The 56267-nt window shown below is 64.5% G+C and carries 53 protein-coding genes and 1 tRNA gene (2 of these 54 running past the window's edge); 30 read left to right on the top strand and 24 right to left on the bottom strand.

Going from position 1 to position 56267, the window contains the following annotated elements; all coding sequences use genetic code 11:
- A protein-coding gene (locus ABOA88_RS07975; protein ID WP_367851894.1) for a 2-aminoadipate transaminase crosses the window boundary here: on the bottom strand, positions 1–845 show its 5' portion. 406 nt of this gene lie to the left of the window's left edge; 845 of the gene's 1251 nt are visible here — the first part of the coding sequence; its start codon is at positions 843–845; the stop codon falls past the left edge of the window.
- A gap of 161 nt (positions 846–1006) precedes the next feature.
- The gene (gene gcvA / locus ABOA88_RS07970) at positions 1007–1903 is read right to left on the bottom strand and encodes a transcriptional regulator GcvA (protein ID WP_196170434.1); all 897 of its coding nucleotides are present in this window, start codon (positions 1901–1903) and stop codon (positions 1007–1009) included.
- Positions 1904–2253: 350 nt separating this feature from the next.
- Between gcvA and ABOA88_RS07965 the strand changes: the two genes are divergently transcribed.
- The 5 genes from ABOA88_RS07965 (at position 2254) to ABOA88_RS07945 (ending at position 6599) form a co-directional block, all read left to right on the top strand.
- Entirely contained in the window at positions 2254–3645 is a 1392-nt protein-coding gene (locus tag ABOA88_RS07965; protein ID WP_367851893.1) for an amino acid permease, read from the top strand.
- A gap of 102 nt (positions 3646–3747) precedes the next feature.
- Positions 3748–4245: a PaaI family thioesterase gene (locus ABOA88_RS07960; protein ID WP_196170432.1), complete on the top strand. Its 498-nt coding sequence runs from the start codon at positions 3748–3750 to the stop codon at positions 4243–4245.
- A 310-nt stretch (positions 4246–4555) separates the two neighbouring features.
- Positions 4556–4951 carry a DUF4398 domain-containing protein gene (locus ABOA88_RS07955; RefSeq protein WP_196170431.1) on the top strand — a complete coding sequence of 132 codons (396 nt, stop codon included), beginning with the start codon at positions 4556–4558 and terminating at the stop codon, positions 4949–4951.
- A gap of 10 nt (positions 4952–4961) precedes the next feature.
- A complete protein-coding gene (locus tag ABOA88_RS07950) occupies positions 4962–5735 on the top strand; it encodes an OmpA family protein (protein ID WP_196170430.1) in 774 nt (257 codons plus the stop codon).
- Positions 5736–5903: 168 nt separating this feature from the next.
- Complete coding sequence (locus ABOA88_RS07945) at positions 5904–6599, top strand: glutathione S-transferase N-terminal domain-containing protein (RefSeq protein WP_367851892.1); 696 nt, start codon at positions 5904–5906, stop codon at positions 6597–6599.
- 39 nt (positions 6600–6638) lie between these two features.
- Here ABOA88_RS07945 and ABOA88_RS07940 read toward each other — a convergent pair whose 3' ends face one another.
- Positions 6639–8255: an inorganic phosphate transporter gene (locus ABOA88_RS07940; RefSeq protein ID WP_367851891.1), complete on the bottom strand. Its 1617-nt coding sequence runs from the start codon at positions 8253–8255 to the stop codon at positions 6639–6641.
- Between the two features lie 130 nt (positions 8256–8385).
- On the opposite strand from ABOA88_RS07940, the gene ABOA88_RS07935 reads away from it, so the two are divergent.
- From ABOA88_RS07935 to ABOA88_RS07905, 7 genes are all read left to right on the top strand, one after another.
- Positions 8386–8772 carry a DUF488 domain-containing protein gene (locus tag ABOA88_RS07935; RefSeq protein ID WP_196170427.1) on the top strand — a complete coding sequence of 129 codons (387 nt, stop codon included), beginning with the start codon at positions 8386–8388 and terminating at the stop codon, positions 8770–8772.
- 23 nt (positions 8773–8795) lie between these two features.
- Positions 8796–9236, top strand: a complete 441-nt coding sequence (locus ABOA88_RS07930) for a GNAT family N-acetyltransferase (RefSeq protein ID WP_196170426.1) — start codon at positions 8796–8798, stop codon at positions 9234–9236.
- Positions 9237–9381: 145 nt separating this feature from the next.
- On the top strand, positions 9382–9771 hold the full coding sequence (locus ABOA88_RS07925) for a helix-turn-helix domain-containing protein (protein ID WP_196170425.1): 390 nt from the start codon (positions 9382–9384) through the stop codon (positions 9769–9771).
- A 108-nt stretch (positions 9772–9879) separates the two neighbouring features.
- Positions 9880–10518, top strand: coding sequence for a response regulator transcription factor GacA (gene gacA, locus ABOA88_RS07920; protein WP_043209199.1), 639 nt, complete (start codon positions 9880–9882; stop codon positions 10516–10518).
- A gap of 6 nt (positions 10519–10524) precedes the next feature.
- On the top strand, positions 10525–12348 hold the full coding sequence (gene uvrC / locus ABOA88_RS07915; protein ID WP_196170424.1) for an excinuclease ABC subunit UvrC: 1824 nt from the start codon (positions 10525–10527) through the stop codon (positions 12346–12348).
- A gap of 33 nt (positions 12349–12381) precedes the next feature.
- Complete coding sequence (gene pgsA, locus ABOA88_RS07910) at positions 12382–12942, top strand: CDP-diacylglycerol--glycerol-3-phosphate 3-phosphatidyltransferase (RefSeq protein ID WP_196170423.1); 561 nt, start codon at positions 12382–12384, stop codon at positions 12940–12942.
- Between the two features lie 64 nt (positions 12943–13006).
- Positions 13007–13082, top strand: a tRNA-Gly gene (locus tag ABOA88_RS07905).
- Between the two features lie 191 nt (positions 13083–13273).
- Here the strand turns inward: ABOA88_RS07905 and ABOA88_RS07900 are convergent.
- A complete protein-coding gene (locus ABOA88_RS07900; protein WP_196170422.1) occupies positions 13274–14098 on the bottom strand; it encodes an SDR family NAD(P)-dependent oxidoreductase in 825 nt (274 codons plus the stop codon).
- Positions 14099–14481: 383 nt separating this feature from the next.
- On the opposite strand from ABOA88_RS07900, the gene ABOA88_RS07895 reads away from it, so the two are divergent.
- Positions 14482–15270 carry an SDR family NAD(P)-dependent oxidoreductase gene (locus tag ABOA88_RS07895; protein WP_367851890.1) on the top strand — a complete coding sequence of 263 codons (789 nt, stop codon included), beginning with the start codon at positions 14482–14484 and terminating at the stop codon, positions 15268–15270.
- 7 nt (positions 15271–15277) lie between these two features.
- Here ABOA88_RS07895 and ABOA88_RS07890 read toward each other — a convergent pair whose 3' ends face one another.
- The 8 genes from ABOA88_RS07890 to ABOA88_RS07855 all read right to left on the bottom strand — a co-directional run bounded on the left by ABOA88_RS07890 (position 15278) and on the right by ABOA88_RS07855 (position 23092).
- Complete coding sequence (locus ABOA88_RS07890) at positions 15278–16105, bottom strand: 5'-nucleotidase, lipoprotein e(P4) family (RefSeq protein WP_196170420.1); 828 nt, start codon at positions 16103–16105, stop codon at positions 15278–15280.
- A 118-nt stretch (positions 16106–16223) separates the two neighbouring features.
- Positions 16224–17018: an ABC transporter ATP-binding protein gene (locus ABOA88_RS07885; RefSeq protein WP_367851889.1), complete on the bottom strand. Its 795-nt coding sequence runs from the start codon at positions 17016–17018 to the stop codon at positions 16224–16226.
- Between the two features lie 9 nt (positions 17019–17027).
- Complete coding sequence (locus ABOA88_RS07880) at positions 17028–17801, bottom strand: ABC transporter permease (RefSeq protein WP_367851888.1); 774 nt, start codon at positions 17799–17801, stop codon at positions 17028–17030.
- Positions 17798–18556, bottom strand: a complete 759-nt coding sequence (locus tag ABOA88_RS07875) for an ABC transporter permease (RefSeq protein ID WP_367851887.1) — start codon at positions 18554–18556, stop codon at positions 17798–17800. Before ABOA88_RS07875 ends, ABOA88_RS07880 begins: the two co-directional genes overlap by 4 nt.
- Positions 18557–18560: 4 nt before the next feature.
- Positions 18561–19751: an MFS transporter gene (locus ABOA88_RS07870; protein WP_196170416.1), complete on the bottom strand. Its 1191-nt coding sequence runs from the start codon at positions 19749–19751 to the stop codon at positions 18561–18563.
- Positions 19738–20790, bottom strand: a complete 1053-nt coding sequence (locus ABOA88_RS07865) for an ABC transporter substrate-binding protein (protein WP_367851886.1) — start codon at positions 20788–20790, stop codon at positions 19738–19740. The genes ABOA88_RS07870 and ABOA88_RS07865 overlap by 14 nt, the downstream gene beginning before the upstream one ends.
- 58 nt (positions 20791–20848) lie before the next feature.
- Positions 20849–21904: an ABC transporter substrate-binding protein gene (locus ABOA88_RS07860; protein WP_367851885.1), complete on the bottom strand. Its 1056-nt coding sequence runs from the start codon at positions 21902–21904 to the stop codon at positions 20849–20851.
- 21 nt (positions 21905–21925) lie between these two features.
- The gene (locus ABOA88_RS07855; protein ID WP_196170413.1) at positions 21926–23092 is read right to left on the bottom strand and encodes an LLM class flavin-dependent oxidoreductase; all 1167 of its coding nucleotides are present in this window, start codon (positions 23090–23092) and stop codon (positions 21926–21928) included.
- 331 nt (positions 23093–23423) lie between these two features.
- On the opposite strand from ABOA88_RS07855, the gene ABOA88_RS07850 reads away from it, so the two are divergent.
- Positions 23424–24158, top strand: coding sequence for a class II aldolase/adducin family protein (locus tag ABOA88_RS07850; RefSeq protein ID WP_196170412.1), 735 nt, complete (start codon positions 23424–23426; stop codon positions 24156–24158).
- A 247-nt stretch (positions 24159–24405) separates the two neighbouring features.
- Here the strand turns inward: ABOA88_RS07850 and ABOA88_RS07845 are convergent, their stop codons facing one another.
- On the bottom strand, positions 24406–25479 hold the full coding sequence (locus tag ABOA88_RS07845; RefSeq protein ID WP_367851884.1) for an ABC transporter substrate-binding protein: 1074 nt from the start codon (positions 25477–25479) through the stop codon (positions 24406–24408).
- A 47-nt stretch (positions 25480–25526) separates the two neighbouring features.
- Positions 25527–27752, bottom strand: coding sequence for a TonB-dependent receptor (locus ABOA88_RS07840; protein ID WP_367851883.1), 2226 nt, complete (start codon positions 27750–27752; stop codon positions 25527–25529).
- Between the two features lie 376 nt (positions 27753–28128).
- Between ABOA88_RS07840 and ABOA88_RS07835 the strand changes: the two genes are divergently transcribed.
- The 3 genes from ABOA88_RS07835 to ABOA88_RS07825 all read left to right on the top strand — a co-directional run bounded on the left by ABOA88_RS07835 (position 28129) and on the right by ABOA88_RS07825 (position 30589).
- Complete coding sequence (locus tag ABOA88_RS07835) at positions 28129–29217, top strand: sigma-54 interaction domain-containing protein (RefSeq protein WP_196170409.1); 1089 nt, start codon at positions 28129–28131, stop codon at positions 29215–29217.
- A 96-nt stretch (positions 29218–29313) separates the two neighbouring features.
- Complete coding sequence (locus ABOA88_RS07830; protein ID WP_367851882.1) at positions 29314–30090, top strand: SDR family NAD(P)-dependent oxidoreductase; 777 nt, start codon at positions 29314–29316, stop codon at positions 30088–30090.
- 25 nt (positions 30091–30115) lie between these two features.
- Positions 30116–30589, top strand: coding sequence for a nuclear transport factor 2 family protein (locus tag ABOA88_RS07825; RefSeq protein ID WP_230387935.1), 474 nt, complete (start codon positions 30116–30118; stop codon positions 30587–30589).
- Between the two features lie 55 nt (positions 30590–30644).
- On the opposite strand, the gene nhaA is transcribed toward ABOA88_RS07825, so the two are convergent.
- Positions 30645–31838, bottom strand: a complete 1194-nt coding sequence (nhaA, locus tag ABOA88_RS07820; protein WP_196170464.1) for a Na+/H+ antiporter NhaA — start codon at positions 31836–31838, stop codon at positions 30645–30647.
- Between the two features lie 463 nt (positions 31839–32301).
- Here nhaA and ABOA88_RS07815 point away from each other — a divergent pair, with 463 nt between their 5' ends.
- Positions 32302–33273, top strand: coding sequence for a helix-turn-helix transcriptional regulator (locus tag ABOA88_RS07815; RefSeq protein ID WP_367851881.1), 972 nt, complete (start codon positions 32302–32304; stop codon positions 33271–33273).
- A 26-nt stretch (positions 33274–33299) separates the two neighbouring features.
- Here the strand turns inward: ABOA88_RS07815 and ABOA88_RS07810 are convergent, their stop codons facing one another.
- The 7 genes from ABOA88_RS07810 to ABOA88_RS07780 form a co-directional block, all read right to left on the bottom strand.
- Complete coding sequence (locus ABOA88_RS07810) at positions 33300–35216, bottom strand: tyrosine-protein phosphatase (protein ID WP_367851880.1); 1917 nt, start codon at positions 35214–35216, stop codon at positions 33300–33302.
- Between the two features lie 297 nt (positions 35217–35513).
- Positions 35514–35885, bottom strand: a complete 372-nt coding sequence (locus ABOA88_RS07805) for a RidA family protein (RefSeq protein WP_367851879.1) — start codon at positions 35883–35885, stop codon at positions 35514–35516.
- A gap of 29 nt (positions 35886–35914) precedes the next feature.
- Entirely contained in the window at positions 35915–36610 is a 696-nt protein-coding gene (locus tag ABOA88_RS07800; RefSeq protein WP_196170404.1) for a DUF3726 domain-containing protein, read from the bottom strand.
- Positions 36611–36612: 2 nt separating this feature from the next.
- Positions 36613–38307, bottom strand: a complete 1695-nt coding sequence (locus ABOA88_RS07795; RefSeq protein ID WP_367851878.1) for a hypothetical protein — start codon at positions 38305–38307, stop codon at positions 36613–36615.
- Between the two features lie 26 nt (positions 38308–38333).
- Positions 38334–39884, bottom strand: coding sequence for a BCCT family transporter (locus ABOA88_RS07790; protein WP_196170402.1), 1551 nt, complete (start codon positions 39882–39884; stop codon positions 38334–38336).
- 54 nt (positions 39885–39938) lie between these two features.
- A complete protein-coding gene (locus ABOA88_RS07785) occupies positions 39939–40925 on the bottom strand; it encodes a dipeptidase (RefSeq protein WP_090345593.1) in 987 nt (328 codons plus the stop codon).
- A 13-nt stretch (positions 40926–40938) separates the two neighbouring features.
- On the bottom strand, positions 40939–42372 hold the full coding sequence (locus ABOA88_RS07780; RefSeq protein WP_367851877.1) for an aldehyde dehydrogenase family protein: 1434 nt from the start codon (positions 42370–42372) through the stop codon (positions 40939–40941).
- 95 nt (positions 42373–42467) lie between these two features.
- On the opposite strand from ABOA88_RS07780, the gene ABOA88_RS07775 reads away from it, so the two are divergent.
- Positions 42468–43355, top strand: a complete 888-nt coding sequence (locus ABOA88_RS07775; RefSeq protein WP_367851876.1) for a LysR family transcriptional regulator — start codon at positions 42468–42470, stop codon at positions 43353–43355.
- Between the two features lie 109 nt (positions 43356–43464).
- On the opposite strand, the gene ABOA88_RS07770 is transcribed toward ABOA88_RS07775, so the two are convergent.
- The gene (locus ABOA88_RS07770) at positions 43465–44031 is read right to left on the bottom strand and encodes a hypothetical protein (RefSeq protein ID WP_230392825.1); all 567 of its coding nucleotides are present in this window, start codon (positions 44029–44031) and stop codon (positions 43465–43467) included.
- A gap of 239 nt (positions 44032–44270) precedes the next feature.
- On the opposite strand from ABOA88_RS07770, the gene ABOA88_RS07765 reads away from it, so the two are divergent.
- From ABOA88_RS07765 to ABOA88_RS07740, 6 genes are all read left to right on the top strand, one after another.
- Complete coding sequence (locus ABOA88_RS07765; RefSeq protein WP_102081980.1) at positions 44271–45251, top strand: quinone oxidoreductase family protein; 981 nt, start codon at positions 44271–44273, stop codon at positions 45249–45251.
- 13 nt (positions 45252–45264) lie between these two features.
- Entirely contained in the window at positions 45265–46113 is an 849-nt protein-coding gene (locus ABOA88_RS07760) for a TauD/TfdA dioxygenase family protein (protein WP_367851875.1), read from the top strand.
- 55 nt (positions 46114–46168) lie between these two features.
- Positions 46169–47221 carry a 3-keto-5-aminohexanoate cleavage protein gene (locus ABOA88_RS07755; RefSeq protein WP_043215843.1) on the top strand — a complete coding sequence of 351 codons (1053 nt, stop codon included), beginning with the start codon at positions 46169–46171 and terminating at the stop codon, positions 47219–47221.
- Positions 47222–47399: 178 nt separating this feature from the next.
- On the top strand, positions 47400–48713 hold the full coding sequence (locus ABOA88_RS07750) for an MFS transporter (RefSeq protein ID WP_367851874.1): 1314 nt from the start codon (positions 47400–47402) through the stop codon (positions 48711–48713).
- Positions 48710–49351, top strand: a complete 642-nt coding sequence (locus tag ABOA88_RS07745) for a DsbA family oxidoreductase (protein ID WP_196163375.1) — start codon at positions 48710–48712, stop codon at positions 49349–49351. Before ABOA88_RS07750 ends, ABOA88_RS07745 begins: the two co-directional genes overlap by 4 nt.
- Positions 49348–49671 (top strand): Rieske (2Fe-2S) protein, encoded by a 324-nt coding sequence (locus ABOA88_RS07740; protein ID WP_070571870.1) that lies wholly within the window; start codon positions 49348–49350, stop codon positions 49669–49671. Before ABOA88_RS07745 ends, ABOA88_RS07740 begins: the two co-directional genes overlap by 4 nt.
- A 31-nt stretch (positions 49672–49702) precedes the next feature.
- On the opposite strand, the gene ABOA88_RS07735 is transcribed toward ABOA88_RS07740, so the two are convergent.
- Positions 49703–50716 carry an AraC family transcriptional regulator gene (locus ABOA88_RS07735; protein WP_182941164.1) on the bottom strand — a complete coding sequence of 338 codons (1014 nt, stop codon included), beginning with the start codon at positions 50714–50716 and terminating at the stop codon, positions 49703–49705.
- A gap of 276 nt (positions 50717–50992) precedes the next feature.
- Here ABOA88_RS07735 and ABOA88_RS07730 point away from each other — a divergent pair, with 276 nt between their 5' ends.
- From ABOA88_RS07730 to ABOA88_RS07710, 5 genes are all read left to right on the top strand, one after another.
- Positions 50993–51559 carry an RBBP9/YdeN family alpha/beta hydrolase gene (locus tag ABOA88_RS07730; protein WP_196163376.1) on the top strand — a complete coding sequence of 189 codons (567 nt, stop codon included), beginning with the start codon at positions 50993–50995 and terminating at the stop codon, positions 51557–51559.
- An 84-nt stretch (positions 51560–51643) separates the two neighbouring features.
- The gene (locus ABOA88_RS07725; RefSeq protein ID WP_196163377.1) at positions 51644–53578 is read left to right on the top strand and encodes a DUF1302 domain-containing protein; all 1935 of its coding nucleotides are present in this window, start codon (positions 51644–51646) and stop codon (positions 53576–53578) included.
- A gap of 17 nt (positions 53579–53595) precedes the next feature.
- Positions 53596–54957, top strand: a complete 1362-nt coding sequence (locus ABOA88_RS07720; protein WP_367851873.1) for a DUF1329 domain-containing protein — start codon at positions 53596–53598, stop codon at positions 54955–54957.
- A gap of 61 nt (positions 54958–55018) precedes the next feature.
- Positions 55019–56086: a WD40/YVTN/BNR-like repeat-containing protein gene (locus ABOA88_RS07715; RefSeq protein WP_367851872.1), complete on the top strand. Its 1068-nt coding sequence runs from the start codon at positions 55019–55021 to the stop codon at positions 56084–56086.
- A gap of 28 nt (positions 56087–56114) precedes the next feature.
- On the top strand, positions 56115–56267 hold the beginning of the coding sequence (locus ABOA88_RS07710; RefSeq protein WP_367851871.1) for an efflux RND transporter permease subunit. The gene runs 2322 nt beyond the window's last position; the window shows 153 of its 2475 coding nt (coding positions 1–153); its start codon is at positions 56115–56117; the stop codon falls past the right edge of the window.

Genomic DNA, 56267 nt, shown 5'->3' with positions numbered 1-56267 from the left:
TTGGGCAGCGAGTCCATGACCGCCTTGCGGCCGACCACCGCGCCCAGTGGCATGCCGCCGGCGATGCTCTTGGCCAACAGCAACAGGTCAGGCTCGATGCCCAGGCGAGGGAAGGCGAAGCGCTGACCGGTGCGGCCGAAGCCAGACTGGATCTCGTCGATGATGATCAGGATGCCGTGCTCGTCGCAGAAGCGGCGCAATGCTTGGGCAAAGGTCGGGTCCAGCGCCAGGAAGCCGCCTTCGCCTTGCACGGGCTCGAAGATGAACGCTGCGACGTCTTCCACCGCCAGCTCCACACTGAACAGCCTGTCCATCGCCTTGAGCGCCTGCTCGCAGGTGACGCCGGTGTCGGCGCTGGGGTAGGGCAGGTGGTAGACCGGCCCGGGCAATTCACCCACGCGTTGCTTGTATGGCGCGACCTTGCCGTTGAGGTTGAGGGTGGCCAGGGTGCGACCATGGAAACCACCGTCGAAGGCCACGATGGCGCGCTTGCCGGTGGCGCCTCGGGCGACTTTCAGCGCGTTTTCCGCGGCCTCGGCGCCGCTGTTGGTGAGCATCCCCGCCAGGGGGTAGCTCACCGGTACGAAGTGCTGTAAACGCTCCATCAGCGCCAGGTAGGGGCCATGGGGGGCAGCATTGAATGCATAGTGGGTCAGGCGTGTGGCCTGGGTCTGGATGGCCTGGACCACGGCCGGGTTGCAATGGCCCAGGTTCAGAACGCCGATACCGCCGACAAAGTCGATGTAACGTGTGCCGTCGGTGTCCCAGACTTCGGCATTGCGGCCATGGGAAAGTGTAATCGGATGAACAATTGCAATGGACTGGCTGATACTTTCCTGATTCATGTGCACGCAAACCTTGGTTTGATTTTCTTATTATCCAAGCGCGGCGAAGTGTCATTTCGCAAACGAATTATTCGATTGCGGTCATTCCAAAAATTCTTGTTTTCACGGGCGATCTTGCTGTGCAGCCCATCGCGGCCTGTCGCCAGCGCCCACACTAAACTTCAGTCGCCCTGTGCCACTCGCTCCAGGATCCACTGCACGAACGCTCGCACCTTCGGTACCTCCGCCGCATGCTCGGCGTGAGCGATGAAGTGCTTGCCATTGCTGGGTACCGGGTGGTCCCAGGCCACCACCAGCTTGCCTTCGGTCAGCTCTTCAGCGACCAGGTATCGCGGGATCAGGGCGATGCCGCAACCTGCGATGGCGGCGCGGATGCACAGGTAGAACGTGTCGAAACGTGGGCCGTGATAGCTGTTTTCGCTGTGCAGCCCAAGGCCCAGGAACCACTCGTGCCAGGCCTCAGGCCGCGAAGCGCATTGCAGCAGGCGGTGCTGGGTCAATGCTTCGGCGCTGTCGAAGCGGTGTTGGGCCCGTAGCGATGGCGCACACACCGGCACCACCTCCTCGCTGAACAGTTCGATGCACGTCGCGCCAGGCCAGGTGCCCTGGCCGAAGAAAAAGGCGATGTCCGCCCTGGATTGCACCAGGTCGAAAGGTTCCAGCTCGTTGCGGATATCCAGGTGGATGCGCGGGTGGCGATCGCCGAAACCCTTGAGCCTGGGCACCAGCCAGCGGGCTCCGAACGTCGGCTGGGTGGCGATGCGCAGCACCTCGGTTTCATCGCCGTAGCTCAGGATGTAGCGGCTGGAGATGTCGATCTGGGTGAGGATCTTGTTCACTTCGGTCAGGTACAGCGCGCCGGCCGGTGTCAGTTGCAGGCGCCTGCGGATTCGCTGGAACAGCGGATGCGCCAGCATGTCCTCCAGTTGGGCCACTTGCTTGCTCACGGCGCTCTGGGTCAGGTGCAGTTCCTGCGCCGCCCGCGTGAAGCTCAGATGGCGAGCGGCCGCTTCGAAGCATTGCAGGGCGGTGGAAGAAGGCATCAGGCGTTTTGACATGAGCGGTGAGTACCCCGTGAATTTGGAAGGATTTCATTCCGCAATGGAATCATGTGCTTCGAAAAGGTCGTTTGTTGACTTCGTCTTATTAGATTAATACTGACCTGCATCAACGATGACAACCCGCTGTTGAAACAGGAGAAGAACAATGACTGTCGACGCGTTCGAACGTCTCGGCGCGCCTGAATGTTTATTTGCCATCGGCAAATACCAGCGTCCGACTGCACGGCATCGATAAGGGCCTGCGCCTGATCTGATCGAAAACAACAAGAACACGAAAGCAACGATTTTTGCCTTCTGCTCCCTTTTCAGCCGCCGCTGGCGGCGGCCGACCCATTCGAGGGTTCCCCATGGCATCGCCACACCAAAAGAAACAGCGCTCGCTGCAACACGGCCTGACCTCGCGTCAGGTCTCCATGATTTCCATTGCCGGCATCATCGGGGCCGGTCTGTTCATCGGTTCTTCCAACGCCATCGCCACCGCGGGGCCCGCGATCCTGATTTCCTACGCCATGACTGGCCTGCTGGTCTTGCTGGTGATGCGCATGTTGGGCGAAATGGCGATTGCCAACCCCAACAGTGGTTCATTCTCCACCTATGCCGCTGAGGCCATTGGGCCTTGGGCGGGCTTCACCATCGGTTGGCTGTACTGGTGGTTCTGGGTGTTGATCATCCCGGTCGAAGCCATTGCCGGGGCGGACATCCTCCATGCGTACTTCCCCGGCGTGCCGTCCTGGCTGTTCGCGTTCCTGATCATGGTCGTGCTGTCGGCCACCAACCTGATCAGCGTGAAGAACTTCGGTGAATTCGAGTACTGGTTCGCGCTGGTCAAGGTGATCGCCATTCTCGCCTTCATCGGCATCTGCAGCATGGCCGTGTTTGGCGTCTGGCCGCTGGCGGAGGTCTCGGGTATCAGCCACCTGTGGGCCAGCGGTGGCTTCATGCCCAACGGCTTTGGCACAGTGCTTGGCGGCGTGTTGATTACGATTTTCTCGTTCTTCGGCGCTGAGATCGTCACCATTGCGGCCGACGAGACCGCCAACCCGAAAGACAAGATTCGCCGCGCCACCAACCTGGTGGTGTATCGCATTGCCATCTTCTACCTCGCCTCGATCTTCCTGGTGGTGTCGCTGGTGGCCTGGAACGACCCGGGCCTGAAGGCGGTGGGGTCCTTCCAGCGCGTGCTCGAGGCACTGAATGTGCCGGGCGCCAAGCTGATGGTTGACCTGGTCGTACTGGTGGCAGTCACCAGTTGCATGAATTCCGGTCTCTACACCGCCTCGCGCATGCTCTATTCGTTGGGCGCGCGGGGCGAGGCGCCGCGGATGATCAAGCGTATCTCCGGCAATGGCGTGCCGACCGTGGCGGTCGTGTTGTCGACCCTGGCAGGTTTCGTCGGTTGCTTCGTCAACTATGTGTTGCCTGGCAAGGTGTTCGGCTTCCTGTTGTCCACCACGGGCGCCATCGCCTTGCTGGTGTACCTGGTGATCGCTGTGTCGCAATTGCGCATGCGGGCGCGTGCCGAGCGCGAAGGGACGGAACTGGCGCTGAAGATGTGGTTGTTCCCTTGGCTGACATGGCTGGTGATCGGGCTGATCGTCATGGTGCTGGGCTACATGCTGTTCAGCGATGCCTACCGCTACGAGACGCTGATGACAGCGGGGGTGACCTGCTTCATCCTGCTGATTGCCCTGGCCCGCCGGCGTGGCATGTCGGTGCTGGCCCCGGCAACGGATCGGTAGCGCAAAACGAGGCTGCCAGCGCAGCCTCGTCGTTGGCGGGGGAAGGGTGGGGCGCTACCATCGGTGGCGTCTTCTCCGCATACCAACAAGCACAGGACGCGTATGAACGAACACGTACTTTCCCAGCAGGAGCTGGCGGCCCCCGAGGGTACCTGCTACGGCTGTGGCTGCTCGCACCCCAGCGGACTGCACATCAAGAGCCATTGGGATGACGATGGAATTCACCTGGTCTGTCGCCACTCGCCCGACAGCAGCTTCATCGGCTGGCCGGGGCTGGTCTATGGTGGCTTCCTGGCCATGCTAGTGGATTGCCACTCCAACTGGACGGCCATGGCCTATCACTACCGGGTCGAAGGGCGCGAAGCGGGGAGCCTGCCGCGGATCGATTGTGTCACTGGCACCCTCAGCCTGACCTACCTCAAGCCCACGCCGATGGGCGTGGAGCTGGTGCTCAAGGCGCGTGTTGAAGGTGAGGTCGGGCGCAAGACCCGTGTCATCTGCGAAGTCTGGGCGGGCGATGTACTAACCGTGACGGCTGACTCGGTGTTCGTGCGTGTGGATACCGAAAAGCTCAAGCTCAAGGCCCATGGTTTGTCTTGAGCGCTGCTGACGGCAGGCGGTCCTGAGCCGTCTGTCGAGTGTTCAATGCCTTAATTCGTTGAAAAGCCTTACAGGCTTGTCAGTTGAGTCCTATGCGGCTCGTCTAGGTTTATGAATAGGCTGGCCTGGTCTTCACAACCGACGGTCTTGGATGTTCGCTTAATCCCACACAAAGCTCCCAATCTCGCCTTTCCGACACAGGCGAGATTCTCCTGAGCATTCGAGACTTTTCCGATCCCCTGATGCAAACGCGTGCGTGATCGCGGCGGGAGCTCCGTGCCCATGCGCCTTGCACCGAGGAGTTGTTTTCATGCGTGCCAGATCCATCCGCAATCTCATGCCTCTGGGCGGCCTGTTACTGATCCTGGGCGGCTGTGCCAGTGTTGTCGCCCCGACCGAACAAATCGAGCTGACCCGTAACGCGGTCAATCGTGCCGTGGCCGCCGATGCGACCCAGTATGCGCCGGTCGAAATGCGTGCGGCCCAGGACAAACTCAACGCCATGGAGCGGGCCTTGGGCCAGCAGGATATGGCTCAGGTCCGCACCCTCGCCGAACAAGCCGAGGCCGATGCCAGCTTCGCCGAGCGCAAGGCTCAGGCGAGCAAGGCACAGGCGCAACTCAATGCCGCCCGCGAAGGCATCGAAGTGCTCAAACGGGAAATGCTCGAAGCACCCGACACCCTGCCTGCCGTGACTGCCGAATAAGGAGCTGACCATGTCGAAATCGTATCTGTTGCCTTGTGTCTCGGTGCTCGCACTGGCGTTGGCCGGTTGTAGCGCGACGCCAGAAAACCCAAGCCTTCTGGAGGCCCGCGAGGCGTATTCGGTTTTGCAAGGCAAGCCTGACGCCAGCCGCCTTGCCGCCCTGGAGACCCAGGAAGCCTATCGTGCCCTGGGCAAGGCGGAGCTGGTCTCGCTCAAGGACCGCAAGGACGTGCAGGTCGAGCAGCTCGCCTACCTGGCCAACCGCAAGATCGAGGCGGCCGAGCAGACCATCGTGCTGCGTCAGGCCGAGGCCGGTCTCCAGCGTATCGAGGCCCAGCGCACCGAGGTACGCCTTCAGGTGCGTACTGCCCAGCTCAAGGCGTTGCAATCGCTCAAGTCCAAGCAGACCGAGCGCGGCACCGTCGTGACGTTCGGCGATGTGCTGTTCGACACCGGTCGTGCGCAATTGCGTCCGAGCAGCGACCGCGATATCCAGAAGCTGGCCGCATTCCTGAACGACAACCCGGAGCGCAAGGTGCTGGTAGAAGGTTTCACCGATGCCACTGGCAGCGATGCGTTCAACCAGAAACTGTCCGAACAGCGCGCCGCTTCCGTGGCGATGGCGCTGCGCCGTCAGGGCGTGGAGCCTGGCCGCATCACCACTGGCGGTTATGGTAAGGAATACCCGGTTGCCTCCAATGCCGATGCGCATTCCCGGCAGCTCAATCGCCGTGTGGAAGTGATCATCTCCAAGGGGGCAGAGCGCGTTCCGACGCGGTTCTGATGTGACGGCTGGCGTACCTGCGGGCGCGCCATCCGAAACACGGCACAGTCCTTGTGGGAGCGGGTTCGCCCGCTCCCACAGATGGCGGCGAAAGCCCCAGTGACAACCGATGGTCAAACCGCCGTGTTACCCCTACAGTGGTCATTTCCTCGTCTTCAGGAAGTGCCCATGACCGATCTCAGCGCTTTTCCCATCACCCGCAAATGGCCGGCGCGTCATCCCGAGCGCCTGCAGTTGTATTCCTTGCCCACGCCCAACGGCGTCAAGGTCTCGATCATGCTGGAGGAGATCGGCCTGCCCTATGAAGTGCACAAGGTCAGTTTCGACAACGATGACCAACTGAGCCCTGAGTTCATCTCCCTAAGCGCCAACAACAAGATTCCCGCCATCCTCGACCCTAACGGGCCGAACGGTCAGCCATTGCCGTTGTTCGAGTCTGGCGCGATCCTGCAGTACCTGGCTGAGAAGACCGGCCAATTGCTTAGCCAGGACCCGGCCACCCGCTACCAGACCCTCCAATGGTTGATGTTCCAGATGGGGGGCATCGGGCCGATGTTCGGCCAGGTCGGGTTCTTCCATTTCTTCGCGGGCAAGGACTACGAGGACAAGCGCCCGCGGGACCGTTACGTCAATGAGTCCAGGCGCCTGCTGGGCGTGCTCGACCGGCACCTGGCCGGGCGCGAATGGATGGTGGATGCGTACAGCATCGCCGACATCGCTATCTTCCCGTGGGTGCGCAACCTGGTGGAACGCTACAACGCACGGGAACTGGTGCGGTTCGATGAGTTCAAGCACGTGCAGCGAGTGCTTGAGGCGTTCCTGGCCCTGCCTGCCGTGCAGCGGGGCCTGAAGATTCCGGGGTGAGTCTGCAGGGGTTCAGGGTCACGACGCGGCCCTGAACCTTCAAAACACTTGGCACAGTAGCCAGTACAGGCATCCGGCCAGCAGCATGGCCGCCGGCAAGGTCAACACCCAGGCCATCAACAGATTGAACAGCGTCCGCCGCTGGACACCTGAGCCGTTCGCCACCATGGTGCCCGCGACACCGGATGACAGCACATGGGTGGTCGACACCGGCAGGCCGAACAGATCCGCCGCGCCAATGGTGCACATGGCCACCACTTCTGCCGAGGCGCCCTGGGCATAGCTCAGGTGGGTCTTGCCGATCTTTTCACCCACAGTGATCACGATGCGTCGCCAGCCCACCATGGTGCCCAGGCCCAGTGCAATGGCGACCACCACCTTGACCCACAGCGGGATGTAGCGGGTGGCATCGTCCAGTTGCTGTTTGAACACCGTTAGCTGGCGATGGGTATCGGCGTCGAAGCGTGCCCATTGTTGCTTGTCGATGAGGCGGATGGTTTCGCTCGCCAGGTACATGTCGTTGCGTACGTTGGCCATGGCTTCGGCCGGCACTCGGTTGAGCGAACCATAGCCTTTGACCTGCTCGCCGATCATCCCGCTGAGTGCGGCCAATGCCGGGACCAGTTGCGGGCTCGCTTTGGGCTCGGCAATGAAGGCGACCAGCGCTTGGCGTGGGTCAGCCGGGGCTGCTTGAGGCGCACTGCGCACTAACGCTTGACGAGTGCTTTGGGCGATGACCGAGAACTGCTGTGCCTGCTCGGTGGGCATGGTCTTGTTCAGCGCGTATGCCATTGGCAGGGTACCCACCAGAATCAGCATGATCAGCCCCATGCCTTTCTGGCCATCGTTGGACCCATGGGCAAACGACACGCCGGTGCAGGTCAGGATCAACACGCTGCGGATCCACCAAGGGGGAGGTGTCTGCCCTTGCGGTGCCTGGTACAGCTCGCGACGCTTGACCAGCAGGCGCAGTGCCAGCAACAGCAAGGCGGCGCAGGCGAAGCCGATCAGCGGCGAGAACAGCAGGGCATAGCCCACCTTGCCCGCTTGGGTCCAGTCCACCCCGCTGGTCCCCGCGCGGCCATGCATCAGGGCGTTGGCTACGCCGACGCCGATGATCGAGCCGATCAAGGTGTGTGAGGACGATGCTGGCAGGCCCAGCCACCAAGTGCCCAGGTTCCAGATGATCGCCGCCAGCAGCAAGGCGAACACCATGGCAAAGCCTGCTGTGGAGCCCACCTGCAGGATCAGCTCCACCGGCAGCAGCGCAATGATGGCGAAGGCCACGGCACCGCTGGACAGCAGCACCCCAAGGAAATTGCACAGGCCAGACCACACCACCGCTACCGGCGCCGGCAACGAATGGGTGTAGATGACTGTGGCGACTGCATTGGCCGTGTCATGAAAGCCATTGACGAACTCGAAACCCAGGGCGATCAGCAGCGCCAAGCCCAGCAGCAGGAAGGGGGTGAGGGTGGTGACGACGGTGCCGCTGGCGCTGACATCCTGTTTCAGGCTCCAGGCAGTGTAGGCCACTGCGGCCAGCAGCAGGCCGATGAACAGCGTGAGGGTGACGCGGCCGGGTCTGTGCGACAGCTGCGGGCGGGCGTCGCGGTGGGCCAGGTCGGTCTGGTTGGCCAGTGACGAGGTTGCCATGGAGGGCTCCGGGTGGCGTCGGGCAAAGATGCCAGGCGGACAAAGCATAGAAGGCCATTCAGGGTCTGCACGTGACCTTGGTCAATGAAGGCCCTAGTCTGTTAGGGAAAGCCTGCCGCAGGAGAGCGTCGTGATCCGCTGCAAACGTGTCTACGATCCGATTGAGGCCGAGGATGGCCAGCGGGTGCTGGTCGATCGCCTGTGGCCACGCAACAAACGCAAGGACGACCTCCACGGCCAATGGTTGCGAGAGGTGGCACCGTCCGATGAGTTGCGTAAGGCGTTTCATCATGGCGAGGTGGATTTCGCCGGTTTCACCCAGCGCTACCAGCAGGAGCTCGCGGCCCATCCCGAGCATTGGTACCCCCTGCTGGATCTGGCGGCCAAGGGCACCTTGACCTTGCTCTATGCCGGCAAGGACACCGAGCACAACAACGCCCTGGTGCTGGCCGGGTGGCTGGAGGATGAACTGGAGCGCCGTGGACCGGAAAGTTCACCGGTGTGCTATGCCCCGTAGATTGACTGGAAGACCTCTCCCACATGCCGTTTGAACTGACCCCTGCCACCGACGCCTACCGCACCTTCGCCCGCGATCTGACCCGGCGCGCCATGCTGCCTTATTACCGGGAGTTCGACCTGCTGTGGATCGAGGAAGCCTTCGATGAAGCCTGGGGTTGGCGTGAACAGTGGCTGGTCACGGAAGAGGGGCAAGTGCTGGGTTTTTGCAGTCTCAGCCAGGATCGTCAAGCCTTGTTCATCCGCGAGCTGCACCTGCTCCCGGAGCACAGGGGGCGTGGTGTCGGCGCCTGGGTATTGGAGACCTTGGCCCAGTGGGCAGGGCAACGGGGGCTGCCCTTGCTGCGGTTGATGGTGTTCAAGAGCAACCCTGCGCGTCAGCTCTATCGACGCCATGGTTTTGTCGAGATGGGCGAGGATGAATGTTTCGTGCGTATGCAACGCATGATCGCATCGAGAAGCTGACTGTCGAGACAGATAGTGACCGATAGGGTAATGATGGCTTGCCAGGATTGGATCCCACTTGGCATAGTGCCATCCGGGGTGATGGCCACTCGCTTGAAGGTCACCATTCCCGTGGTATTCATGGACAGCAAGGGAAGGGAGTCGAATGAGTGGATTTGGTCCGCGGCTGAGGGAAGAGCGTGAACGCCTTGGCCTCACCCAGCGGGTGTTTGGCGACATCGGTGGCGTCGAGCCCAATGCCCAGGGCAAGTATGAAAGTGGTGAGCGCACGCCACGGGTCGACTATCTGGCCGCATTGGCCAAGCGGGGTGTTGACGCGCTCTATGTGCTCAGCGGTGCGCATACCCCAGCCCCACTGGACAGCCTGACCGTCGACGAGGACCGCATGCTGGCGCTTTTTCGCCGGTTGCCCGAGGCCGACCAGATTGCCTTGAGCCACCTGTTGCAGCGCCTGGCCGGAGAGGCGAGTGAGCGCGATGCTGGCCAGGTGCGCACGTCGGGTCGGCCTGTGATTTTCGATGATGCATTGACCTAGTGACCGCTGCGCGCAAGGAGGCGAAATAGCCGCCCAGGTCACTAGGTCAGCAGTGAAAAATTTTGTTAAGGTGGCGGGATCCAATCGCCCCATTGACGAGGTGTCTGTTTGATTAGGGTCTTGGTGGTCGATGATCACGATCTGGTGCGTACCGGCATCACGCGCATGTTGGCCGATATCGATGGCCTGCAGGTGGTGGGGGAGGCGGATTCCGGCGAGTCGGCACTCAAGCTGGCCCGCGAGCTGAAGCCGGACGTCGTCCTGATGGATGTGAAAATGCCAGGCATCGGCGGCCTGGAGGCAACCCGCAAGTTGTTGCGCAGCCATCCAGACATCAAAGTGGTCGCGGTCACCGTGTGTGAGGACGACCCGTTTCCCACGCGCCTGATGCAGGCCGGGGCGGCCGGCTACCTGACCAAGGGGGCAGGGCTGGACGAAATGGTCCAGGCCATCCGCCTGGCCTTTGCCGGTCAGCGCTACATCAGCCCACAGATCGCCCAGCAGCTGGCGCTCAAGTCGTTCCAGCCCCAGGGCTCGCCGTTCGATGCCTTGTCGGAGCGGGAGATCCAGATCGCGCTGATGATCGTGGGTTGCCAGAAAGTGCAGATCATCTCTGACAAGTTGTGCCTGTCGCCCAAGACCGTCAATACTTACCGTTATCGGATCTTCGAAAAACTCTCGGTCACCAGCGACGTCGAACTGACCTTGCTGGCCGTTCGCCACGGTATGGTTGACGCAAGTCTGTAAGGCCCCATGTCTCAAATCTTCGATGCCAGTGCATTCCTGGCGACCTGCAGCGGTCGCCCAGGCGTCTACCGAATGTTCGACGCCGAGGCGCGGCTGCTCTACGTGGGCAAAGCCAAGAACCTCAAGAAACGCCTGGCCAGTTACTTTCGCAAGACGGGCCTTGCGCCCAAGACGGCAGCCCTGGTGGGGCGCATCGCCCAGGTCGAGACCACCATCACCGCCAACGAGACCGAGGCGTTGCTGCTGGAGCAGACGCTGATCAAGGAATGGCGTCCTCCCTACAACATCCTGCTGCGCGACGATAAATCCTACCCTTATGTCTTTCTGTCTGACGGTGAATTCCCGCGGCTGGGCATTCATCGTGGCGCCAAGAAGGCCAAGGGGCGTTACTTCGGTCCGTACCCCAGCGCTGGCGCCATTCGCGAGAGCCTGAGCCTGCTGCAAAAAGCCTTCTCGGTGCGCCAGTGTGAGGACAGCTACTACGCCAACCGCACCCGGCCATGCCTGCAATACCAGATCAAGCGCTGCAAAGGCCCGTGCGTCGGCCTGGTGACACCGGAGGAATATGCCGAGGATGTGCGCCATTCGATGATGTTCCTCGAAGGCCGCAGCCAGCAATTGGGCAATGAACTCAACGCCGAGATGGAAAGGGCCGCCATGGCCCTGAACTTCGAGAAGGCGGCAGAGTTGCGCGACCAGATCGCCTTGCTGCGTCGTGTGCAGGACCAACAGTACATGGAAGGCGGCTCGGGCGATGTCGATGTGGTGGCCGCCTTCGTCAACCCGGGTGGCGCCTGCGTGCACTTGATCAGCGTGCGGGGCGGACGGGTACTGGGCAGCAAGAACTTCTTTCCCCAAGTGGGCATCGAGGAGGAGGTGGCCGAGGTCATGGCCGCGTTCCTGTCCCAGTACTACCTGGGCAATGCCGAGCGCGAACTGCCAGGTGAATTGATCGTCAACGTTATCCACGAAGACTTTGCCGCCATCAGCGAGGCGGTGCAGACCCTGCGTGGCCGGGAACTGGCCATCAGCCACAGGGTGCGTGGCACGCGGGCACGCTGGCAGCAGTTAGCGGTCACCAATGCCGAGCAGGCCCTCAACGCCCGCCTGGCCAACCGCCAGCATATGGCTGCGCGCTTCGAGGCCCTGGCTCAGGTGCTGGGCCTCGATGAAGTGCCCCAGCGCCTGGAATGCTATGACATCAGCCATTCGAGCGGTGAAGCCACTGTGGCCAGTTGCGTGGTGTTCGGCCCGGAAGGGCCGCTCAAGTCCGACTACCGACGTTTCAACATCGAAGGCGTGACCGCCGGCGACGACTACGCCGCCATGCACCAGGCCCTGACGCGCCGCTTCGGTCGTATCAAGGACGGCGAGGGCAAGCTGCCCGACGTGCTGCTGGTGGACGGCGGCAAGGGCCAGTTGAACATGGCCCGCGATGTCATGCAGGAGCTGGCCCTGACCGACCTGACCCTGCTTGGCGTGGCCAAGGGCGTGACCCGCAAGGCCGGTTTCGAGACCTTGTACCTCAACGACGTGGCCCATGAGTTCACCCTTAAGGGCGACTCACCGGCCTTGCACCTGATCCAGCAGATCCGTGACGAAGCCCACCGTTTTGCCATCACCGGCCACCGTGCCCGGCGTGGCAAGGCCCGACGCACCTCTAGCCTGGAGGATGTGGCAGGGGTCGGACCCAAGCGCCGTCGTGACCTGCTGAAACATTTCGGCGGCCTGCAGGAGCTCAACCGTGCCAGCATCGATGAAATCGCCAAGGCCCCAGGCATCAGTAAAAAGCTTGCCGAGTCGATTTATGCCAGCCTGCATAGCGAGTAGAATGCCACCCTCAACCCGCAGCCAGTCGTACCGATGAATATTCCAAACCTGCTCACCGTTCTACGCGTCCTGCTCATCCCGATCTTCATCCTGCTGTTCTATGTGCCCTATCACTGGAGCTACATGGCCGCCAGCACGGTGTTCGCCATCGCCGCCGCCACTGACTGGCTGGACGGCTACCTGGCCCGTCGCCTGCAGCAGAGCACACCATTCGGTGCCTTCCTGGACCCGGTGGCGGACAAGCTGATGGTCGCGGTCGCCCTGGTGTTGCTGGTGCAAGTGCATGCCAATTTCTGGTTGACGCTGCCGGCCGCGGTGATCATCGGTCGCGAGATCGTGGTTTCGGCGCTGCGTGAATGGATGGCGGAACTGGGGGCGAGGGCGCACGTGGCCGTGTCCAACCTCGGCAAGTGGAAAACCGCCGCGCAGATGCTGGCGCTGGTCATTCTGCTCGCCAATCCGCCGGTGCTGAGCTTCTGGGTCGTGCTTGGCTACGCCTTGCTGCTGGTGGCCGCTGGCCTGACGCTACTGTCGATGGTCCACTACTTGGTCGCTGCCTGGCCGCACCTGCGCGAAGGCTCCGAGCAGAAGTAAAAGTTTTTTTGAATCAAAGGGTTGACGTTGTTTTGCAGATCGCTACAATGGCACCCATCACGACGCGGGAATAGCTCAGTTGGTAGAGCACGACCTTGCCAAGGTCGGGGTCGCGAGTTCGAGTCTCGTTTCCCGCTCCAAATTCAGCGTTCATGGATGTCCACCGATATCCCGGAACGCTTCCAGAAAAGGCCAAAGATTTTATCTTTGGCCTTTTCTGTTTTTCCCGTTCTCAATACGCCACGCCATTCAGAGGCGCAAGCTCCCGGGTGAACAAGGGGGATGGGCACCGCCTGGACGTTCGTGCTGTTGGCGGTGCACATGGCGAGTGTCAGAGCGTCGGCATCACCGGGTCACGTCCGGTGAGAATATCTTCCACACGTCGTTGCAGGGCATCATTGAGCACCTGCGGTTGTGGAATGAGCCAGTAACGTTCCTCCTGAATACCTTCGAATACCCGCTCGGCGAACTGGTCCGGGGTCAGCCCGTGCGCGTCCAGCATCTGACGCATCGTGGAGACGAACCCTCGCACTTCGGGGCGGTCGAGCGTATCGCCAAAGGGGTTGTCGAAGATGCCGCTGCGCACCGGACCCGGCGCGAGCAGCGACACACCTACGGGCGTGCCGAGCATTTTCAACTCGCCATGCAGCGACTCGGTCAGGGCGACGACGGCGAACTTCGTCGCCGAGTAGGGCGCCATCAGCGGGCTCGCCAGAAAACCACCCACCGATGCGGTGTTGATGATGCGCGCCGGCGCGTTGCGCTCGAGCATGCGTGGCACGAAGCTGCGCAGGCCATTGAGCACACCATGGACATTGACCGCGAAGCTGTTTTCGAAGCGTTCTGGTGAAATCTCCCAGCTAAAGCCTGTGGCCATGATGCCGGCATTGTTGAACAGCAGATCGACACCGCCGAAACGCTGCCAGGTGGCCTCGGCCAGCGCCTCGAGCGCTTCGGGTTTGCGCACATCGGTCGGTACGCACAGGGTCTCGGTGTCCAGCGTGACCGCGACGGCCTCGAGTTTGTCGCGGTCCAGGTCGGCCAACACTACCTGCATGCCAAGCGTTGCGGCATGTCGCGCCAGCCCACTGCCGATGCCACTGGCCGCGCCGGTAATGACAGCGGTACCGCCTTCGAAACGAATGGATGTCGTCATATTCAGAGTTCTGTCGGGAGGGTGGACGGGCGCATGCAGGCAGTGCCCCTGGGGTATTTCGCAAGCGTCCACCATGACGTACAGGTTGTGCCCTTGCATCGTCCGTTTGAATGAGTCGAGTGGCAGGTACCTTTGAAGCGTTCTACGTGCCCGAAGGCAGGCGGGGGCCGCTGTGCGACCCAGCGCAGGCTTCACCAGCGCCTACAGCGTCTGCGCATGTCCTGTGGGTTGCGCGCCACTGCCCTCGTCCATTCGGACGGGGCATCGGTGCCTTGCCGTGCCGTAGCCTCGAACGTGCTGCGCGCCTGGCATTACCTGGGCTGCGCGTTTTGATCGGCCTGTACAGGTGCAGGCCGGTGGCCTTCATTGTGTGAGCCAAAGCCATGTCCCAACGATTGGAAGGTAAAACAGCATTGGTACTCGGCGTCGCGCCGGGCAACGTCGGTGAAGCCATCGCCCGGCGCTACGTCGAGCACGGAGCGAGGGTGATGATCGCCGGGCGGCGTGCCGATACACTGGAGGCGGTCGCCGGCGCCCTCGGCGTGTCATGGCAGGTCTGCGACATCCTCTCGCAAACCGAAGTGAACGCACTTGTCGCTGCGAGCGTGCAGGACCTCGGGGGACTGGATATCGGCGTCAACGCCACCGGCTGGGGGCTTCTCAAACCCTTCCTGGAACACAGCCAGGAGGACCTGGATCGGATGAACGCAGTGCAGTTCACCGGGCCTTTCCAGTACTTCCAGGCCCTGTTGCGGCACATGCCCCAGGGTGGGTCGATCATCCAGATTTCCTCGGTCACCGCCAGCATCATGTTCGATGACCACGCCGCCTACATGGGCACCAAGGCTGGCATGGACCATGTGGTGCGTTGCATCGCCCATGAGTTCGGCCATCAGGGGATACGGGCCAACTCCATTGCACCGGGCGGGCTAGCCGATGCGCCGATGTCCGGCGGGGGCCTGCAACACCCGGGTATTGCGGCGCTCTATCATCGCGAGATCCCGTTGCAGCGCAGCGGCGTGGCGGCGGAAGTGGCCGATGCCGCGCTGTGGCTGGCCAGTGACGAGTCGAGTTTCGTCACCGGTCAGGTCATACATGTCAGCGGTGGCCAGACGCTGCGGCGCAACCCTTCGCTGGGCGAGGTCTATGCCGCGGCGACCGGCATGGGTTGACGGGCGCTTAAGGCTGGTTCTTCCAGGCACCCGACGCCGCCGCCGCGCGGAACTTGGCGCGATTCTCGGGCGTGTCGGCAGGCTCGGACTCCCCGAAGATCGCCTTCATCCAGTGTCCGTCGGTGGGGTTGGGGAAGACGATGAACTTATCGCCGAACTGCGCACGGTCTTCATCGAGCAAGGTGGCGCGCTGCTGGACGTTGTCGACGTAGTACCGGCGTTTGAAGTCGTTGAGGTTGTCGCCCAGCATCAGTAGCACGTCGTGGTGCTCGGCCACGGCCTTTTGCGCAGGCTCTTTGTTGGAGCTTTCGCGCAGGATGGTCACGTGTTCTTTGTCGGCGAAGGGCACCTTCAGTGCGCGCAGGTTCTCGAGTGCGTACGCGTCGGTCTTGTCGCCCTGATCGCGGCTGGATACATAGAAAATCTCCACGCCCTTGGACTTGGCGTATTCGAGAAACTCCAGTGCACCCGGTGTCAGGGTCGGGCCGTTGGCGGCGACCCAGCGGTCCCAGAGGGTGTCGTCGAAGAAGTCCTTGTCCTCGTTCATCAGCGCGCCCCAGTAGGTGTTGCTGCTGAGGATCGTGTCGTCCAGGTCGCTGATGATCGCCGGCGGCTTGGCACCGGGCTTGCGCTCGGCCAGGGCCTGGTCCAGGCGCAGCTTGGCCAGGTTGAAGCCTTGGTAGTACAGCGCACGGTATTCGGCCGCGGTCTGCCGCCAGGCGACGGCGGCGGTCAGCAGGTTGGGCTTGGCGGGTGCGGTATCGGCCAGCGCCAACTGGAAGGGCGCGGCGAGTAGCAGAGCGGTGGTGGCGATTATTGTTCTTGGCGTGGGCATGTACGAGATTCCTTGTCTCACCCGCTGCGGGTCGGCGGGCGTGGGAACCTCGTAACACAAGCCGGGCGGCTGTCTCAATCGGGGTGACGCAATTGTGTAGCAACCTGACGCCGCGTCGTCAGGCCCCCGTGAGCTCGGCCAGCAACTCGTCGCGCAGCTTCTGCAATCGCGGCGCGTGCCGTTCGCGCGGGTGTGGCAGGTCCACCCGCACTTCATGGCGGATGCGCCCTGGGCGAGGGTCCATGACGATGACCCGGTCGCCCAAGTAAAGGGCTTCCTCCACGTCGTGGGTCACCATGATCATGCTGCTGCCCTGTTGCAGCCAGATGCGCTGCAACTCGCGTTGCAGGTGGATGCGGGTCAGGGCATCCAGGGCGCCGAAGGGTTCGTCGAGCAACAGCAGCTTGGGCCGGGTGATCAACGCCCGGGCAATGGCTGCGCGTTGGGCCATGCCGCCGGAGAGTTGGTGCGGGTAGGCATGTTCGAAGCCTTGCAGGCCCACCAACGCCAGATGCTCGGCGACCCGTTCGGTCTTTTCGCGCTTGCCCAGGCGCAGGGGCTTGAGGGCCAGGGCCACGTTCTGTTCGACGGTTTTCCAGGGAAACAGGCGGTGGTCCTGGAACACCAGCCCCCGGTCCAGGCTGGTGCCTCGCACGCGTTCGCCATCCAGATGGATTTGCCCGGCGTAGTCCTGCTCCAGCCCCACGATCAACCGCAACAGCGAGGACTTGCCGCACCCGCTGGCGCCGACGATGCACACGAACTCGCCAGGCAGTACCTGCAGGTCGATGTCCTTGAGCACCTGCAACGGCTTGCCGTCGATCTGGTAGTGCTTGTTCAGCCCATGGATCTGCAAGGCGCCGGGTTGGCCGAGGGTGTAGGCGGGTAGAACGGAATTGAGCAATGCGGTCATTACGGTCACCTATCGACGGAGGGCGCGCCAGCGCAGCAGGTGCCGGCTGAGGCGGGAGAACAGTTGGTTCATGGCATAGCCGAGCAAGCCGATGCACAGCACGCCGATCACGATGATCTCCATGCGCGAACCGGTCTCGGCGTTCATCATCAGGTTGCCCAGGCCCATGCCGGTGGAGAGGAACAGCTCGCTGCCCACCGAGCTGACCCAGGCGAACGCCAGCGCGTGCAGCACGCCGTTGCACAGGCTGGGCAGGGCGCCAGGCAGGAGGATCTGCACGAACTGCTGCCAGGGCGACAGGGCATACAGGCGCCCGACTTCCCGGTAGCGTTTCTCCACGTGACTGAAGCCTTCGAAGGCGTTGAGCGTCATCGGGTAGAACGCCGCCAGAGAGACGATCAATACCTTGGTCGCTTCGCCGCTGCCGAACCACAGTGCCAACAGGGGGATCAGGCCGAGGATGGGTACCTGGCGCAGGCCATGGAACAGCGGCGCGAAGAGCCGCTCCAGCCAGCGCGACGAGGCCATGCCGGCGCCCAGGACGAAGCCTGCCAGTACGCCGAACAGCAGCCCCAGGCAGGTGCGTTGCAGGCTGGCCTGCACGCTCAACCACAGCTCGCCGCTGGCCAGCAGCTCGACCAGGCCTTGGCCGATGCGCTCGAGCGGTACGAAGGCATAGGCCTGGCTGGCGCCTTGGCGCGAGGCGATTTCCCAGGCAGCGATCAACAGCAGGGGCAGTACCAGCCCGCGGCCCCGGCGGGCCAATGAAATCAGTCGGTTCATAGGGGTTTCCAGCGCAGCACGCGCCGCTCCAGCAGTCGTAGACCTTGATCGAGGATGAAGCCCACCAGCCCGGTCACCAGCACACCGACCATCACCACATCGATGCGCAGCATCTGCCGGCTCATCTCGATCATCTGCCCCAGGCCGCTGTCGGCCGCCAGCAGCTCGGCAGCCACCAGTACCATCCAGGCGCGGCTCAGGCCGATGCGCAGGCCTGTGAGGATCGGTGGCGCGGCGGCCGGGAAGGCGACCTGCGTGAGCAGGGTAGGCAGGGGCAGGCGCTGCACCTGGGCGACCTCGAAGTAGCTGCGCGGGATGCCGCGCACGCCCTCGCAGATCGCTAGGGCCACAGGGAAGAACGTGGCCTTGATGACGATCACGATCTTGAACGTCTCCTCGACGCCGAAGAACAGGATGAACATCGGGATCAGGGCAATCGACGGAACCTGGCGCAGGGTGTGGAAGAGCGGCCCGCAATAGGCCTCGATACCGGGCGACAGGGCCATGGCACAGCCAAAGGCAAGGCCTGCGCCGGCGCCGAACACGAAGCCCAGGACCAGGCGCGACAGGCTGCTGCCCAGGTGTTCGCGCAGCTCGCCGCTGGCCAGCAACTCCTCGAAGGTTTGCCAGACCTCGCGCGGCGGTACCAGCAACTGGCGCGGGAAGGCGCCGCTGTCGGCCAGCAGTACCCACCCCGCGAGTAGCACCAGCGGCGAGACGAACAGTGTCAGGTGATGCCAAGGGAGTGTGCGCATCGAGTCAGCCCTCCACGACAATGACAGGGGTCGTGCTGCGCCGCACGTGGCGCAGCCAGCAGAACAGGGCGGTGAGCAGCACCAGCGGGATCCACGCCAAAAACAGATTGGCCGTGCCGATCCAGTGGCTGATCACCCCACCGAGCAAGGCACCGGTACAGCCGCCAAGCATCCCGGCCAGGTTGAACAGGCCCGAGAGCTTGCTCTTGTCCAGCGGCGAGTCACTCATCCGCGCCATGTTCACTAGGTGCACCAGGGCGCTGGCCACGCTCAGCAGCACTGCCCCTGCGGCCAACCAGGCATAGCCCTGGCCACGGCCGAGCAACAGCAGGCCTGCCACTGCCAGGCCAAGCCCTGCAAGGTAGGTCAGACGCCGTCCCACCCGAGTCACCAGGCGGCCCAGGCCGAACAGGCCCAGCACCGCCGCCAGGCCCTGGATCATCACCAGACTCACGGCACGCTCCTGGCTCAGGTGTGCGACCTCCATGGCCAGCACGATGACGAAGGTGCCGAACAACGCACCGGTGGCGCCGGACAACAGTTCGATCAGGCAGCTCTCGGCCACCTCGGCATGGCCGAGCAGGGCACGGGACTGGGCGAGGATGCCGCCGTCAATCTCGGGGGCGGTCTCGGCCGGGTTTTCGTGCTCCCAGAAGCCAAGGCTGTACACCGCCATCAAGCCGAAGCACAGCCCGATCACCACGAAGCCCAACGTAAAGCTGCCGCCGCTCAGGGCATTGCCCAGTAACGGGCCGAGCAAGCCCATGCCCAGGGTCAGCGCGCCGCGATACCAGCCGGCCTTGTCGCGGCCGATGTGGCGCAACTGGCGCAGGAAGGCGCTGTTCATGGCCACGATGCGAAACGGGATGCACAGGCCGATCAGCAGCCGTGCCACGGCCAGCCAGGTCCAATGGGCGAACAGCGGGATCGCCAGGTTCAGCAGCAGCGGCCCGAGGCTGGCCAGAAAGTACACCCGGCGCGCACCGAAGCGGGCGATGACGAAGCCCGCCGGCAGGGTCAGCAGCACCATGCCCAGCGACTCCATGGCCGAGATCACCCCCAGCTGCAACGGGCTGGCGCCCAGGTGCAAGGCATACAGGGTGGTGACGATCTTCGCCATGCCGATGGTGGCGCCACTGAAGGTCGCCAGGAACATGAAGCTGGCGATGAAACCGTGTGGCCTAGATGGCGACATTGACGTTCTCCAGCAGGTGCGCCAGCGGCCGGGGTTCGATCCACTGACGCACATCGAAGCGCCGCGTAATGAACCCCCAGCGTTCGAGAAAGTCCGTGAGGTCCTGCAAGGCCTCGATGGAGCGCTCGGCCAGGTTGGTGCGCAGGCGCAGGTGGGCGTCTTCGCCATAGGCCGCCGCGACCCAGTACTCGCTGGTGTTCAGCTCGCGGGCGAGGAAGCGGCGAGTCTCTTCGGGGTGGGCCCAGGCCCATTGCTCGGCACGCAGCACGCTGTCGAGGATCAGCACCGCGGCGTCGAAGTGCTGGTCCAGCAGGTGCTGGTCGACGGTCAGGGTGCGTGGGGTGCCGATGTTGGCGCGCACCAGCGGATCGGGGTGCGAGCCGATGTCCACCACCACCCGCAGGCCGAATTCGTCGGCCAGGTGCAGGCCGTGGGCGCCCTTGAGGAAGATCGCGTCGATGTCGCCCCGCAGCAGGCCGATCAACTCGTTGTTGCGCTGGCGCACGCGGTCGCCGAGGCTGACCTGGGCACCGTGCACGTGGCGCACTGGGTCGTCGCTGTAGGTGCCGCCATAGGGGTAGTCCACCAGCTCCACGTCATGGGGGCTCAGGCCCTCCAGGCGCAGGGCGTTTTCCAGGCCTCGGATGGCCTGGGCACGGGTGAAATCGATCTGCACGTTGGCCCACTTGGGGAGGCCGAAGCGGCGGTTGCGAAGGTCGCGGATACCGCGCACGGGGCTATCGGCGTTGGTGACGATCAACTGCACCTCGTCGCTCCACGACAAGCCCAGCACGCGGGTATCGCGCCCGCTGGCGCGGGCCCAGATGGCCGGGATGTTGCCGCCATGGCGCACCGAATTGTGCAGGTGATGGTCGAAGTGCGCCTCACGCACCTCGCGGTCGGAAGATTCGCGCAGGGCCTGGATGCGCGTGCCCCAGGGCTGGAAGGCCCGGGCCAGGCGGCCGGATTCGACAGCGATGCCGAGCCCCGTGGGTACCGGACTGTGGGTGTACCAGAGGGTGTCGAGTGGGTTGTTCATGCAAGAGCCTTGTGCGGATGGGCAGTCGGCCCCAGCCTGCGCCGGGGCCGGGTGATGCTCAGCTGGCGCGCTTGGCGACGGCGCTGCGCAGGGCGTCCAGCGGGCGCGGGTCGATCCAGTCGCGCACCGCGAAGCGCTCGGGGATGAAGCCCCAGCGGTGCAGGAAGTCGGTGAAGTCCTGCAAGGCCGTGGCGGCGCGCTCTTCGAGCGCGGTGTGCAGGCGCAGGTGGGCGTCCTCGCCGTAGGCCTGGACCACCCAGTACTCGCTGCTGTTGGCCTCGCGGGCGAGGTAGCGGCGGGTGTCCTCCGGATGGGCATGGGCCCATTGCTCGGCGCGCAGCACCGCACCGAGGATGCCCACGGCACTGTCGAAATGCTGGTCGAGCAGGTGCTGATCGACGCTCAGCGTGCGCGGCGTGCCGTTGTTCGAACGCACCAGCGGCTCGGGGTGCGAGCCGGTGTCGATCACCGTGTGCAGGCCAAACTGCTGGGCCAGTTGCACCGCATGGGCACCCTTGAGGAAGATCGCATCCACTTCACCGCGCAGCAGGCCGGTGAGCTCCGGGTTTTGCCCGCCACGGCGGCTGCCGCCGAAGGCCACGAGGCCGGCGATGCGCTGGGGCGCTTCATCGCTGAAGGTGCCCCCCTGGATGAAGTCCACCAACTCCACGTCCTTGACCTCCAGGCCTTCCAGGCGCAGGGCGTTTTCCAGACCGCGGATGGCCTGGGCGCGGGTGAAATCGATCTGTGCGCCGGTCCAGTGGGGCAGGCCGAAGCGCCGGCCCTTGAGGTCCTTGACGGAGCGGATGCCGCTGTCCGGCAAACTGAGGATCAGTTGCACCTCGTCGGCCCAGGACAGGCCGATAACCCGGGTCTCGCGCCCGCTGGCGCGGGCCCAGATGGCCGGGATGCTGCCGCCGTGGCGCACCGAGTTCTGCAGGCTGTGGTCGAAATGCGACTCACGCACTGCCTGGCTGGCCGACTCGCGCAGCGACTGGATGCGTGTGCCCTGGTCGCCCAGGGCCTGTTCCAGCCAGCCTTTCTGCAAGGCGATGCCGAGCCCGGTGGGCACGGGGCAGCGGGTGTACCAGAGGGTATCGAGCGGTTGACTCATGATGTGCAGCTCCTTGCAGGGTCAGGCGCTGGCCTTCAGCGCGGTGGGGTGGTCGTCTTGCGAGTGACGGCGGGTCTGCACCAGCGGCAGCACTTCCTGGCCGATGCGCAGGGCTTCTTCCAGGTGCGGATTGCCGGCCAGGATGAAGGTCGAGAAACCGGCGTCGCGGTATTCGGCCAGGCGTTCGGCAACGTTCTCGTGGCTGCCCACCAGGCCCACGGTGGGTCCTGGCTTGGCCTTGCCGAAACCGGCCCAGAGGTTGGGGCCCAGGATCAGGTCGTCGAAGCGTTCCAGGTGCTGGTGATAGGCGCTCTGGCGGGCAGCGCCCACCGAGTCGGAGCCGCTGGCGAAGTGCTTGATGGCGGCACTGGTGCGGGTGTCGATCCGCTCGTATTGCTGGCGCAGTTCGCGCCAGGCGGCCTCTTCGGTTTCGCGGGCGAACAGGTCGATGCGGATGCCGAAGCGCACCTGGCGGCCTTGCTTGTCGGCCAGCTCGCGGACACGGTCCAGGTGGGGTTTGAGCTTGTCCACCGGCTCTGCCCAGTTCAGGTAGACATCGGCGTGGCGCGCGGCGACGTCCAGCGCGGCGTCGGAGAAGCCGGAGAAGTAGATGCCCGGCTTGCGCTCGTGCTTGAGCCCTGGCGGCAGCGCGCCGTTCTCCAGTTGGTAGATATCGCCCTGGTAACTGAACTGTTCGTTGCGCCACAGACCGTCGATGATGTCGAGGAATTCGCCGGTGCGCTGGTAGCGTTTGTCGTGTTCGAGGAAGTCGCCGTTGGCACGTTGGCTGGCAGGGTTGCCACCGGTGATGATGTTCCACTCCAGGCGGCCGTGGCTGAGGTTCTGCAGGATCGCGGCCTGCTGGGCGGCATAGGCCGGCAGCGTCCAGGTGGCCTGGAAGGCGACCAGGAACTTGATGCGGCGGGTCTCCCGGGCCAGGGCCGCGGCGGCGATCCACGGCTCCGGCCCGGTGGGCAGCAGGGCCCCTTCGAAGCCTGCGAGCTCGGCGGCCTTGGCCACCTGCGCGATGTAGTCGATGTAGGTAAAGCCGTCGGCCTCGCCGTTGGGCAGGCGCCCGGGGGCAATGTTGCCTGGACGGTAGGTCGGGGCGCCGCGGTTGTTCTTGTCGGTGGCCAGGTAAGGGCCGTCGCTACCCAGGGGTAGACGCCAGAAGAATTCGGTGCTCATGGCTGTGCTCCAGTGGCTGCATGAAGGAAGGCCCGAACGCATCCAGCGTGGGCTTGCCAGTCATTGAGCAAGGGCTGTGCCGAAAGTCTGAAAGCCTTGTGCAGCAAGGGGTGCAGCGTGGCTCAACCCGCATCCATGAGCGCGATTGCTGATCCAGCAACACTTGGGCAGCAACGGCTGTTGGCGCCGCAGCAGAGGCGGGCCGCACGTGCCGTGGAAATTGATCTTGTAACGGATAAGTGATTGAAAAAACTTGAAATTCAGGAGTGGCACAACTTCTGCTCAGGCAGTGTTAGCCCGACTTTCCGAGGCGCTACACAGGAGTTGCACCATGTCCCATCGAATCACCCCGGCACTGCTCGCCCAGCTCGATCGCGTTCGGCACGATTTCGCCAAGGCCTTCCAGGTGTTGCGCGATACCCGAACGCTGAGCGCGACCAATACCTTCCAGGCCTACCTGCGTGTGCCGGACAGCGATCTGGTGATTGCCCTGCATGCCCCAAGCCCCTGGGCCGATGACCCGACCATTCGTGCAGTGGTTGCCAGTTACGATGGCGAGGTGGTGCTGGACGAGACCGCTGACGGCAGCTCTCCCCTGAGCGGACGCAAGGCCGGCGGCAATGGCCAACGTTATGCCCTGGTGTTCCAGCAGCGTCCTGAAGTGAACGTGGTGATCCACGTGCACACCCCGTACCTGGGGGGCTGGGCCAGTGCGCACCGGGTGCTGCCGATCCGCTACGCGGCCTCCCAGCGTGTGACGTTGGCCCGCGAGTTGCCGATCTACATCGACCGTCGCCAGCCTGAGCAAGCGTTCATCGTCGAGCGTATCGAGCAGAACCCGCATACACCGGCCATTCTCGAAGCCAATGGCGGCGCCACCTTCTGGGGGGAGACGCTGTTGCAGGTGTCCAAGCTGATTTTGCTGATCGAGGAGGGCGCGCACTTCCAAGGGCTGGCTGAACTGTTCGGCGGCTCCCAGGAGTTTGGCCCGGGTGTCCTGGAGCAGCAGTGGAAGATGACCGGGCTGTGGGCGCAGGGCCAAAAGCTGCTGGAACGCGTGGCCTGAGCCCGGGGGGCGCTGCGCGGCCCATTCGCGGGTAAAGCCGCTCCCACAGGTGTCGCGCAGGATTCGCATACTGCGTGATGTCTGTGGGAGTGACTGGTTTCAATAGCGGGCCCTCTGGATCCAGGGGCCTCCACTTACCTCAGTGCAGTTGCTCCACAGGTGCCGCGCCGACTTTGCGTCTGGCGCAGTACCTGTGGGAGCGGCTTTACCCGCGAATGGGCTGCGCAGCAGCCCCTGCGGTGTGGCGTCAGGGCTGGGTGGCGACCGAAGCCACAGGCACTTTCCAGTACTGCTGCAACTGCAGATTCTGCAACCCTTGCTGCACGAACTTCGGTTCGAGCAAGGTCTCTACGTTGACCTCGCTGCGAATCAACCGGGCCTTGAGGGCATAGGCAATGGCGTCGGTGTAATGCTGGCGCAGCGCCTGGTCATACAGCGGGCTGAAATGCTGCGCCCAAGGCTGGCCCTGGGCTTCGCGCTGCAACACGCTCAAGGGTTGCCCTGACTGCGCCTGGTAGGCCTGGTACGCCGCCTGGTTCTCTGGCTGCGCGGTCCAGTAGGCGGCCTTGAGGTAGGCGTCGACCACCAGTTGGGTAATCTCAGGCTGCTGGGCGATGAAATCCTTCGCGCCCCACAGTTCGGCGCGCATCCGCCAGTCAGCGGGTGCCTGCTTGCTCGACCAGATGATGCGGCCGACCTGCTTGTCTTCGAGCAGATACGCATCACTCAGGGTAAAGAGCGCATCGACCCGCCCCGCACTGAGCGCAGCGGCACCGGCCTGGGGATTGAGGTTGAAGATGCGAAAGTCATCGAACCCCAGCTGGTTGGCGTCGAGCAACTTGGCGAACGACAGCTCCCAGGGCCGCCCGCGGTGCAGGGCGATGCGCTTACCCTTGAGATCGGCGATGGATTTGGCCGACGACCCCGGCGGCACCACCAGGTACACGTTGTTGCCGCTGCCGCCAGGCACGATCAGTTGGGTCGAGACGCCCGAGGCGTTGGCGATGATCGACGGCAGGTCGCCATAGAAGGCGAAGTCGATGCGCCGGTTAGCGAACTCTTCGTTGACGAACGTGCCCACCGACGCGGTGGCGGCTGGCACCCATTCGAGCTTGATGTTGCGCTGGGTCAGTTGCTGCTCGAGCCATTTGTCCCGGTCCATGACGTAGGACGGGCCGTTGAAGATGGTCTTGCCGGCATTGGCATAGGCCACGGTGGCGATGCGCACGGTCTGTGGTTCGTCCGCCTGGGCCTGGGCCGTGAGCAACGCGGCGGGCAGCAGCAGGTGGCGCAGCAGCCGGGGCAGGGTAGCGATGGGCATGATGGGCTCCTCGAGCAGGCCCGCGGCACACGCCGCGGGCGTTGGGGTCAGAATTCGGTGGTGACGGAAACGCCGAAGGTGCGCGGGTCGCCGAACATCACGCCGGCAGTCTGGAAGCCGCCCGGCAGGGTGTGGTTGCGGTACTCCTTGTCGGTCAGGTTGCTGACATAGGCGCTCACTTGGGTGGTGTCGCCGGGCAACTCGTAGGTGATTCGCGCGTTGCCCAGGGTGTAGCCGCCGGTACGCATGTTCTGGCTCTGGTCGTTGGAGAAGAAGTACTGGCGGCTGCGGGTGTTCCAGTCGGTGGCCAGCACCAGCGCGCCGCCGACTTGCAGCGGGATGCGGTAGTCCGCGCCGATCACCGCCGAGACGTTGGGCGCGCGGACGAACTTGTTGCCGGAGTAGTCGTTGTTGCCAGAGGTGTAGTCGGTGAACTCGGTGTGCAGCAAGCCCAGGGCGAAGTTCAGGTGCAGGTTCTGCACCGGCACCGCTTCGAGCTCGAACTCGGCCCCGTACGCCTCGCCCTCGGCACCGTTGGCCAGCCGCGAGACGGTCTGGTTGTTCACCGCACTGACAATGTTCAACTGGATGTCTTCGTAGTCGTAGTAGAACAGCGCAGCGTTGGCGTTCAGGCGACCGTCCAGCCATTCGGACTTCACGCCTAGCTCATAGGAGGTCAGGTATTCCGGGTTCACCGTGGCCACGGTCTCTTGGCTGGTGGCACCGGTGTTGTAGCCGCCGGAGCGGAAGCCATAGGCATAGCGCAAGTACACGCGGGCGTTGTCGGAGATCTGGTATTCGGGGGTGAGGTCGTAGGTCCAGTCGCTCCAGGTATTGCGCTCGTCCTGCACGGCGTTGGCCACCAGCGCAGAGGAGACGCTGCCGGGCTTCCACCAGTCGGGATTGGAGAAGTTGGCCTGGCCCTGGTTCTGTACCCGGCGCAGGTCGATGTCCTTGGTCTCGCGGGTCCAGCGCAGTCCGGCGGTGACGCTGAAGTCCTCGGTGAAGCGGAACGTGCTGCTGCCAAAGACCGCGTAGCTCTCGGTGCCCTGGTTGTAGCTGAGGTTGTTGTAATAGCGCGGAATGAAGGGGTTGTTCAGTGCGGCACTGGCGTTGCGCGAGTCGAGGTCCTCGTTGAAGTAGTGCAGGCCCACCACCCAGTTCAACCGGTCCTCGCGTGGCGAGGCCAGGCGCAGCTCCTGGGACCACTGCTGGCTGTCGGCGTAGGCGTAGCTGCGTTGCAGTTCCTGGGGCGTGTTGTCGGCGTCGCTGAAACCGTCCCGGGTGAAGTGCTCGAACGCGCTGATGGAGGTCAGCGTCAGGTCGCCCAACTGCCAATTGAGGTTGAGGTTGGTGCCCACTTGGTCAATCTGCACTTCGTACTTGGCGTTGTAGTTGACCTTGCCCTGCTTGGGGTCGATCCGATAGCCGAACCGGTTGCTGCCATCGGGGCGCAGGCCATAGCTCACGGTGCTGTAGCCACCGGTGTCGTGATAGCTGCGGGCATGCAGGTTGAGATTGGCCTCCAGGTCGTCGTTGATGTAGGCCAGGAACTGCAGGCGAGCAGCGTCGTCCTCGAGCGCCCCTCGGTCGTTGCTGTCAGCGATGTTCTCGTTGTAGCCATCGCGCCCCTGGTGGCGGAACGACAGGCGTGCGGCCAGGCGGTCGGCTACCAGGGCATCGCTGATGGCACCTTCGAGTACCCGGTCGTCATAGTTGCCATAGCTGGCCTTGGCGTAGCCCGAACGCTCGAACGTGGGTTTGCGCGAGATGAAGTTGATCGCCCCCGCCGTGGTGTTCTTGCCCCACAGGGTACCTTGGGGGCCGCGCAGGACCTCGACGCGCTCCTGGTCGAACAGCGGGAACCCCGTGGCGCTGATGTTGGCGATGTACACGTCATCGACGTAGATGCCCACGGGGCTCACGGTGTTGGCGCCCTGATCGCCGGTGCCCAGGCCGCGGATCCACCAGCGTGGCCGGCCATGACCCTCGGTAGTGCCGGCCGAAGCGTTGGGGATGAAGCGGGTGACCTCGTTGGCCGACTGCAACGAGGTGTCGCGGATCTTGTCGCCGCTGAGTACGGAAATCGACGCGGGTACTTCCTGGACGGTCTCTTCGCGCTTTTGTGCAGTGACCACCACCTTCGACAACGTGGAGCCAGTGGTGTCCGCGGTGCTTGATGTGTTGGGTGCGGGTGTGTCGTCGGCCAACGCTGCCAGTGCTGGCAGCCCCCCCAGGGCGACGGCGATGGAAAGTGCGGTGCGTTTGAACATGTTGATCCCCAATGGCGTGCGAAACGGACGTCGTGCAGCGGTGCCGCTGCGTTGTCGTAATGACGGTGCGTGCGTCCGTTGGCTGGCGCGCATGGCATCCGGCGCGTCCTTGTTTGGCAGGACGCAGAGGGGTAATGGCAACAACCGTACCGCTTTTTGATTTATTGGCTAACAGATTGATATTTATAGGTTTTTTACTGTTTCAAGCGATTCGGCAAGGCGGTTGTCGATCTGCCCAGGCAGCAAGGGTTGCTGCTGGGGTGTTGCTGTGGCAGCACTGATCAAATGGTTATAAGTAAATGAATATTTATGATTATTTTGTAATAAGAGTTTTCGGGCACTATCGGCTCATTGCATGCCAAAGGACCTTGCCGCCATGTCCCTGCTCACCCATCCCCACGCCCGTGAACTGAGTAAATCGGTACGTGCAACCGTGCTGGTCTTCGAGGACCCGCGCTCGCGCGAACTGCTCAGCCGCATCGAGCGCCTTGCCCCCAGCGAAGCCAATGCGTTGATCATTGGCGAGACGGGCACGGGCAAGGAACTGGTCGCCCGCCATATCCACCAGTTGAGCCGACGCGCCCGGGCGCCGTTCGTGGCCGTGAACTGCGGCGCGTTCCCCGAGAGCCTGGTGGAGAGCGAGCTGTTCGGCCACGAGAAGGGCGCCTTCACCGGAGCCACCACCAGCAAGGCCGGCTGGTTCGAAGCGGCCAACGGCGGCACGCTGTTTCTCGACGAGATCGGCGACCTGCCGCTGAACATGCAGGTCAAGCTGCTGCGCGTGCTGCAAGAGCGCGAAGTGGTGCGCCTGGGTTCGCGCAACGCCATCCCCATCGACGTGCGTCTGGTGGCGGCGACCAACGTCAACCTGGCCGACGCGGTGGTGGCCGGACATTTTCGCGAGGATCTGTTCTACCGCCTGCACGTGGCGACCATCCGCCTGCCGCCGCTGCGCGAACGACCCGGGGACATCCTGCCGCTGGCCGGGTTTTTCGTCGAGGAGCATTGCCAGCGTCTGGGCTACCAGCGCGCCACCTTGAGCCCCGAAGCCGAACGCAAGCTGCTCGGGCACAGCTGGCCTGGCAACATCCGCGAGCTGGAGAACGCCATCCACCATGCGCTGCTGGTCTGCCGCCAGCAGCGAGTGCAGCCGGGCGACCTGCACCTGGCCGACATGCGCACCCCTGTGCCACGCCATGAGGCGCTGCCCGCCACGCCCATCGAAGCGAGCCTGGATGCTGCGCTGCTGGCGTTGTACGAGCGTAACCTGCCCGACCTCTACGAGCACATCGAAGAGGCTGTGTTCCGCACGGCCTATCACTACTGCCACGGCAATCAGTTGCAGACCGCACGCCTGCTGGGCATCAGCCGCAACATCGTGCGGGCGCGGCTGGAGCGGATCGGGGAGCTGGAGCCTTCCAGTCGGACATTGAAAGCCAATGAGCGGTGGCTGGCGTCGGGGTGAGTCACCAAGATAGTCCGAATGGAGGGTGCGGAGGGTTTTTGAATGGCGTTAGTTTTCCCTGGACTATCGGCCACAGAAACAACATAGGCATTCACTGTGACGACCCAACACAAGGACTTTCCCGAAGGTGCGGTGCTTGTAATCGGAGGCAGCGGTGGGGTAGGCGAGGCCATCTGCAGCCGTTTCGCCGAGCAGGGCTCGGATGTGGTGTTGACCTACCACCGCAACGAGGCGCGTGCTGCCCAGGTGGTCGCGGCCGTGCAGGCCCAAGGGCAGCGCGCCCAGGCGTGGCAGTTGTCGATGAGTGACCTGGACGGCGTGCGCTGCACGCTCAAGGCCATCCTCGCCCAAGGGCGCGTACACACGGTGGTGATCGCTGCGGGTTCAGACATCACCCAGCCGCCCATCCGCGACCTGGATGTGGCGCAGTGGCGTGCGGTGATCGATGCCGACCTCAATGGCTTTTTCGCCATCGTCCAGGCCACGCTGCCTCATCTGAAAACCCACGGCGGCGGCTCCTACGTGCATGTAAGCTCGGCCGGAATGCACCGCTGGCCGGAGGGCGACGTGCTGTCGGTCGCGCCGAAGGCGGCAATCGATTCGTTGCTCAAGGGCATCGCCAAGGAGGAAGGACGCTTTGGCGTTCGCGCCAACAGCGTGGCCATCGGAGTGATCGAGACGGGCATTTTCCTGCGCCTCTGGCAGGACGGCACCTTCGACGATACATGGCGCGATGCCGTGCAGCGCAACCTCTGCCTCAAGCGCTGGGGCCAGGCGTCGGAGGTGGCCGATGCCGTCACCTTCCTGGCCTCCAATCGCGCGCTCTACACCACCGGGCAAGTGTTGTCGGTGGACGGTGGATACGGCGTCTAGCGGCAACCATCCCAGGGAGAACCTCATGCAAGACGCAATGACACTGGAGCAACGCATCGCTCGCCTGGAGGCCCTGGAGGCCATCCGCGAGCTCAAGCACCGTTACCTTAACGCGTGCGATCTCAAGGATGTGGCCGCGATTCGCGCCTGTTTCGCCCAGGGCCCGGTGCTGATCGACTACGGCCCGCTGGGCGTGTTCAACGACCGCGAACCGTTCCTGGCGCTATACAGCGAACTGGCCTGCGTGCCCCGGGTGATCGACCTGCACCACGCCGCCAACCCGCAGATCGACTACCACGACCCGGACAACGCCCAGGCGCGCTGGGCTTTGCACTACCAGAACCGCGACGCTGAAACCGGCGTGACCCGCCAGCTCGGTGGCTTCTACCAGGACCGCTACCGGCGTGAGGCGGGTCAGTGGTGCATCGTCGAAACGGTGTTTCGCGGGCATTTCGAAGTGGTGCGGCCCAAACCCGGGCCGATCAGTCCCTGGCCCTGAACATGCGGTGCTGGCGTTGCCAAAGGGCTGCAACGCAGCCCCTGGCACGCAGGCCTCAGGCCTCGCGCTTGGGCGCGAAACGCAGGATGGCGCAGGCGACCAGAGCCGACACCAGCGAGCCGAGCAGGATGCCGATCTTGGCCTCGTCGATGCGCTCGGGCTGCCCGGGGAAGGCCAGCTCGCCGATGAACAGGCTCATGGTAAAGCCAATGCCGCACAGCATCGCCACCCCGTAGATCTGCAACCAGCTGGCGCCGCTAGGCTTGGCCGCAAGGCCGGTCCTGACCGCCAGCCAGACGCCTGCGAACACGCCCAGCTGCTTGCCCAGCAACAGGCCCAGGGCAATGGCCAGCGGCAGCGGGGCGAGCACATCGCTCACGCTCAAGTGGCTGAAGGAAACCCCCGCATTGGCAAAGCCAAAGGCCGGCACGATCAAGAACCCGACCCAAGGCGCCAGGGCGTGCTCAAGCTTGAGCAGCGGGCTGGCTTTGCCGACCCCGGCGCTGTAGGGAATCAACAGCGCGCCGACCACGCCAGCGATGGTGGCGTGCACACCCGACAGCAAGGTGACGTACCACAGCGCCGCGACCCCCAGCAGGTACGGCCACAGCGACACCACGCGCAGACGGTTGAACGCCAGCAGCACGAGGATGATTCCGCCTGCTGCGGCCAGGGCCAGCAGGTTGATCGACGAGGTGTAGAACAGCGCGATGATCGCCACGGCGCCCATGTCATCGATGATCGCCACCGAGACCAGCATCACCTTCAGCGACAGCGGTGCGTGCCGACCCAGCAGCGCCAGGGCGCCGACGGCGAAGGCGATATCCGTGGCCGCCGGGATGGCCCAGCCACTGGCAAGGCCCGGTTCGCTGCGCGAGACCGCCAGGAAGATCAGCGCCGGGACGGCCATGCCCATCAACGCCGGCAACGCCGGCAGGCGGCGTTGCTCCCAGGTGGCCAGACGGCCATCGACCAGCTCGCGCTTGATTTCCAACCCCACCAGCAGGAAGAACACCGCCATCAACCCGTCGTTGATCCACAGGTGAACGGTCATCGGGCCGAGCTTGTCGCTGAGCGTGGGCCCCACGGGCAGGTGCAACAGATGTTGGTAAGCGCTGGCCCAGGGGCTGTTGGCCAAGAGGATGGCCAGGGCGGCGGTGATCATCAGCAGCACGCCGCCAGCGGCCTCGCTGGTCAGCAGGCGGTGCAGCAGCGACGGCCGCGCAAGGGTGGGCACAGGTGCATTCATACGGGAGTCCTCGTTCATGACGTCACCTTCGCGAGGGCAGCAGCGCGTCGGAATGCGGACACAGCAAAACGATGGCCCCGGACGTTCCGGGCCACTGCAGCAAAGGGTGGGAAGAAGGGAAGGGGATGGCGCTCGGAAAGCCCGGCCGAGACACGGCGGAGCGGGAGACGCCAAAAAAGTGTGCAGGCTGCATGCAACATGAAAATAGCTCTCGGAAAACAAATGAATGTTCTCCGTATTCGGGAAGGCTCCCGGGCGCACGCAGCACACGCCAGGCGACAATTCTACGAGGATGATTCGCCATTTTCTGTAGGAATTTACTTCGAAATGTTGCCGCGGTTGTGTTGTGTTTTGATCAAACCCTGACCGCGTGCTGCGCCAATGTGCAGGTCACGTCGCTGTCATGCCCCCTTGGTAAGGTCCAGGCGCCCCTGCGTCCAAACAACAAGAAGGTGACCCTAAGGTGTTTCCCGGCACGCCCCGCAAACAGATCATCCTCCGCTCCCGAGACCTGCGCAGCGACGCTTTCGGTGCGTTGTTCTCGCAGATGTTCGACAACCTCTATGCCGACTCGCTGGCGCTGTCGGACGACATTGTCATCAGTGGCGTCTATGGGCGGCACGAGGGCGTCAGCTTTCGCCGCATGCACTACCGAGGCGATTGCTCCATCACCTTTGGCGACCCGCAGGACGAGATCACCTTCGTGCTGCCCAGTGCGGGGCGGGTTGTCTGCGAGCACGGCGTCGAGACGACCGGCAGGCCCGGTATGGGCCTGGCCATCGACAAGCGGGCAATCCGGGCCCTGCATTTTGCCGACGACCATGCCCAGTGCGGCATGTCGATCCGCCGGGGGCTGATCACCGAGCGGCTGGCGATCCTGTTGGGGCGTCCGGTGTTGCAGCCGATCCGCTTCGAGCCTGTGGTTGACCTGGGCCTGGCGGCGTACCCGGGCATTCGAGCGTTGCTCGAGCTGGCCACAGGGAACGAGTTCGACCCGTTGATCCACGCGGGCGTGCTGATGCCGGTGCGCTTGCAGGAAATGCTGGTCGACGCGGTGCTCGAAGCCTGGCCGCACAACCACAGCGAAGCGCTGCGCCGGCCCTCGCCGCAAATCGCGCCGCGGCACGTGAAGCTGGCCATGGACTACATCCGTGCCAACGCCCACAGCCTGATCAGTGGCGCCGAGCTGGCAGCGCTGGCCAGCGTCAGCCTGCGGGCCTTGCAGCAGGGTTTCAAGCGGTTCGTGGGGGCATCGATCGTCGATTATCAACGCCAGGTACGCCTGGAGCGGGCCTATGAAGCCCTGGCACGTGGGGAGTCCGGCTCGGTGTCGGAGGTGGCGTTGCGTCATGGGTTCAGCAACGCCGGGCGGTTTTCGCACTACTTCCAACAGGCCTATGGCGTGAGCCCCGCTCAGGTACTGCGGGGGGTGTAAGCCCCCGCTCTGCAGGGCAGTGGGGGTCAGAACGCGTAGCTGGCCTTCAGGCTCCCGCTCACCCCATGGCTGTCACCGCCCCCCATGGCCGCCACTTCACCGCCCACGCTGAACGCACCCAGGTTGGCCATGAGGTTGACCCCGCCGGTGAACTGGTCGCGATTGTCGAACGCGGCGCGTTGTTCGATATCCAGCCCCAGCAGATGACCTTCGCTGTCCACCTGATGATCCCCAAGCACATGCTCGTAACCCACCGAGAAGCCCGGCACCAGCTGCCAGCCGCTGTCCAGGTGCACCGCCGCCAGGTTGCCCTGAAGGTTGGCCACGGCGCTGCGTCGGGTCTGCCCGATGCCATCGACGTCCAGGGCCAGCTCGCTGCCTTTTTCAGTGAACCCCGACAGGTCCACATGACTGACCCGCACACCCAGGCTTGGCTCCAGCACCAGCGCGCCGCTGTTCAGGCGATAGCCCAAGGCAACGCTCGCCCCCGCCAGGTTGCCGTGGCTGTCGCCCTTGGCTCGGCCCAGGCCGCCGCCCAGGTCGCGCTTGCTTTCATAGTCGAACCCGCCGGCGCTGGCGTTGGCATCGATGAACAGCCCTTGCTCCAGGCTGCCGGGGGCAAAGCGGGCGCCGGCACTGAGGAAGGTCAGGTCGGTGTCTGCTTCGCCGCCAGCGCCGCCGACGTTGCCGTTGCTGTAGCCGAACCCGGCATGGGCGCTGAGTTGCTCGGAAAAGCGCTGGGTCACGCCGATCATCAGGCCCTGGCTGTGCTCGTTGCTGCTTTGCGCGTGGGACGAGCCGTCGGTGCCCACATAGCCGGCCAGCGCCGTGCTCCACAGGCGCGACTGGCCAGGCTTGAGGTCCGCGCCATGGGTGAAGGGCGCCGCTGCCTGGTCGATCGTCGCGCCCTGGCGCAGCAGGTAGCTGGCCGCATCCGCATGCACCTGGCCCCCGACAGTGGACGCCACGCCCTCCAAAGTGCCGGCATCGATGGCCGATTGCAGGTAGTAGTTGTAGGCACTGTAGGTACCCGACAGCGGGCTGTCCTGCAGGTCCTGCAACAGGCGCGCGCCGGCGGCAGCGTTGCCTTGCAGGCCAGCTTGGCCAGGCAGGCTGTTATAGCGGACCATCTTGCCGCGCAGCACGTAGATCGTTTCCTGGGACAGGCCCAGGCCCTGTTTGAGGTAGTTGTCCAGGGTGCCGTAGCGCGCCTTGACCTCATCGAGCCCTGCTTGCAGGTAGCTGGCGTCCACGCCGATCATCGGCCCGTAGATGGCAGCCAGGTTCGGCGGCAGCGCTGCCAGTGTCGCCGCGATGCGGTCGGCGGTGTAGTCGTTGGTGGCCAGGTAGTTGGCCATGAGGGTGGCGTCGTCCACCCCGGCGATGCTTTGCAGTACTGCGGCGGTCCAGCCGGTGCGGTCCTTGCCGGCGGTGCAATGGAACAACGTCGCGCCCTCGGCGCTGGCCAGTTCGTTGAACAGCACGGTGTACTGGCTGCGCATGCCCGCGTCATAGACGAACGCGCGATTGGTCTCCTTCATCATGGCGATCGCCTCGTCGGCGTTGTGGAAGGTGGTGTTGGTGATGTCCACCCCCGAGGTGGTCGCACCGATGATGTCGATGTTCTGGTAGCGCACGCCGGGCGGCAGGCGGTCAGGCGTGGCGGCGATTTCGTTGGGGGTGCGCAGGTCGAACACCTGGCCGATGTTCAGGCTGGCGAGGGTGGCCATGTCCGCGCTGGTCGGGGTCACGGCGTTGGTGCGGTAGAACACGCCGGCGCGCATGGTCCCATTGTGGGCGGTGCTGTACGCGGTGGTGGTGCCGGCAATGTCGCGGAAGTTGTCCATGCCCACCAGGCGCGGGGTGTTGAGCGGTTCGGCGGCGTGAGCGGTGCCAATGGCGAGGGCGAGCAGGGACAGGGAAAACAGGACGCGTGGATACACGGATCTAGCCTCGTTGTTGGGTAAGGGGCTAGCCACTATTAGTGCGATCGTTGGGCCGCGATATTGCACAGGCCCCTGTCCACGACGATGAGTGCGCGATCGGTCTGCGCGGTGCGCGATCTGTCTATCCACATCCTGTTTTTGCGGGCTGCTCAAGGCCCATTTGCGGGTAAATCCACTCCCACCTGGTCCGCGATGAATCCTGTGGGAGCGGGTTAACCGAACCTCCGCGAACGGCACAGCCGATGCCTTGCGCGGGGGATCTGGCGAGGCCGTCAGGCAGCCTCTGGGGTGGGTTTACACGCAGGCGTAGACCACCAGTTCCACCAGCATTTCCTCCCGTGCCAAACCGGCCACCACCACGGCCGCGCGGTTGGGGTGGGGCGCCTGGAAATAATCGGTGTACAGGCTGTTGACCGTGGCCAGGTAGCTGCGGTCGGTGACGTAGATCAGCACCTGGGTCACGGCGTCCAGCGAGCTGCCGGCCGCGTCCAGGGTATGTCGCAGATTGTCCAGGGTCTGGCGGGTCTGAGCCTCGATGCCGCCAGCGACGACCTGGCCTTGGGCGTCGATGGGGATCTGTGCGGTGTACAGGGTGCCATTGCCGACGACCGCCCATTCCAGTGGGGCTTTGGAGGCGAACAGGTTGGTCTTGATCGCATGTTTCATGAAGGAAATTCCTGAGTGTCCGGTAAGGGTCAGTCGGCATCGCTGCCGCCGCCCGCGCCATGGCGGCGGGAGGCTTCGGTGCTTTCGACGAGGATGTGATCGGCCATCTGCTTGAGCCGGCGCCAGGTGTGCTCGCTGACCGTGAAGCCTTGGTTGAGGAGGCTGTGCGTGGCAGCCTCCGGTGCAACGGCCCGGACAGGGCGGCTGAACAGCACCGTGATGCTTTGTTCGATACCGTCCTGAGGGCCGGGCGGAGCGTCGTTGTGCAATTGAGGGTGGTTGGCGCCTGCAGCGAAGCAAGCCACATGGCGCTGGCGGGCATCGTCCCAGCGGGCCTGCACCTGCAGTCCCAGCTCGGCCGCCCGGCTCAGGTAGCCCAGCAACAGCAGGCGGTTGTGGCAGTGGTGAATGCGCAGCACCGCCTGACCGCTGCGCAGGGCCTTGCCCAGCGCCAGCTCCACCACGGTCGCGGCGCAACGCAGCACGCTCTGGCCCTTGGCGTCGATCACCAGCAGGGCGCTGTCTTCGTAGCACAGGGTGAACGGCTGCTCGGCTTCGCTTTGCAGGTAGTCCAGGGCTTTTTCCAGCGTGCCGACGCCGTCCAGCCCCTGCAGGTGCAACCAGCCCACCAGCTCGGCGGCGTCCTCGCAGTCGCCAGCGGCAAAGCCCATGCCTTCGAACGCCTTGCGGCACATCACCTGGATTTCGTTGAGCGATACGCGCATGGTCACAGCCCCTCCTGCGGCATCACCGCGAAGTTCCAGTCATCATCGAACGGCTGGCCGATGTCGCTGACCAGCGGCGCGCCCTGGAACAGCGTGATGCGTACCCAGCGGCTGGACTTGGGGTCGAACTTGCCCGCGCCGAAGAACGCCAGTTTGCAGCGCAGCAGGTGGATCGGCAGCATGTCCTGGGCCAGCAGGTTGGCGCGGATCTCGCCATAGGTGGTATGCGCCATGCCTTGCAGGCGGCGCACCGTGCCCTTGAACACCGGCTGGGCGATGAGGAAATGAGCGGTCAGTGCCTGGGGCTGCTCGCGCAGGTGCTCGACTAGCGCCCCATGGCAGCGCTGGAGGTTGCGGGCGATGCCCAGTTGCATCTCTTTTTCGGCACCCGGTTCCTCGGCGCGCATGCCCAGGCGCGGTTCTTCTTTTTCGGCCGAGCGGTACCAGAAGAAGTGCTCGGCTTCGACATTGCTGAAGTCATAGGCCAGGGCCCAGGCGTACTGCCGCTCGATGAGCTCACGCAACTGCGCAAGGGGCATTTGGGCATCCAGGCGCAGGCCTTCGGCCACACCCATCTGCTCGGCCAGCGGCGTGACCTGCTCGGGGTACAGCTCAAGCAACAGGCTCACCAGCAGCTCCTGGCAACCTAGCCCGGCGTGGGCTTCGCTCCAGGCCAGCAGGCGCGGCCACAGCTCGTCGCCTGCCGGCTGGCCACCGAGCCAGTCGGCCAACGCCAACAGCTCGGCGAGGGTGCGCAGGTTTTGCTCATGCTGGCGCACATCGTCGGTCTGGGTCTGGCTCAGGTGCAGATGGGCGCGGCTGAGCAACCGGTGAAGGCGGGCCAGATGCGCAGGTTCGGCCGGTTGTGCCAGTACCTGCGCCAGGGCGGTTTCCCGCGTGCTGATCCAGCGCTCCACGAGTTGTGGGTGATTGATCAAAAAAGGCGCCATGCCCAGGCCCGTGGCATTGCCTACGCCCAGGTAGCGTTGCAGCGCCGGTGCCAGCTGTACCGCCCGTTGCGGGTTGAGCGCGCGGGCCATGTGCTCGATCTGCTCGATACTGAAGTGGCGCAGCAGGTACACCGTGAACATCTGTGCGCTGAACGGCTGGTTGAAGTCCGGGTTGTCTTGCAGGCAACCGAAGTCGGCGATGCCGAACTTGCCGTTGCCGTACACGGCGGTGGTGCGGTAGAGGTAGCCCACCTCGGCCAATTGACGCGGGTCCGGCTGCTGACCCTCGGCCAGCGCCGCCAGGAACCGGTCGAAGTTGCGCAGGCTGCGGTTGGCCCGGGACAGCACCAGCACACGGGCATCGAAGCGCCCGGCCTCTTGCAGCGGCACGTTGCGCGCAAGGTCGGCCAGTTGCGCGGCGTCGACATCCCCGGCCACCAGCACGAAGGTCACGTCCCACTGGTCGGCGATCACCCGGTCGCTGCGCTTTTCCGGCGGCAGGTAGGCCGAGAAGATCACGCAGTGGTAATGGGCGTTCGGCGTGTCGATGCGGTAGATCGCAGTGCCGAAGCCTTCGCCATCGAGGTCGAAGCGGCTGCGCTGGATCTGCCAGCGCTGGTTCATCATCCGCCGCATGCTGCTGCGCACGAAGCTCAGCGGGCTTTGGAAGTGGCTGCCCAGCCGGGCCAGGTCCATGACCTGGTCGGCAGGGCGCAGCGTGGGGGTGGCAAGCACGGTGTTGGACATTGTTGTCGTACCTGGATGCATCATGTTCAGACGCCTTGTTCGCGGGCCATGTGCCGGGCGATGCGCACCGCATCCCACAACGCTGGCAGGATCACCAGCGACACCGGCACCGCGGTGATGACAATGAAGGACTGCAGGGCGGTCACGCCGCCTGCGCCGATGGTGATCAGCACCACCGCCGCCAGGCCCATGCCGATGGCCCAGAAGCCGCACAGCCATTTCTTCGGTTTATCGTTGCTGGACATCGCCAGCGCCACGGTGAAGGCCATGGCATCGCCGTTGGTGGCCACCGAGATGAAGCTCAGGAACAGGAACAGCGCGCTGATCAAGCCGCCCAGCGGCAGGTTCTGCGTCACGCCCAGCAGCAGGTCCTCGGGTTGGGCACCATGGGCGGTGACGATGCCTGGGGTCTGCAACTCAAGGCCAATGCCGGTACCGCCGACCACGGTGAACCAGAACATGGTCACCAACGGTGCGATGATCGACAGGGTCATGATGATCTCGCGGATGGTGCGCCCCCGCGAGATCCGCGCGACGTACAGCGCCACCATCGGGGCATAACCGATGAACCAGCCCCAGTAGAACACCGTCCACCAGTCCAGCCACTTGGGATCGGCGCGGAACATCGTCATCGGGATGAAGTGCTCCACGTGCAGGGCGAAGGCCTGCGGGAAGCCGCCGAGGATGAACAGCGTCGGCCCGAACACCACCATGAACACCGCCAGGCCAATCATCAGCCAGACGTTGATCTCGCTGACGAAGCGGATGCCCTTGAGCCCTACCAGGCAGGAGACGGTGTACATTGCCGTGACCAGCACGATGGTGATCGATTGGGTGACGATGCCGTTGGGGACACCCCACACCGCATGCAAGGCGCTGCTGATCTGCAAGCCCAGGAAACCGATCGGGCCGATGGTACCGGCGACCACCGCGATGATCGAGGTGGCGTCGGCCAGGGTGCCAATCGGGCCTTTGAGCGCACGCTCGCCGAACAGCGGGTAGAGCAGGGTGCGCGGGGCCAGCGGCAAACCTTTGTCGTAGTGCAGGTGCATCAGCACGATCGCCAGCAAGCTGCCGAGCACCGCCCAGGCCAGGAAGCCCCAGTGCACGAAGGACTGCGCCAGTGCCGCGGTGGCCGCCGCTTCGCTGTGCGGTTGCATGCCCGCGAACAGCGGTGGCGGGCTGGCAAAGTGCATCAGTGGCTCGGCCGCGGCCCAGAAGGCGCCGCCGCCGGCCAGCAGGGCGCACATGATCACGGCGATCCAGTTGAAGGTGCTGATGTCCGGGCGTTGGGTCACGCCGCCCAGGCGTACGCGCCCGCATTTGGAAAAGCCAATGGCCAGACTGACCACGAAGGTCGCCAGCATCAGCACCTGCCAGTACAGGCCAAAGGCCTTGGTCGACCAGGCGAAGAGGGTGTTGACCAAGGCCGACACCGCATCGATGTCGATCAATGCCGCCAACAGGAATGCGCCGAGAAAGCCGCCGCTGATCAGAAACAGCGGCCAGTCGATGTCCCGCGACAGCGGCAGGCGCATAGTCTGGTCGTCAGCCGGCAGGGTGGTTGGGTTTTTCATTTAGCCTCCGGAACCTGTGATTGTTGTTTTTGTAAGGCTGTCCGTGCGGGGGGCTCAGGCCTGCGCCGTGGTGGCGGTTTCCAGCAGGCGCAACCAGTTCAGCCCCATGATCTTGCGCACGTCTTCCTCGGCAAAGCCACGGGCGCGCAGGCCCTGGGCGATGTTGGGGAAGTCGCGGCTGTCGCGGAACCATTGCAACGGCGCTGGCCAGTTGGCGTTGTCCTTGGAGCCTTCGCCGTAGTCCTTCTCCTTGCTCCAGCGGCCGTTGCGCATCCATTCGAGCACCGATAGCGGCTGTCCCTGGCACAGGTCGGTGCCGATGCCGATGTGCTCGACGCCCATCAGGTCGGCGGTGCGCGCGACCATGTCGCAGAAGCTCTCCAGGGAGCACTCCGAGGCGCCCTTGAGGTGGAACGGGTAGGTGCTAAAGCCCAGCAACCCGCCGGACTCGGCGATTGCGCGCAGCACCGCGTCGGACTTGTTGCGCTTGGCGGCGTGGAAGCTCGACGGGTTGGCGTGGGAGATGATCACTGGTCGGGTCGACAGCTCGATGGCCTCCAGCGTGCTGCGTTCGGCGCTGTGGGACATGTCGATCAGCATGCCGACGCGGTTCATCTCGGCGATCACCTGGCGTCCGAAGCGGCTGATGCCGTTGTCTTCGCGCTCGTAGCAACCGCTGGCCAGCAAGCTCTGGTTGTTGTAGGTCAGTTGCATGACGAACACCCCGAGCTGGCGGAAGACTTCCACCAAGGCGATGTCGTCCTCGATCGGCGAGCAGTTCTGGAAGCCGAAGAAGATCCCCACGCGGCCCTCTTCATGGGCCAGGCGAATGTCGCTGGCCGAGCGTACCGGGCGGATCAGTTCGGGCCAGGTCTCGAAGCGGCGGTTCCACTCGCCCAGGCGCGACAGGGTTTCGCGAGCGTTCTCGTGGTAGGCGATGGTGGCGTGCACCGCGCTCAGGCCACCGGCCTGCATTTGCTGGAATATCTCCGGGCCCCAGTTGGAGTACTGCAGGCCGTCGATCATCAAGAGGTCGTGCATGGCGCGTATTCCTTCAGGGCCGCAGGTAGGTGGTCTTGACCACGGTGTAGAAGTCGCGGGCGTACTGGCCCTGTTCGCGCGGGCCGAAGCTCGACGCTTTGCGACCGCCGAACGGCACGTGGTAGTCGGTGCCGGCGGTAGGCAGGTTGACCATCACGCAGCCGGTCTGGGCGCGGCGCTTGAACTCGCTGGCGTGGCGCAGCGACTGGGTGATGATGCCGGCGGTAAGGCCGTACTGGGTGTCGTTGAGCGTGGCCAGGGCCTCTTCGAAGTCGCGCACGCGGATCACGCAGGCGATGGGGCCAAAGACCTCTTCGCGGTTGATGCGCATGTCGTTGCGGCTGTCGATGAACAGTGCCGGGCGCATGTAGTAGCCGTCGGTGTCCAGCTGCAGGCGTTCGCCGCCTTCGATCAAGGTGGCGCCTTCGGCCTGGGCCAGTTGCAGGTACTCCAGGTTCTGCTCCAGCTGGCGCGCATCGGCGACCGGGCCGATCTGTACACCGGCCTGCAGGGCATGGCCGACCTTGAGCTGGCGCATGCGCAGGCGCAGGGCCTCGACGAAACGGTCGTGGATTGCGTCGCAGACGATCAGTCGCGAAGACGCCGTGCACTTCTGCCCGGTGCCGAAGAACGCCCCGTTGAGCGCGCATTCCACCGCCAGGTCCAGGTCGGCGTCGTCCATCACCACCAGAGCGTTCTTGCTGCCCATCTCCAGCTGGCAGCGCACCAGGTTGCCGGCGGTGGCGACGGCGACGCGGCGGCCGGTTTCCAGGGATCCGGTGAAGGTCAGGGCGTCGATGTCGGCCGAGTTGACCAGGGTTTCGCCAACGTTGGCGCCGCTGCCCATGACCAGGTTGAAGGTGCCGGCGGGCAGGCCTTGGCGGCTGATGATCTCGGTCAAGGCCCAGGCGCTGGCCGGCACCAGATTGGCCGGTTTGAACACCACGGCATTGCCGAAGGCCAGGGCCGGGGCGATCTTCCAGGCCGCAGTGGCCATGGGGAAGTTCCACGGGGTGATGATGCCTACCACGCCCACCGGCTCGCGGTGCACTTCGATGTCGATCCCCGGACGCACGGAGGCGGCGGTCTCGCCCATCTGGCGCAGCACTTCGGCGGCGTAGTAGTGGAAGAACTGGCCGCTGCGGTTGACCTCGCCGATGCCTTCGGCCAGGGGCTTGCCTTCTTCACGCGAGAGCAGCTCGCCGAGTTCTTCCTTGCGGGCGATCAGCTCGTCGCCGATGGCCATCAGCACCTGCTGGCGGGCCTCAAGGCCCGAGGCGGCCCACAGGGGTTGCGCGGCGCGGGCGGCCTGGATGGCCTGGCGGGCCTGTTCGGCGCTGGCCTGGTGGTACTCGCCGATCAGGTCGCGAGTATCCGAGGGGCTGTGATTCGCCAGGGTGGCCTGGCCTTCGCACCACTGGCCATCGATGTAGTTCTTGTACGTCATGGATGAAAGCCTCCGTTTGCCTGGCTCTCATCTTGCGAGCAATATGCAGCAAATAAAAATTAATAAAAAAAATGCTTTGATAAGGATCGCTAACCATGCTGCCCGAACTGAAGATCGCCCAGCTGCGCTATTTCGTGCTGGTCGCTGAACTCAAGAGCTTCCACGCCGCCGCACGCCAGGCGTTTCGCACCCAGCCGGCGATCTCGCTGGCAGTGCGGGAGCTGGAACAGAAATTGGGTCAGGCCCTGGTCGAGAAGGGCGGTGGCCGGGTGGAACTGACGCCGTTCGGCGAGCATTGCCTGCCGCTGTTTCGTGGCTTGATCGAGCACCACGACCGCATCGCCCGCGAAGCCACCCTGCTGGCTCGGCATGAGATCGGCCAGGTCAGCATCGCCACCGTGCCCTCGGTGGCCAGCCGTTTATTGCCAGGGCCGTTGGCGCGTTTCGTGGCCGAGCACCCGAACGTGCAAGTCAGCATCCAGGACGGCACGGCCGAAAGTGTCCAGCAACTGTTGACCAAGGGGCAGGTGGACTTTGGGATCAGCAGCCTGTGGATGGAGGACGAGCAGATCGAGTTCGCGCCCATCGCCCATGATCAGGTGGGCGTGGTGTGCCGGGCCGATCATCCGCTGGTGCAGGTGGGCGGAGCCTTGCATTGGTCGCAGCTGCAGGGCCTGCCGATGATCGGCAACGGCACCTCGCGGCTGCTCGAAGGCACCGATGCGGCGTGTTTGCTGGAGCACAGCCGGTTGTTCGTCTCCAACATGATTTCGTTGATCGCGATGCTGGAAGAAGGGGTAGGGATCAGCACCTTGCCGTACCTGGCGTTTCCGCTGGAGAACGAGAAACTCGCCTTCCTGCCGTTGGCCGCGCCCAAGGTAGAGCGCCAGATCGGCATGCTCACCCGCAAGGGGCGCAGCCTGTCGCCGGCGGCGGGGGCGTTGATGGCGTTCTTGCGGGCGCAGTTGCCGAACGCGGGGTGAGGGGCATGTGGGAGCCAACAGTCTTCTTCGCGGGTAAACCCGCTCACGCAGATTCACCGCAAGCCTTGCCGGCGTAGTGGTTCGGCGCTTCGGGTTTACCCGCGAATGGTCAGCGCGAGGTCTCGACGCGCAGCACTTCGGTGTAGATGGCATCGACCGTCTGGCCGACCTTGAGGTTCTTCATGCGGGCCTGAAGGTCGGGGTTCTCGACCTTGACCACCTGCACTTTGCCTTCCGGCGGCAGCAGGGTCACTTCATGGTTCTTCAGGTCGATCTTGCTGATCTTGGAGGTGACCTTGACCTGGCGGAACGCTTCGCCGCCGGGGTTGGGGTTGTCCTTGGTGGCGCGGATGGTACCGGACTCCTCGCTCATCTTCGGCGCGCCGCCGACCTCGGTATTGAGTGCGTAGGCGACCGCCCGGGTCACGTAGATGTCCACGTTGTCCCCCACCTTGAGGTTGGGCAGGGCCTTGGCTTTCTCGGTGAGCTGGAAGGTCACGGGTTTCTTGTTGGGGCCTTCGACGGTGACTTGGTAATTCGGTGCATCGACCGCCAGCACATGGGTGGAGACGTGGCTTTCCAGGGCTTCACTGCCCAGCGGCAGCGGGGCCGCAACGGCGGTGAAACTGGCAGTGCAGGTCAGCGAGGCAAAGGCGAGGGAACGAGTGAATTTCATCGGGCTTCTTTCCATGTCGTCGATTCCGGTTAGGCGTGCGCTACGCACGCGCCTACCAAGCATAGCCAGTCACTGGCGATATGCCTGCAACCTGGATGGCCCGTGACGAAGCGTCGCACGCTGTCACCAAATGAAAAACCCGTGTCGTCGGATGCGAAGCACCTGCCGGGCGCAGCGCTTAGAGTCCAATCAACCTGAACTGACGCAGTGCGTCCAGATCGATCGATTGGAGTGAGAGCATGGCCAAAGTCGTACGCTTCTATGAACCTGGCGGTCCCGAGGTATTGCGCTATGAAGATGCCGAGGTCGGCGAACCCGGACCGGGCCAGGTGCGCTTGCGCCATGTGGCAGTGGGCCTGAACTACGCCGATACGTATTTTCGCAATGGCACCTATCCGATCCCGATGCCCAACGGCATCGGCGTCGAAGCGGCCGGCGTGGTGCAGGCGGTGGGCGAGGGCGTGACCGGCGTGGTGGTGGGCGACCGGGTGACCTACACCGGCTTTCTCAACACCCTGGGCGCCTACTGCACCGAGCGCCTGATCCCGGCCAATGCGCTGATCAAACTGCCGGAAACCATCGCCTTCGAAACCGCGGCGGCCATGACCATGCGTGGCCTGACCTCGGCCTACCTGATGCGCCGGCTGTACGACTTCAAGCCCGGTGACACGGTGCTGCTGCACGCCGCCGCCGGTGGCGTCGGCCTGATCGTCTCGCAGTGGGCCAAGCTGTTGGGCGTGAATGTGATCGGCACGGTGTCCACCGAGGCCAAGGCCGAGCTTGCCCGCGCGCACGGTTGCACCCACACCATCAACTACAGCGTCGAGGACGTGGCCAAGCGCGTGCGCGAACTCACCGACGGGGTCGGTGTGAACGTGGTATTCGACAGCGTTGGCCGCAGCACCTTCATGGCCTCGCTCGACTCGCTCAAGCGTCGCGGGCTGATGGTTTGCGTCGGCACCGCCTCCGGCACCATCGAGCCGTTCGACCCGCAGTTGCTGGCGATCAAGGGTTCCCTGCACCTGACCCGTCCGGCGCTGGCCGACTACATCGCCGATCCGGCCGAGAAAGCCGATCTTGCCGGCGAGCTGTTCGACCATGTCAGCAGCGGTCGCATCAAGATCGAGATCAACCAGCACTACGCCTTGCAGGACGCGGTCCAGGCCCATCGTGACCTGGAAGCACGCAAAACCACCGGCTCGTCGATCTTCATCATCTGAAGAGGGCAACACCATGCACGTAGAACAACTGACCTGCGCCATCGGTGCCGAGCTGATCGGGGTCAAGCTGGCGGATGCGATCCACGACGATGTTCTGTTCGAACAGATCCGTGCGCAATTGCTCAAGCACCGCGTGCTGTTCCTGCGCGACCAGGCCATCACCCGCGCCGAGCATGTGGCCTTCGCTCGGCGTTTCGGTGAGCTGGAGGATCATCCGGTGGCCGGCAGCGACCCGGACCACCCAGGCCTGGTGCAGATCTACAAGCGCCCCGACCAGCCGGCCGACCGCTACGAAAACGCCTGGCACACCGACGCCACCTGGCGCGAGGCCCCGCCCATGGGCTGTGTGCTGCGCTGCGTGGAGTGTCCGCCGGTGGGGGGCGACACCATGTGGGCGAACATGGTGTTGGCCTATCAGAACCTGCCGGACGATGTGAAAGCCAAGATCGAGGGCCTGCGCGCGCGCCACAGCATCGAGGCGAGCTTCGGTGCCGCCATGGCGCTGGAAAAACGCCTGGCGCTGAAGGCCCAGTACCCCGACGCCGAGCACCTGGTGGTGCGCACCCACCCGGAAACCGGGGAGCAGGTGCTGTTCGTCAACGCCTTCACCACCCATTTCACCAACTACCACACCCCGCAGCGGGTGCGCTTCGGCCAGGACGCCAACCCCGGTGCCGCAGACCTGCTGCGCTATCTGGTCAGCCAGGCCTACTTGCCCGAGTACCAGGTCCGCTGGCGCTGGTCGCCGGGCAGCATCGCCATCTGGGACAACCGCAGCACCCAGCATTACGCGGTCATGGACTACCCGCCCTGTCACCGCAAGATGGAGCGGGCCGGGATCAAGGGCGATCGCACATTCTGAGTCACCCGCCGCCGGTTGGCGGCACCAGGACAATAACAATAGCGAGGACTACTTCATGCAATTCTTCGACGACTCGTTGCACCCGGAAAACATGGAAAAGGTGGTGATCACCGTGGCCCCTTATGGCCCGGAGTGGATGCCCGAGGACTTCCCCGAAGACATCCCGCTGACCATGGACGAGCAGGTGCAAAAGGCAGTCGACTGCTACGAGGCCGGCGCCACCGTGCTGCACCTGCACGTGCGCGAGCTGGACGGCAAGGGCTCCAAGCGCCTGTCCAAGTTCAACGAGCTGATCGCCGGCGTACGTGAAGCGGTACCGGACATGATCATCCAGGTGGGCGGCTCGATTTCCTTTGCCCCGGAGAGCGAGGGCGAGGCGGCCAAGTGGCTGTCAGACGACACTCGCCATATGCTGGCCGAACTGACGCCCAAGCCCGACCAGGTGACGGTGGCGATCAACACCACCCAGATGAACATCATGGAGCTGCTGTACCCCGAGTACCTTGAAGGCACTTCCCTGGCCCACCCGGCCATCCAGGCGGCCTACAGCGAAATGACCGTGCCAGCCGGGCCGGCCTGGGTGCGCGAGCACCTGCGCCGCCTGCAGGCCAGCAACATCCAGCCGCACTTCCAGCTGACCGGCATGCACGCCCTGGAAACCCTCGAACGCATCGTGCGCCGGGGCGACTACATGGGCCCGCTGAATCTGACCTGGATCGGCATCGGCGGCGGTTTCGACGGCCCCAACCCGTTCAACTTCTTCAACTTCATCCACCGCGCGCCGGATGGCTGCACCCTGACCGCCGAATCGCTGCTCAAGAACGTGCTGCCGTTCAACACCATGGCATTGGCCATGGGCCTGCACCCGCGCTGTGGCAACGAAGACACCATCATCGACCAGCACGGCAAACGCTTCACCTCGGTGCAGCAGATCCAGCAGACCGTGCGCGTGGCCCACGAACTGGGCCGGGAAATCGCCACCGGCAAAGAGGCCCGCGCCATCTACCGCATTGGCGAGCAGTACAGCAGCATCGAGCAGACCCTCAAGGCCAATGGCATGGCGCCCAACCGCCAGCCCGGGCGCAAGGGCGTGCCGCAACGCGCCTGAAGGCGTGTGGGCCCTATAGGCGCGGCCTTATGGCCCGAAAGATTGGCAACGATGGCTTGGGCTGCTCTGCAGCCCTTTCGCGATGCAAGGCCGTGCCTTAAAAAGGCGGCCCAGGTTTTTTGGCTTCATCTCATAACAACAAAAACAACATCCACGCCAGATACCCCAAGGAGGCACCATGGCCGCCTATCTCGCCAGCGCCGCAGACGATGACGCTGACACTGACACTTCCCGTGGCATATCCAGGCGCTATGCCTGGGTGGTCTTTGCCCTGACCTTTGGCCTGTTGATCTCCGACTACATGTCGCGACAGGTACTCAATGCGGTCTTTCCTCTGCTCAAGCAAGAATGGGTCCTGAGCGACAGCCAGCTGGGGCTGCTCAGCGGCATTGTCGCGCTGATGGTGGGGCTTCTGACCTTTCCGCTGTCGCTGCTCGCTGACCGCTTCGGCCGGGTCCGCAGCCTGGTGCTGATGGCCGTGCTCTGGAGCCTGGCCACCTTGGGCTGCGCCCTGGCGCAGAACTACCCGCAGATGTTCGTGGCGCGGTTTCTGGTGGGGGTGGGCGAGGCTGCCTACGGCAGCGTCGGCATCGCCGTGGTGGTCGCGGTATTCCCCCGTGACATGCGCGCCACCCTGGCGGGCGCCTTCATGGCTGGTGGCATGTTCGGCTCGGTGTTGGGCATGGCTCTGGGCGGGGTGCTGGCCGAGCATTTCGGCTGGCGTTGGTCGTTCGCTGGCATGGCGTTGTTCGGGTTGCTGCTGGCCCTGATCTATCCGATGGTGGTCAAGGAGGCCAAGGTCGCGCCGCGGCGGCTGGACAAGGCCCTGTGCAAGGCAGCCCGGCCGTTGCGCACCCTGTACAGCAGCCGCTCGGTGATCGCCGCCTATGTCGGCAGCGGCCTGCAGCTGTTCGTCAGCGGCACGGTGATCGTGTGGATGCCCAGCTACCTGAGCCGTTACTACGCCATGGGCACCGACCGGGCCGGGGTGATCGCCGCGATCATCGTGCTGTGCAGCGGTGTGGGCATGATCCTCTGCGCTATGCTCTGCGACCGCCTCGGGCGTGTGCGCCAGGACCGCAAGATCAGCCTGGCCATCGCCTATTGCCTGGGCAGTTGCCTGTTGCTGTCGGTGGCCTTCGCCTTGCCCACGGGCACGGCGCAACTGGTGCTGATCTGCCTGGGAATGATGGTCGCCGCAGGCACCAGCGGGCCGTCCAGCGCCATGGTCGCCAACCTGACTCACTATTCGGTGCACGGCACGGCGTTCGCCACCCTGACCTTGGCCAACAACCTGCTGGGCCTGGCCACCGGACCGTTGATCACCGGGCGCGTATCCGATGTGCTTGGCCTGCACGCGGCGATGCAGTTGGTACCGCTGATGAGCCTTGGAGCTGCGCTGGTGTTCTTCATCGCCAAGCGTCACTACCACCGGGACATGGCCCGTCTGCAGGACAACGAGCCGACCCTGGTCCCTGGAGCGCAGCCATGATGCAGACGGTGACGTTGGATGTGTTCTTTGACTTCATTTGCCCGTGGTGCCTGATTGGCCAGCGCCACCTGGACCAGGCCCTGGCGCGGTTGCGTCGCGAGCAGCCGCAGCGCCAGGTCCGGGTGCACTGGCGGGGTGTGCAGTTGCTGCCTGGCCTTGCTGCTGAAGGGGTGCCGTTCGAGGCGTTCTACCGCGAGCGGCTGGGCAGCGACGAAGCGGTGCGCCAGCGCCAGGCCCAGGTGCGCGACGCGGCGAGCGCGGTGGGTGAGCACATCGAATTTGCCCGGATCCGGCGCATGCCCAATACCGCCAATGCCCATCGTCTGTTGCAGCGCGTGCAGGCGCTGGGCAACCGGCAACAGGCCGATGCCTTGCTGATGCGATTGTTCGCGGCGTATTTCCATGAAGGGCAGGACCTGGGCGATCGCGCGACCTTGCTCGCCATCGCCCAGGGCTGTGGCCTGATGCCCGCGCAGGTTGCCGATTGCCTGCGCGAGGATGCACGGCCATTCATGGGCGAGCAGGGGCGGGCGGCGGGTGGGGTGCCGTGTTTTGTCGTCGACCGGCGTCGAGTGGTGTCGGGCGCGCAACCTGCTGATGTGTTGTTCGAGGCCTTGTGCGAAGCGCAACCGGCATGAGCCGGCGTGTCGCGGTGCCGCCGGGCAAGTTGCCGCCGCGTAACGGCAGGGCGTTGTTCGAGTACCAGGATAAAAGCCTGGCCTTGTTCGATGTCGAGGGTGTGCTCTATGTCATCGACGACAGTTGCCCGCACCAGGGGGCCTCGTTGTGCGGTGGGCGCCTGGAAGGGCGCATTATCCAGTGCTGCGCCCATGGGCTTCGCTTCGACCTGACCAGCGGGTACCTGCTCAATTCCACGGTGCTGAAGGTGGCCCGTTATCCGGTGGAGCGGGAAGGGGAGGCCGTGTTCATCCTGATCGAGGCCGAGGTGGCCTGCTGATCCCCGGGGCTGCGCTGCGGCCCCAAGCACTTCAATGCGCCGCCGAGGGCGGATGACTGGCCCGCCAGCTGGCCGGCGGCATGCCGAACTGGGCGATGAACCAGCGGGTGAAGGAGCTGGGCATCGAATAGCCGAGCATGTCGGCAATGCGTCCCAGCGAATAATTGGGGTTCTCCAGGTAGCGCAGCACCAGGTCGCGGCGCACGCCGTTGACCAGGTCACTGAAGGTCACGCCACAGTCCTCCAGGCGCCGCTGTAGCGTGCGCACGTTCATGCCTTGGGTCTGCGCCACCTGTTCGATGGTAGCGCGGCCCATGGGCAGCAGCAGGTAGATGGTCTTGCGCATTTCCAGCTCCAGCGACGGTGTGCCGCTGGCCTGCAGGGTGTCCAGGTAGCGCTGGGCCAGGCGTGCCATGGCTTCGTTGGCCAGTGGGGTGGTGGTGTCCAGGTCGGTCGCCGGGCACACGATGCCGTTGAACTCACTGCCGAACACCAGCTTGCAGCCGAAGATACGCCGGTGGATGGTCGGATCGGCGGGCGCGGTGTGGGTGAAGTTGGCGCTGATCGGCCGCCAATGCGCGCCCAGCAGGGCCGCGCACAGGCGCAGCATCACGCCGATGGCCAGCTCCGTGGCCTGGCGACTGCCGTGGGCGCGGTCGGTGACCACCTCTTCGCGAATGATCACCGTCTTGCCGGCTTCCTCGACATGGATGGCCAAGGCATCGTTGAGCAAGTGCCGATACTGCACGATTACCTGCAAGGCATCGCGCAGGGTGCGCTGGTGGCTGAGCAGCAGGCTGATCTCGCCGAAGTCCGACAGTTGGCGCAGTTCCGCCATGCGCAGGCCGAAGGTCTCGCACTGGCTGGCCTGTGCCGAAGCCTCCAGCAAGGCGATCACCGTGGCGGCTGGGATGCGCTGGTTGGGGTCGTCCAGAAGGCTGGCGCTGAGCCCGACCTGGGCCAGCAAAGCATGGGGGTTCAGCCCCAGATGACGGGACACTTCGAGGTAGTTGGTCAGGCTTGCAGCACGTACGAGGGCGGTCATTTTATTGTTTTCCACGCGTTCTCATTAGGTGACCCGCGACGGCCCACGGGTCTCTTCTTATAGCTCGGGTGTCACCAAATGAGAAGCTGCTGTTGGTCTGGAAATTTCGGCCATTTCCCCATAAACCAGGCGACGTCGACCCCCGGCAAAGTCGCTGTCATCAAATGAAAAGTCACTGACGCCCAATGTAAAGCGCCTGGCTGGACCGCTCATTACTGTGAGGTCCAAAGCGCTCCTGCGACCAGGTGGCGCACCACCCCTGGCTGAGGTGCCGACGTGGAAAAACTGCATACCAACGCGACCGTCCTGATCGTTCCCGGCCTGCGCGAGCACGTTGCCGAGCATTGGCAGACCTTGCTCCACGCACGCCTGGCCAAGGTGCGTACGGTGCCGCCGCTGGAGATCAATGGCCTGGACTGCAATGCCCGGGTCGAGGCGATCCAGCGCGAGATCGAGCATATCGACGGCGATGTGGTGCTGGTGGCCCACAGCGCCGGGGTGCTGATGGTGGCCCACTGGGCGGCGCGCCATCAGCGGCCGATCAAGGGCGCGCTGCTGGCCGCACCGCCGGACCTGCAGGCCCAGTGGCCCGCCGCCTACCCAAGCCCCGAACGCCTGCAGGAAAACGGCTGGACACCCTTGCCGCTCGCGCCGTTGCCGTTCCCCAGCATCGTCGCGGCCAGCAGCAATGATCACCTGGCCAGCCTGGACGCCGCCACCGCCCTGGCCAAGGCCTGGGGCAGCGAGTTGCTGGCGCTGGGCGCGGTCGGCCACCTCAACCCGGCTGCCGGTTTTGGCCCCTGGCCCCAGGCCGAGGCGCTGATCCAACAACTCGACCGCTGACACCGCAATACCGCAACACCGCTTGACCAACGCCCGCGCACGACGGGCGGTGAACAGAACAATAACAATAACCGGAGTCACGCAATGCCCAAGTCACGCACCCACTGTCTGTTGGCCTGCACCGTTGGCCTGCTCACCTTGCCTGGTGCCCAGGCCTTCGAAGTCGATACCGGCCATGAGGACTGGTCCGTTCGCCTGGACAACACCGTCAAGTACAACTACGGCGTACGCACCGAGAGCGCCGACAAGCGCATGCTGGCCACGCCGAACAACAACGACGGCGACTACAACTTCCGCAAGGCCGGTACCACCATCACCAACCGGGTCGACCTGCTGACTGAACTGGATGTGATCTACCAGCAGCGCATGGGCTTTCGCGTCAGCGCCGCCAGCTGGTACGACAAGGCCTACGACAACACCGGCTCCAATGCCAACCCCTTCGTCAACGGCAACGGCGAGCAATCGGGCATCAACCCCAGCCTCAATGGCCTGCCCGGCACCGGTGTGCCGCTGGGCAGCCCGCACCTGAGCAACTACGCCCAGCGCTACTACAGCGGGCCGTCCGGTGAAGTGCTCGATGCGTTCGTGTTCATGCGCACCGAGGTGGGCGAGGCGTCCGAACTCAGCGGCAAACTCGGCCAGCACAACCTGTTCTGGGGCGAGACCCTGCTCAACCCGGTGCATTCGCTGAGTTATGGGCAGTCCGGCCTGGACCTGGCCAAGCTCGCGGCCTCGCCCGGCACCGAGGCCAAGGAGCTGTTCGTGCCGCGTAACCAGCTGTCTGCCTCGTTTTTGGTCAATCCCGAACTGACCCTGGGCGCCCAGTACTTCCTGGATTGGGACGCCGCCCGACTGCCGGAAGCGGGCACCTATTACGGCGGCTCGGACCTGGTAGGCGAGGGCGCCCAGAGCTTCCTGCTCGGTCACACCGGCACCCCGGGGCTGATTCCGGTGCAGGGCGCCTTGACCAACATTCGCCGTGGCCACGACCTCACCCCGCGCAAGCGCGGCGACTGGGGCGTCATGGCCAAATGGTCGCCCGAATGGCTGGATGGCACCTTGGGCTTCTACTACCGCAAGAGCTCGGAGATCCTGCCCCAGGCCTGGCTCGATGCCCGCGGCCTGACCGTCGCTCGCGGCCCGTTCGGCAACCCGCCGGCCGGGCTGCCGGGCGCCGTGGGCAACCTGTACAACTCGCTACAGAGCGCCACGTACCAGTTCGCCTATGCCGACGATATCGACATCTATGGCCTGAGCCTGTCCAAGGACGTCGGTGGCATCAGCGTCGGCAGCGACCTGAACATCCGCCACAACATGCCGCTCTCGAGCATCCCGGCGATCGTCAGCGCGCCCGGTCAGGGTGGCCTGGGCAATGGCTTCGGCCTGTTGCCGCCGCGCCTGCCCAGCAGCGGCGTGGTCTATGAGACTCCACACGATGGCGACAGCATGAGCGCCACCGGCGACACCTTGCACTGGACCCTCAACGGGCTGATGAGCATCGGCGACACGCCGCTGTTCGACTCCGCGACCCTGTTGGGCGAGCTGTTCTACAGCAACCTGCTCAAGCTCGATAGCCACAACGAGGCCTTGTACAAGGGCAAGGGCAGTTACCGCGGCATCGACAAACCCACCCGTGACAACTGGGGCATCGCGGTCAACTTCACCCCCACCTGGTACCAGGTGTTCCCCGGCGTGGACATGAGCCTGCCGCTGTCGATCAACGTCGGCCTGGACGGTGTGTCGCCGGTCCAGGGCGGTGGCGCCGAAGACACCGGCAACTACGCCGTCGGTGTGAGCGCTGCGCTCTACAACCAGTATTTCGTCGATCTCAAATATGTCGACAGCTTCGGCAAGGCCGAGTCCTGCAAGGATGGCCAGACCGACGGCTCGACCCCCAATGCCCTGGATGGTGAGCAGGATTACACCTGCTATGGCGGCGGCTACGCCTCCTTCTCCGGTGGCGGCGCCACCACCGAGGACCGTGGTGCGCTCTACCTGACCCTCAAGACCACCTTCTGAGTACAGGAACCCCAATCATGAAAGCTCTGCACAACACCCTGCTGGCCTCGTGCCTGTCGCTGCTCGCCCTCAATGTCGCCCAGGCGGCAGTCTCCAGTGACCAGGTCGCGCGCCTGGGCACCAGCCTGACGTCGGTGGGGGCCGAAAAGGCTGCCAGCGCCGACGGCAGCATCCCGGCCTACCAGGGCGGCCTGGTCACCCCGCCGGCCAGCTACCAGCAGGGCGCTAGCATGCGCCCAGACCCCTTCGCCAGCGAGAAGCCGCTGCTGGTGATCAACGCTGCCAACGCCGAGCAGTACAAGGCGCAGCTCACCGCCACCACCTTGGAGCTGCTCAAGCGCTTCCCGACCTTCCAGGTGGATGTCTACCCGACCCACCGCACCGTCGCGTTGCCGCAGCCGGTGCTGGACAACACCCTCAAGAACGCCACCGGCGCCCGCAGCCAGGAAGGCGGTACCGCGGTGGACAACGTGCTGCCGGGCATCCCGTTCCCGATTCCGCAGACCGGCGCCGAGGCCATGTGGAACTTCCTGCTGCGCTACCAGGGCGTGAGCATGACCGCCAAGTACGACTCCTGGAACGTCGATGCGGCCGGCAAGGCCACCTTGTCCACCACAGGCCAGGCCAACATCAGCTACCCGGTCTATGAGGACATGGGCAAGACCATCGGCGCCAAGGACACCTACTACCAGATGAAACTGGTGTACACCGCCCCAGCCCGCCGCGCCGGCGAAGCGATGATGCTGCGCGACGCCGCCAACCCCCTGGCCCAGCCACGTAGCGCCTGGCAGTACCTGCCGGGCCAGCGCCGGGTGAAGCTGGCGCCGAACCTGGCCTACGACACACCCAACCCGGGCACTTCGGGCTCGGGCACCTACGATGACGTGTTCGTCTTCAACGGCGCCCTGGACCGCTACGACTGGACCCTGGTGAGCAAGCAGGGAATGTACGTGCCGTACAACACCTACAAGCTGACCTACAACACCGATGTCAGCCAGCTGACCACGCCCAACCACCTGGCGCCGCAGTTCGTGCGCTGGGAGAAGCACCGGGTCTGGGTGGTGGAGGGCAAGCTCAAGGACGGCGCGCGCCACATCTACCACAAGCGTCGCTTCTACCTCGATGAAGACAGCTGGGTCGCCCTGGCCTCGGACCAGTACGACGCCCGTGGCCAGCTGTACCGTGGCTCGTTCGCCTTCCTCACCCAGAGCTACGACAAGACCACCCCCGATGCCACGCCGTTCATGATCTACGACCTGATCGGTGGCACCTACAACCTCAATGGCGTGGTCGGTGCCTACGGCGGTATCCGCTACATCGACCCCCTGTCCAAGACCCAATGGTCGCCCGAGTCCCTGGCGGGGGCCGGTATTCGCTGAGTGCCTGGGGCCTGCGCTGTTGCCTTGCGCAGGCCCCGTCCGACGAATCGGGAGGTTCGGGATGTCTGTCTTCAAATCAAGCGCCCAGGTGCTGATGCTCTGTGCCGCCCTGCATGGCCTGGCCCAGGCCGCGCCCTACGTGGATGTGCTGGACCTGCCAGCGATGCCCAGCGCGCTGGCGCCGGTCAGCTCCTTGCGCGATGTGGGCCGTGCCGGTGAGCGGTTGGTGGCTGTCGGCCCCCGTGGGCACATCGTGTATTCCGATGACCACGGCGCGCACTGGCAGCAGGCTCAGGTACCGGTCAGCGCCGACCTCAATGCGGTGAGCTTTCCCACTCCCCGCAGTGGCTGGGCCGTGGGCAACGACGGGGTGATCCTGCACAGCGGCGATGGCGGTGAGCATTGGGAAAAACAGCTGGACGGTCGCGTGCTCGCAGAGCAAGTACTCGCCTGGTACCGCGCCCAGGCCCAGGCCGCCCCGCAGGATGAACGCTGGGCCGCCTGGGTGGCCGAGGGCGAGCGCCTTGTGGCCGAAGGTGCTGACAAGCCGCTGCTGGATGTGTGGTTCACCGATGAACAGCACGGCTTTGCCGTCGGCGTGTTCAATCTGCTGCTGCACACCACTGACGGCGGGCGCAGCTGGACGCCCTGGCTCGAGCGCAGCGACAACCCCCAGGGCCTGCACCTGACCAGCCTGGCCCAGATCGACGGCGCGCTGTACATCACCGGCGAGCAGGGCCTGCTGCTCAAGCTCGATGCCGCCGGCCAGCGTTTCACCCGGCTGACCACGCCCTACAGCGGCACGTTCTTCGGCATCACCGGCAAAGCGGGGGTGCTGCTGGCCTACGGGCTGCGCGGCCATGTCTACCGCAGCACCGATGGCGGCCTGAACTGGCAGCCGGTGAACACGGGCCTGGCCACCAGCCTCACCGCTGCCAGCCAGGACAGCAACGGCCAGTTCTGGCTGTCGAGCCAGGCCGGTGACCTGCTGCAAAGCCGCGATGGGGGCGCCAGTTTCATCCTGGTGCGCCAAGCCTCGCGCACTCCCGTGAGTGCCAGCGCCTTTGACACCGCCACCGATCTGGTGCTGGTGGGCGAGCGCGGCGTACGCACGCTGGCGCTCCAGTAAGCACCGTCCATAACAAGAGAAAACCCTGATGGCCGATATCCAACAAGACACCTTGCCGGTGATCCGCAACCTCGAAGACTTCGACACGCGCTCGGGCAACGGGCTGGAGCGCCTGGTGTTCAACCATCGCTTGGCGTTCGTGCTCGCCATGTGCCTGGCCACGCTGGTACTGGGCTATGTG

Source organism: Pseudomonas sp. PKS, assembly GCF_051913525.1.
Lineage (GTDB): Bacteria > Pseudomonadota > Gammaproteobacteria > Pseudomonadales > Pseudomonadaceae > Aquipseudomonas > Aquipseudomonas guariconensis_D.
This window is presented reverse-complemented; position numbering and strand designations above follow the sequence as displayed.

Bases quoted from the DNA above. Each gene is read 5' to 3' on its own strand.
- ABOA88_RS07940 (WP_367851891.1), bottom strand. From the start codon at position 8,255: ATGGCAACCTCGTCACTGGCCAACCAGACCGACCTGGCCCACCGCGAC.
- ABOA88_RS07735 (WP_182941164.1), bottom strand. From the start codon at position 50,716: ATGACCGCCCTCGTACGTGCTGCAAGCCTGACCAACTACCTCGAAGTG.
- ABOA88_RS07865 (WP_367851886.1), bottom strand. From the start codon at position 20,790: ATGAACAACCCACTCGACACCCTCTGGTACACCCACAGTCCGGTACCC.
- ABOA88_RS07895 (WP_367851890.1), top strand. From the start codon at position 14,482: ATGTCCCAACGATTGGAAGGTAAAACAGCATTGGTACTCGGCGTCGCG.
- ABOA88_RS07860 (WP_367851885.1), bottom strand. From the start codon at position 21,904: ATGAGTCAACCGCTCGATACCCTCTGGTACACCCGCTGCCCCGTGCCC.
- ABOA88_RS07825 (WP_230387935.1), top strand. From the start codon at position 30,116: ATGCAAGACGCAATGACACTGGAGCAACGCATCGCTCGCCTGGAGGCC.
- ABOA88_RS07805 (WP_367851879.1), bottom strand. From the start codon at position 35,885: ATGAAACATGCGATCAAGACCAACCTGTTCGCCTCCAAAGCCCCACTG.
- ABOA88_RS07770 (WP_230392825.1), bottom strand. From the start codon at position 44,031: ATGAAATTCACTCGTTCCCTCGCCTTTGCCTCGCTGACCTGCACTGCC.
- ABOA88_RS07785 (WP_090345593.1), bottom strand. From the start codon at position 40,925: ATGCACGACCTCTTGATGATCGACGGCCTGCAGTACTCCAACTGGGGC.
- ABOA88_RS07775 (WP_367851876.1), top strand. From the start codon at position 42,468: ATGCTGCCCGAACTGAAGATCGCCCAGCTGCGCTATTTCGTGCTGGTC.
- ABOA88_RS07800 (WP_196170404.1), bottom strand. From the start codon at position 36,610: ATGCGCGTATCGCTCAACGAAATCCAGGTGATGTGCCGCAAGGCGTTC.
- ABOA88_RS07965 (WP_367851893.1), top strand. From the start codon at position 2,254: ATGGCATCGCCACACCAAAAGAAACAGCGCTCGCTGCAACACGGCCTG.
- ABOA88_RS07720 (WP_367851873.1), top strand. From the start codon at position 53,596: ATGAAAGCTCTGCACAACACCCTGCTGGCCTCGTGCCTGTCGCTGCTC.
- ABOA88_RS07850 (WP_196170412.1), top strand. From the start codon at position 23,424: ATGTCCCATCGAATCACCCCGGCACTGCTCGCCCAGCTCGATCGCGTT.
- ABOA88_RS07760 (WP_367851875.1), top strand. From the start codon at position 45,265: ATGCACGTAGAACAACTGACCTGCGCCATCGGTGCCGAGCTGATCGGG.
- ABOA88_RS07715 (WP_367851872.1), top strand. From the start codon at position 55,019: ATGTCTGTCTTCAAATCAAGCGCCCAGGTGCTGATGCTCTGTGCCGCC.
- ABOA88_RS07880 (WP_367851888.1), bottom strand. From the start codon at position 17,801: ATGAACCGACTGATTTCATTGGCCCGCCGGGGCCGCGGGCTGGTACTG.
- ABOA88_RS07870 (WP_196170416.1), bottom strand. From the start codon at position 19,751: ATGTCGCCATCTAGGCCACACGGTTTCATCGCCAGCTTCATGTTCCTG.
- ABOA88_RS07885 (WP_367851889.1), bottom strand. From the start codon at position 17,018: ATGACCGCATTGCTCAATTCCGTTCTACCCGCCTACACCCTCGGCCAA.
- ABOA88_RS07795 (WP_367851878.1), bottom strand. From the start codon at position 38,307: ATGTCCAACACCGTGCTTGCCACCCCCACGCTGCGCCCTGCCGACCAG.
- ABOA88_RS07960 (WP_196170432.1), top strand. From the start codon at position 3,748: ATGAACGAACACGTACTTTCCCAGCAGGAGCTGGCGGCCCCCGAGGGT.
- ABOA88_RS07955 (WP_196170431.1), top strand. From the start codon at position 4,556: ATGCGTGCCAGATCCATCCGCAATCTCATGCCTCTGGGCGGCCTGTTA.
- ABOA88_RS07790 (WP_196170402.1), bottom strand. From the start codon at position 39,884: ATGAAAAACCCAACCACCCTGCCGGCTGACGACCAGACTATGCGCCTG.
- ABOA88_RS07925 (WP_196170425.1), top strand. From the start codon at position 9,382: ATGAGTGGATTTGGTCCGCGGCTGAGGGAAGAGCGTGAACGCCTTGGC.
- ABOA88_RS07725 (WP_196163377.1), top strand. From the start codon at position 51,644: ATGCCCAAGTCACGCACCCACTGTCTGTTGGCCTGCACCGTTGGCCTG.
- ABOA88_RS07835 (WP_196170409.1), top strand. From the start codon at position 28,129: ATGTCCCTGCTCACCCATCCCCACGCCCGTGAACTGAGTAAATCGGTA.
- ABOA88_RS07930 (WP_196170426.1), top strand. From the start codon at position 8,796: ATGCCGTTTGAACTGACCCCTGCCACCGACGCCTACCGCACCTTCGCC.
- ABOA88_RS07740 (WP_070571870.1), top strand. From the start codon at position 49,348: ATGAGCCGGCGTGTCGCGGTGCCGCCGGGCAAGTTGCCGCCGCGTAAC.
- ABOA88_RS07845 (WP_367851884.1), bottom strand. From the start codon at position 25,479: ATGCCCATCGCTACCCTGCCCCGGCTGCTGCGCCACCTGCTGCTGCCC.
- gcvA (WP_196170434.1), bottom strand. From the start codon at position 1,903: ATGTCAAAACGCCTGATGCCTTCTTCCACCGCCCTGCAATGCTTCGAA.
- ABOA88_RS07890 (WP_196170420.1), bottom strand. From the start codon at position 16,105: ATGCCCACGCCAAGAACAATAATCGCCACCACCGCTCTGCTACTCGCC.
- ABOA88_RS07755 (WP_043215843.1), top strand. From the start codon at position 46,169: ATGCAATTCTTCGACGACTCGTTGCACCCGGAAAACATGGAAAAGGTG.
- ABOA88_RS07765 (WP_102081980.1), top strand. From the start codon at position 44,271: ATGGCCAAAGTCGTACGCTTCTATGAACCTGGCGGTCCCGAGGTATTG.
- ABOA88_RS07900 (WP_196170422.1), bottom strand. From the start codon at position 14,098: ATGACGACATCCATTCGTTTCGAAGGCGGTACCGCTGTCATTACCGGC.
- ABOA88_RS07950 (WP_196170430.1), top strand. From the start codon at position 4,962: ATGTCGAAATCGTATCTGTTGCCTTGTGTCTCGGTGCTCGCACTGGCG.
- uvrC (WP_196170424.1), top strand. From the start codon at position 10,525: ATGTCTCAAATCTTCGATGCCAGTGCATTCCTGGCGACCTGCAGCGGT.
- ABOA88_RS07945 (WP_367851892.1), top strand. From the start codon at position 5,904: ATGACCGATCTCAGCGCTTTTCCCATCACCCGCAAATGGCCGGCGCGT.
- ABOA88_RS07855 (WP_196170413.1), bottom strand. From the start codon at position 23,092: ATGAGCACCGAATTCTTCTGGCGTCTACCCCTGGGTAGCGACGGCCCT.
- ABOA88_RS07745 (WP_196163375.1), top strand. From the start codon at position 48,710: ATGATGCAGACGGTGACGTTGGATGTGTTCTTTGACTTCATTTGCCCG.
- ABOA88_RS07780 (WP_367851877.1), bottom strand. From the start codon at position 42,372: ATGACGTACAAGAACTACATCGATGGCCAGTGGTGCGAAGGCCAGGCC.
- pgsA (WP_196170423.1), top strand. From the start codon at position 12,382: ATGAATATTCCAAACCTGCTCACCGTTCTACGCGTCCTGCTCATCCCG.
- ABOA88_RS07875 (WP_367851887.1), bottom strand. From the start codon at position 18,556: ATGCGCACACTCCCTTGGCATCACCTGACACTGTTCGTCTCGCCGCTG.
- ABOA88_RS07840 (WP_367851883.1), bottom strand. From the start codon at position 27,752: ATGTTCAAACGCACCGCACTTTCCATCGCCGTCGCCCTGGGGGGGCTG.
- ABOA88_RS07750 (WP_367851874.1), top strand. From the start codon at position 47,400: ATGGCCGCCTATCTCGCCAGCGCCGCAGACGATGACGCTGACACTGAC.
- nhaA (WP_196170464.1), bottom strand. From the start codon at position 31,838: ATGAATGCACCTGTGCCCACCCTTGCGCGGCCGTCGCTGCTGCACCGC.